Below are 57671 nucleotides of genomic sequence, written 5' to 3' on the forward strand. Positions count from 1 at the left end.
GCAAGTGCGCGATTGGACGCCAATTTCTGGGTCGAGGGGGTTACTAGGGTGGGGGGTGGATCAGGTGGGGTGGTATCGCGTGCGTGGGTCGCGGTGCGCTGTTGAAGCATGGCATGGTAGTGGCGCGCGTGCGCGGCCGCGCTCACCCATGCGCACGGGTGGTTCGCCGTGGTGCGGTGTTATGAGTGCATCTGGGGTATTGGAGGAAGGGCAGCTAAAAAGCCAAACGCCCCGATCACGATAAGGTGAGTCGGGGCGTATGGATTTCAGCATTGGGAGCCTGACGATTACCTACTTTCACACGGGCAATCCGCACTATCATTGGCGTGGAGTCGTTTCACGGTCCTGTTCGGGATGGGAAGGGGTGGGACCGACTCGCTATGGTCATCAGGCAAAGAGGGTTGTGCCGTTGGCAGTGCCACGGCACCAATCTGGAAGAAGTTCGCTTCTGTGTTCTTACCGCTTTGGGTTGAGCTGTATCGGGCACATGTCCACCGATTGTTTCACTCACCTCGCGCGCCTGGGTGGCGGCCTGTTTCTCTGGCCGTCTTACACACAAACGCACTGGTTATAGGATCAAGCCTCACGGGCAATTAGTACTGGTTAGCTAAGGACATTACTGTCCGTACACACCCAGCCTATCAACGTCCTGGTCTCGAACGACCCTTTAGGGGAATCAAGTTCCCAGGGATATCTCATCTTAAGGCAAGTTTCCCGCTTAGATGCTTTCAGCGGTTATCTCTTCCGAACATAGCTACCCGGCGATGCCACTGGCGTGACAACCGGTACACCAGAGGTTCGTCCACTCCGGTCCTCTCGTACTAGGAGCAGCCCCCTTCAAATATCCAACGCCCACGGCAGATAGGGACCAAACTGTCTCACGACGTTTTAAACCCAGCTCACGTACCTCTTTAAATGGCGAACAGCCATACCCTTGGGACCGGCTACAGCCCCAGGATGAGATGAGCCGACATCGAGGTGCCAAACACCGCCGTCGATATGAACTCTTGGGCGGTATCAGCCTGTTATCCCCAGAGTACCTTTTATCCGTTGAGCGATGGCCCTTCCATACAGAACCACCGGATCACTATGACCTGCTTTCGCACCTGCTCGACTTGTGGGTCTCGCAGTTAAGCACGCTTATGCCATTGCACTATGAGCACGATTTCCGACCGTACTTAGCGTACCTTCGTACTCCTCCGTTACACTTTGGGAGGAGACCGCCCCAGTCAAACTGCCTACCATGCACTGTTCCCAATCCCGATTCAGGGACCAAGGTTAGAACCGCAAACAAACCAGGGTGGTATTTCAAGGGTGGCTCCACAAGAACTGGCGTCCCTGCTTCATAGCCTCCCACCTATCCTACACAGATTTGTTCACAATCCAATGCAAAGCTACAGTAAAGGTTCATGGGGTCTTTCCGTCTAGCCGCGGGGAGATTGCATCATCACAAACACTTCAACTTCGCTGAGTCTCGGGAGGAGACAGTGTGGCCATCGTTACGCCATTCGTGCAGGTCGGAACTTACCCGACAAGGAATTTCGCTACCTTAGGACCGTTATAGTTACGGCCGCCGTTTACCGGGACTTCAATCAAGAGCTTGCACCCCATCATTTAATCTTCCGGCACCGGGCAGGCGTCACACCCTATACGTCCACTTTCGTGTTTGCAGAGTGCTGTGTTTTTATTAAACAGTCGCAGCCACCAGTTTATTGCAACCCCTTCACCCTCCAGGCGCAGGCCTGTCAAGCTACAAGGGCGTACCTTATCCCGAAGTTACGGTACCAATTTGCCGAGTTCCTTCTCCCGAGTTCTCTCAAGCGCCTTAGAATACTCATCTCGCCCACCTGTGTCGGTTTGCGGTACGGTCTTGTTAGACTGAAGCTTAGAGGCTTTTCTTGGAACCACTTCCAATTGCTTCGCCGCTTTAAGCAGCTCGCCTCGTACCCTTGAATTCCGCGCCCGGATTTGCCTAAGCGCCTTCTCCAATACAAGGACCGGGACTTCCAACACCCGGACAACCTTCCGCGATCCGTCCCCCCATCGCATCTAACAATGGTGCAGGAATATTAACCTGCTTCCCATCAGCTACGCATTTCTGCCTCGCCTTAGGGGCCGACTCACCCTACGCCGATGAACGTTGCGTAGGAAACCTTGGGCTTACGGCGAGGGGGCTTTTCACCCCCTTTATCGCTACTCATGTCAGCATTCGCACTTCTGATACCTCCAGCATCCTTCTCAAGACACCTTCACAGGCTTACAGAACGCTCTCCTACCATGCAGATAAATCTGCATCCGCAGCTTCGGTGACTGGCTTAGCCCCGTTACATCTTCCGCGCAGGACGACTCGATCAGTGAGCTATTACGCTTTCTTTAAAGGATGGCTGCTTCTAAGCCAACCTCCTGACTGTTTTAGCCTTCCCACTTCGTTTCCCACTTAGCCAATCTTGGGGACCTTAGCTGGCGGTCTGGGTTGTTTCCCTCTTGACACCGGACGTTAGCACCCGATGTCTGTCTCCCGTGATTGCACTCTTCGGTATTCGGAGTTTGCTATGACGAAGTAATCCGCAATGGACCCAACAATCATTACAGTGCTCTACCCCCGAAGGTGATACACGAGGCACTACCTAAATAGTTTTCGGAGAGAACCAGCTATTTCCAGACTTGTTTAGCCTTTCACCCCTATCCACAGCTCATCCCCTAATTTTTCAACATTAGTGGGTTCGGACCTCCAGTACGTGTTACCGCACCTTCATCCTGGCCATGGATAGATCGTCTGGTTTCGGGTCTACGCCCAGCAACTAAAGCGCCCTATTCGGACTCGCTTTCGCTACGCCTTCCCTAGTCGGTTAAGCTTGCTACTGAACGTAAGTCGCTGACCCATTATACAAAAGGTACGCCGTCACCCCATTAAGAGGCTCCGACTGTTTGTATGCATGCGGTTTCAGGATCTATTTCACTCCCCTCCCGGGGTTCTTTTCGCCTTTCCCTCACGGTACTGGTTCACTATCGGTCGATTACGAGTATTTAGCCTTGGAGGATGGTCCCCCCATCTTCAGACAGGATTTCACGTGTCCCGCCCTACTTGTCGTACCCCTAGTTCCACACATAAGCTTTCGCATACAGGGCTATCACCTGCTATGGCCGCACTTTCCAGAGCGTTCTGCTAACTCACATGCTAAAAGGTACAAGGCTCTTCCCATTTCGCTCGCCACTACTTTGGGAATCTCGGTTGATTTCTTTTCCTGCGGCTACTTAGATGTTTCAGTTCACCGCGTTCGCTTCTCTTGACCTATGGATTCAGTCAAGGATGACCCATTCGGGCCGGGTTTCCCCATTCGGACATCTCCGGATCAAAGCTCGTTTGCCAGCTCCCCGAAGCTTTTCGCAGGCTACCGCGTCCTTCATCGCCTGTAATCGCCAAGGCATCCACCACATGCACTTATTCGCTTGACCCTATAACGAGTACGTCTGCATCGCTGCACACGTCACGCCATAGGTGAGTATCGGTGTTGTGCCGTATTCCAATTTCGTGCGCCTCTCTCAAGACACACTGCTTTGAGATACTTCTCGATACAATCTCAACCCAAATTTCGGCAGCATCCCGCACGCCATCTCTAACGCACAGCACGCCACCATTGAATTGAACTTCTTCCAAATTGTTAAAGAACGACAGCCGATTTAGATTCTCATCGAATCCATCAGTGTTAGGCCAAGCCTAAGCTAAAACGCACTCAGCGCACATCCTCGCGGATACGCAACAAATACCCTTTAGCTTAGGAATTGGTGGAGGTTGACGGGATCGAACCGACGACCCCCTGCTTGCAAAGCAGGTGCTCTCCCAGCTGAGCTAAACCCCCAAGACACCACTACTACTGTAGGTACATCCCTTAGTTCGTCACCCAACCACACCAGTTAGCGCAACCAACCAGACCAAGATGGTGGGTCTGGTTGGATTCGAACCAACGACCCCCGCCTTATCAAGACGGTGCTCTAACCGACTGAGCTACAGACCCTACAGCCTGTCGTATGACAGCCGATAAGCGTGAGCGCTTTAGCAACTTATGCTTCAAGCTCGAGAAAGGAGGTGATCCAGCCGCACCTTCCGATACGGCTACCTTGTTACGACTTCACCCCAGTCACGAATCCCACCGTGGTAAGCGCCCTCCTTGCGGTTAAGCTACCTACTTCTGGTGAAACCCGCTCCCATGGTGTGACGGGCGGTGTGTACAAGACCCGGGAACGTATTCACCGCGGCATGCTGATCCGCGATTACTAGCGATTCCAACTTCATGCACTCGAGTTGCAGAGTGCAATCCGGACTACGATCGGTTTTCTGGGATTAGCTCCCCCTCGCGGGTTGGCAGCCCTCTGTTCCGACCATTGTATGACGTGTGAAGCCCTACCCATAAGGGCCATGAGGACTTGACGTCATCCCCACCTTCCTCCGGTTTGTCACCGGCAGTCTCCTTAGAGTGCCCTTGCGTAGCAACTAAGGACAAGGGTTGCGCTCGTTGCGGGACTTAACCCAACATCTCACGACACGAGCTGACGACAGCCATGCAGCACCTGTGTATCGGTTCTCTTTCGAGCACCCCCTGATCTCTCAAGGGTTCCGACCATGTCAAGGGTAGGTAAGGTTTTTCGCGTTGCATCGAATTAATCCACATCATCCACCGCTTGTGCGGGTCCCCGTCAATTCCTTTGAGTTTTAATCTTGCGACCGTACTCCCCAGGCGGTCAACTTCACGCGTTAGCTACGTTACTAAGGAAATGAATCCCCAACAACTAGTTGACATCGTTTAGGGCGTGGACTACCAGGGTATCTAATCCTGTTTGCTCCCCCACGCTTTCGTGCATGAGCGTCAGTGTTGGCCCAGGGGGCTGCCTTCGCCATCGATGTTCCTCCGCATATCTACGCATTTCACTGCTACACGCGGAATTCCACCCCCCTCTGCCACACTCTAGCCTGCCAGTCACAAATGCAGTTCCCAGGTTAAGCCCGGGGATTTCACATCTGTCTTAACAAACCGCCTGCGCACGCTTTACGCCCAGTAATTCCGATTAACGCTTGCACCCTACGTATTACCGCGGCTGCTGGCACGTAGTTAGCCGGTGCTTATTCTTCCGGTACCGTCATCAGCAAAGGATATTAGCCCTCGCCTTTTCTTCCCGAACAAAAGTGCTTTACAACCCGAAGGCCTTCTTCACACACGCGGCATTGCTGGATCAGGCTTGCGCCCATTGTCCAAAATTCCCCACTGCTGCCTCCCGTAGGAGTCTGGGCCGTGTCTCAGTCCCAGTGTGGCTGGTCGTCCTCTCAGACCAGCTACAGATCGTCGCCTTGGTAGGCCTTTACCCCACCAACTAGCTAATCTGCCATCGGCCGCCCCTATAGCGCGAGGTCCGAAGATCCCCCGCTTTCATCCTTAGATCGTATGCGGTATTAATCCGGCTTTCGCCGGGCTATCCCCCACTACAGGACACGTTCCGATGTATTACTCACCCGTTCGCCACTCGTCAGCGGAGCAAGCTCCCTGTTACCGTTCGACTTGCATGTGTAAGGCATGCCGCCAGCGTTCAATCTGAGCCAGGATCAAACTCTTAAGTTTAATCTCTGTTACTGTTTTCTATTCTTCCGAATAGGTCGCTCAACTCAAGAATCAACAAGTAGTACGAACCGAAATTCATACCCTTACTTCTTCTCTTGTGCGAGCTCTTGATACTTTTGCTTTGCGCTCATCGGCCTAAACCAACAAACGCGCATCCGTCACCAAGCGCCCACACTTATCGGCTGTAAATTTTTAAAGAACCGTTTAACGACTGGCTGGGCATTCCCTCGCACTAGGCGACCCGTCGATTCACCGCAAACACCACCACTTTTGCTCCACCGCGCTGTTTTGCTGCAGAACAGAAGCGAGATTATGTACCACCACCACCATCTCGTCAAGCAGTTTTTTTGTCACCCCCGGCAACGCGTCTCTCATCAACCCAGAAACCATCACCTGACAACACACACCGCTCAACCACCCAGCCTCAGCACCTGCAGACCAAGCCTACCCACACCAGCAACAAGAAAAGACCCTTCAAACCAAGTACCTTCTCTCACCACCACCCCACCAACACAACAAACGCTTCGCCTTGTCTGCAGCGGGGAGGCGAATAATAGGACACACCCAGCAAACCTGCAAGTACTTTTGCGTTTTTTGTGGGTATTGCCATGCCAATGACTGCCGCACCTGCGCGTCACGCTACTTACAGGAATTGGTACACTGCACAAGCGGCATATTTCCAGCAATATAACGCCTTGACGCATCCCGCACCTTAAGACGAGGAGCCAACATCGTTATTCATCGACTGCTCAGCTCGCCACAAAGGAGAAAGCCCGTGTCCCCCACCGACCGCCGCGCCGTATTACGTAACGCGTTGTCCGGCCTCTTGCTAGCCGCCGCGCCATTGCTGACTTTCTCGGCCGCGCAAGCTCAGTCACAAAAGGTCAGCGTGTTCTATGCCGGCTCACTGGTCAACCTGATGGAGCGTAGCGTGGGACCGGCGTTCACAAAGGCAAGCGGCATCGACTTTGAAGGATATGCCGGCGGCTCGAACAAACTGGCCAACGAGATCAAGGGCAAACTTCGTCGCGGCGATATTTTCATCAGCGCCAGCCCCAAGGTCAACAGCACGCTGATGGGCGATACCAATGGAAACTGGGTCACCTGGTACGCGTCATTTGCTGAATCGCCCCTGGTCATTGGCTATAACCCGAAGAGCACGTTCGCCGACGCCCTGAAAACCAAGCGCTGGGACGACGTCTTGTCGACGCCGGGCATCAGGATCGGCCGCACCGATCCTAAGCTGGACCCGAAGGGTCTGTTCACGGTGAACTTTGTCCAGCACGCGGCAAGGGTCTATGACAAACCGGATCTCTTGAAAGAGACTCTGGGTTCGGAGGAAAATCCCGCTCAGGTGCTGCCGGAGGAAACATTGGTCGGGCGCTTGCAATCGGGTCAACTGGACGCGGGGTTTTTTTATTCCACCGAGACATCGGACCTGAATATCCCCTTCGTCACGCTCCCCGCCGAACTGAAAGAGAAAGCGCAATACACGGTGACCATTCTGAATCACGCGCCCAACGCGAAAGGCGCTCAGCGTTTCGTGTCCTGGTTGTTGAGCCCGGCGGGCCAGGCCTTGTTGAAAGAACACGGCATCGATATCGTGGCGCCAACGATCAGTGGCGACGCCGCCTCCGTCCCCGCCGCGCTGCGAACACAACTAGCGCCGCAATAACGGTCACTTACCACAAGACCGCGATGAAACGGCATGACCGACGTCCGCCCGGTAGACGGCTACCAGGGGGCCGCCTCGCCATCGTATGATGCAACAATGACATCGCCCGATCTCGACCGTAACGACCTCGCGCCATCGACGAATCGATCAGTGCGTCGGGCCCATGGACCGACGCCGCTCGCATGGCTCGGCGCCCTCCTCACGATCTATCTCTGCGCGCCACTGCTCGCCAGCGCGCCGCACATCGCATCAGCAAGCTGGACCGCAGTGGATTGGAATACGTTGCTTCACGCAACGGGCGTCTCGGCTGCCAGCGCCACACTCGCGGCGCTGATCGTCGCCCTCACCGGCGTCCCCCTCGGTTACTGGCTCGCGCGGCGACCTACTCACCTTGCCAGCGTCATCGCATTCGTCGTGCAGTTGCCCCTGGCCTTGCCGCCCCTCACGAGTGGCGTGCTGCTGCTGTTTCTACTAGGGCCCTACAGCGCGCTGGGCGAATTGACCCACGGTGCGCTGACCGACTCGTTCATCGGCATCCTGCTCGCCGGCATTTTCGTGGCAGCACCATTCCTCATCGTTGCGGCGCGCAGCGCCTTCATTGCCGTCGACCCGATGTTCGAAGACGTCGCTGCCACGCTCGGACATCGCCCCTATGCGCGATTTTTCTCCATCTCACTGCCGCTCGCCTGGCCCGCGATTCGTGCCGGCCTGCTACTGACCTGGCTTCGTGCATTCGGGGAATTTGGCGCAACGGTCATGGTGGCCTATCACCCGTATTCCCTGCCGATCTATACATACGTGGCCTTCGGCAGCGTCGGTCTGCCTGCCATGTTGCCGATTATCGTGCCGACCCTGGGCGTCTCGCTGCTTGCCGCACTGCTGGTGGCAATAAACGCGGTATGGAAGCCATCGCGACGCGCGCCCCGTTCACAGCCGGTTAAAACGCCTGCGAATCATGCACGGCCCGGACCACCGACGGCATCCGCCAGCATCGACAAGGACGATGCGACGAAGCCGGACGGGCGTTCCATCATGGTGGCGCTTGATACACGAATCGGCGACTTCTCGCTGAAGCTTCGCTGGGCGCCCAAAGCACGCAGGCTTGCCATTCTTGGCGAGTCCGGATCGGGCAAATCGATGACGTTGCGGCTTTTCGCCGGGCTGGCCCGCATTTCGCCTGGCGGCAGTGCGCACATCATTGTCGATGGGATACCCATACAAGACTTGCCAGCGGAAAGCCGCCATATAGCCTACGTTCCGCAAGACTTCGGACTGTTTCCACACATGACAGTCGCGCAGCAATGGGCGTACCCTCGGGATGCACACCCCGGAACCGTGCAAGCATGGTCCCGTAGGCTTGCGCTGGCACACCTTACTGACCGCTTCCCGGCGGAACTCTCGATCGGACAACGGCAACGGGTGTCGATCGTGCGGGCCATGTCCCGGCATTGTGGTGTGATCTTGATGGATGAACCGTTTTCGGCGCTGGATACCCCTAGACGGCGGGCACTGCGAACGAGCTTGCGTCAATTGCAACAGGAAATCGATGCGGTGACGGTGCTGGTCACCCATGACCCGGACGAGGCGGCACAGTTAGCGGACGAGATCCTCGTGCTAGACCACGGCCGGATGCTGCAAGCCGGCCCGACGCTCGACGTCTTCACGCGTCCCGCGAATATGAAAGTCGCATCGCTATTGGGCTTATCGAACGTGGGAGTGGGCGAGCTGGACCTCAAGGGGCGCATCGACATTGGCGGCGGCATACGCTTTCCAGTGGCGTGGGAAAAATTGCGGGGGTTGGAAGCCGGGGCCCGTGTCATGTGGCGGCTGAACCCGGACGCCGTGCGTCGCGTGCCTGGCGGTACGCGCGGGAATGAAGGCTTCGCGGCGCTTATCGAAGAGGTCCTGCTCGAGGGTGGACAGGTTCGCCTTGCCGTACGCGTCGGTGACAGCGTTCTTAAGCTACGGCCCCACACGTGGCGCGCGGCCGCCGGACTGACGATCCGCATCGATCTGGACAATGACGCGGTCGATGTCTGGCCTCTTGCGGACCACGCCAGCCCTCAGGCGCGCGCCGCCTGATATCGGCGCTCTACTTCGTCCCAGTCGATTACTTCATAAAACGCGGAGATATAGTCAGGGCGACGACTTTGGTACTTCAGGTAATACGCATGCTCCCAGACGTCCAACCCAAGAATCGGCGTATTACCGTGCGATAACGGACTGTCCTGGTTGGCGCTGCTTTCCACAACCAGTTCGCCGTCGGGTCGAACACTCAGCCAGGCCCAGCCGCTACCGAAACGCGTCTGCGCCGCACGCGTGAAATGGTCCTTGAACGCATCGAAGCCACCCAATTCATTATCAATCGCGGCGGCCACCTTGCCCTTCGGCTTGCCGCCGCCATTTGGCGACATGACCTTCCAGAACAACGCGTGGTTTGCATGCCCACCGCCGCTGTTGCGCACCGGCCCACGAATCTTTTCAGGCAAGGTCTCCAGTTCACGCAAAAGCGTTTCCACCGGCTTCTCTCCCAGCCCCGTTCCTTCAACCGCCGCATTTAATCCGTTGACATAGGTCTGATGGTGCTTCGTATGGTGAATCTCCATCGTCTTTGCATCGATATGCGGCTCCAATGCATCGTATGGATAGGGCAATTCCGGTAAGGTGTAAGCCATGATATTCGCTCCTCGTTCAATTGCTCATGTCGTCGACCTCACACGATTTCCGCGGCGTCGTTGGCATGCGGGAAGAAGGTGTCTCCCTCGTTTCGATAGTAGCCCGAGGCCTTTTACCCTAGCCCCTGACGGGGAAAGGGCTTTCTTCTCCTACAATGCAACCTTCGATTCCCGCCGCCGCGCCGCATGTCATCCGATAAGCCTCATTCGACCTCCGGGACGCCGTCTCTGGCAATGCTCGCCACACCCACCCCGGAACACGCGACCTTGCCGCGCGTGGTCATCATTGGAGCCGGTCCCGCAGGCCTTGCGGCCGCAGAAAGGATCGCCGCCGGTGGCGGCACGCGCGGGGTGCGGATCGACGTCTACGATGCCATGCCCTCCGTTGGCCGCAAATTCCTCCGCGCCGGCATCGGCGGTTTGAACATCACACACAGCGAACCGTACGACCTATTTCGCACGCGTTTCGGAAGGCGGCCTCCAGTGCTGCAAACAGCGCTCGATACCTTTCCCCCTGATGCCTTGCGCGCGTGGGCCGAAGCGCTGGGTGTAAAAACGTTCATAGGAACGTCGGGGCGTGTGTTTCCGGCCGAGATGAAAGCCGCCCCGTTGCTGCGCGCATGGCTGCAACAACTGCGAACGGCGGGTGTCACGTTTCATACGCGGCATCGGTGGCTTGGATGGTCAGACGCGGATCGCACGACATCCGGCGCGCCGGTACCGACATCGCCGCGCCCGGGCGGCCCGATACCGCTACTGCGATTCGCCAGCCCCGCAGGCGTCATCACGCAACGCGCGGACGCGGTCGTGCTCGCGCTCGGAGGCGGCAGTTGGCCGCAACTTGGAAGCGACGGCGCCTGGGTGCCCTGGCTCGAAGCGCAGCACATTCCCGTCGCACCGCTGCGCAGTGCCAACGGCGGTTTCAGCATTCATTGGAGCACGCATCTGCGCGATCGATTTGCCGGATCGCCGCTGAAATCCGTCGCCCTGTCGTTCACGGATCTCGCCGGAGAGACGCTGCGACGGCAAGGCGAATTCGTCATATCGACCCGCGGGGTCGAAGGTAGCCTGATCTACGCTTTCTCCCGTGCGCTGCGAGAGACGATCGAAGCACATGGATCGGCGACCTTCACGCTGGATCTGCTCCCCGACCGTGCTGCGCCATCGGTCGCGGAGGCGGTCGCGCATCCACGCGGCAGCCGGTCACTCTCCAGCCATTTGCAAAGCCGACTCGGGCTGACCGGTATCAAGACGGCATTGCTATATGAGGTGCTGGACAAGCAATCGATGCAAGACCCGGCTACCCTGGCGCAAGCCATCAAGGCGCTGCCCCTGACGGTCCTGGCAACCATGCCGCTTGCCGAAGCCATCAGTAGCGCGGGCGGTGTGATGTTTTCCGCAGTGGATGATCACTTGATGGTACGCAACCTGCCCGGCGTATTTGTCGCCGGGGAAATGCTCGATTGGGAGGCGCCTACCGGTGGCTATCTGCTGACCGCTTGCCTTGCCACCGGCCGGCACGCGGGGCAGGGGCTTACGCGCTATCTTCGGGGCGGTTCGGCGTGAAGGGGCCCACAGGCACGCAAGGACGATGCCGACATCACGCCACAGAGAGACGCCATAACGTCGTTGTCTCGGCAACGCGCGCCGCATGCAAAGGATCGTCCTTGTCTGATACGCGCGGGTGAACCGGCTTTGCCGTCGTCTTGCCAACCACCCGTAGTCCGGCGGCGGCAATGGCATCGGCCAGTTGCGTGGGCGCGCGCAGGCCCAGGTGCTCGGCAAAGTCGGACATGATCAGCCAGCCTTCGCCTCCTGGCGCGAGCCGCGCCGCCAACCCATTCAGGAAACCCAGCAACATACGACTGTTGGGATCGTAGACAGCCGACTCGATCGGTGAACTGGGACGTGCCGGCAACCAGGGCGGATTACAAACGATCAACGCCGCCGCTCCGGCCGCTTCAGGCGGAAACAAATCGTGTTGCACGAGCGAAATCTGTTCATCCAAGCCATGCCTGGTCACATTCTCGGCAGCGCAGGCCAGCGCACGGGGATCACTGTCGGTTGAGACAAGCCGGGCAACGCCGCGACGCGCAAGGACAATGGACAGCACACCGGTACCAACGCCGATATCAAACGCCAACGGCGTGTCCCGCAGCGCGGCAGGCAGCGGCGCGCGCGCCACCAGGTCGACATACTCGCCTCGGACAGGCGAGAACACGCCATAGTGCGGGTGGATTCGACCACCGGTCTGCGGTACGTCGACACCTTTCTTGCGCCACTCGTAAGCACCGATCAAACCGAGCAGTTCCCGCATCGACACCACCGAACCGCCAGCGGACGCTGCTGCGCCGTCCGGACCGTTTGCGCCATTTGCGCTGACGGCGGCGCCCGTGATGTTCCCACCATCCGATATCGGGTCATTAGACGCACCGAGCGGGCCATAGACCCACTCGCAGGCGGCCGACACGTCCGGTGCGCGCCGTAGCGGAATGCGGTAATCAGCGCCTAACGGCAAAAGCAACGCGCCCAACGTGCGTGCGCGCTGCGATTGCGCCAATCGATGCCGGTTGAAGGCATCGGCCATGCCCTGATTCATCGGCGCCGGCTTCCGGCCGCCTTTCTTGTCGATGCGGCGCCCCATCGCCTGGAGCAATTGCCGAGCGTTCTGGAAATCGCCGCGCCATAACAACGCCGCGCCTTCGCACGCCAGACGGTACGCCTGGTCGGCCGGCATCGTGTCGTCGGCAACGATCACCCGCTTGGGCACCGGTACGCTCGCCTCCGACCGCCACCGCGCCTGGTGCATCACGCCCCCCTCTTCCCACGTAATCATTGGCACATCGGCGCGCTGCCCACATTCATCACCACTCGTCATTCTCACCTCCATCATGCCTGCCGCCTCGATCGGTCACCGTGTCATGCCCTGCTGTGTCGGCCACTCCGCCACGATGCGACAGATCAGGGCTTTCGCCGGACCGCTCATAACTAATGGACGCAGAGTCTCACACCCTGACGTGCAGCGACAGTCGTTGTTCGCACTTTATTGGTCATTTTCTGGTTTCATCGTTATGCTGGCGCCGAATCCACCCCGCGATGCGCCCGGAGATCATCTCGGCGCCAAGCACCGATTGCGTATGCAATTTGTACACACTGCAAGGCACCGCGCTCATCGCGCGGCCGCCTCCAGACAATGAATGATTCCCATGGCTGACAACTGGTTTCCCCAATGGCGCCGCGTTCCCGCGAATGCCCTCGACGGTGCCCACCGCGTGATCGCTCCCGATGAACGCCCCCCGCTCGGGCAATTGCTGTTGCTGGGTGCCCAGCATACGGTGGCCATGTTCGGCTCGACGGTATTGGCGCCGTTATTGATGGGCTTCAACCCCAATCTCGCGATCCTGATGTCGGGGATCGGGACGCTGCTGTTTTTTGTCATTGTCGGCGGACGCGTTCCGAGCTACCTCGGATCGAGCTTTGGCTTTATCGGTGTTGTCATCGCCGTCAGTGGCTATGCGGGCCACGGCCCGAATGGTCAAATCGCCGATGCGTTGGGCGGTATCGTCGCCTGCGGTGCGGTCTTCGCGCTCACCGGACTCATCGTGATGGTGACGGGCAAGCGATGGATCGAGACCCTGATGCCACCCGTGGTGACCGGGGCCGTCGTCGCCGTGATCGGGCTCAATCTCGCGCCCGTCGCGATCCGCTCGGTCTCCCGGTCCGGCTTCGACAGCGCAATCGCGTTGATGACGATCGTCTGTATCGGAATGGTCGCCGTGCTCGCGCGCGGCGCATGGTCGCGCCTATTGATCCTGCTGGGCTTGCTGTCGGCCTATCTCCTCTACCTGATTGTCACCAACGGACTCGGCTGGGGACCGCCGGTCGATTTCGCGACAGTCGCAACGGCACCCTGGTTCGGTTTGCCGACAATTCATGCGCCGCGATTCACCTCGCACGGAATGTTGCTGATCTGCCCGGTGGCCATCATTCTGATTGCCGAGAACCTGGGGCATGTGAAGGCCGTGGGGGCAATGTGCGGACGGAACCTGGATGGATACCTCGGACGTGCCTTCATCGGCGATGGCGTCGCAACGATGCTGTCCGGCGCCGTGGGCGGCACGGGCGTGACGACCTATGCCGAGAATATCGGCGTGATGGCGGTCACCCGAATCTATTCCACCTTGGTTTTTGTCGCAGCGGCGGTTTTTGCGCTGGTGCTCGGGCTCTCACCGAAATTCGGCGCCTTGGTGCAAACGCTGCCGGCACCGGTACTCGGCGGTACCTCCATCGTCGTCTTCGGTCTGATTGCCGTATCCGGCGCCCGGATCTGGATTCAGCATCACGTCGATCTCAACGATACGCGTCACTTGCTGGTAGCCGCCGTCACGCTCGTGCTGGGCGCGGGCGACTTCACGATCCATGTCGGGGGGTTTCCGCTCGGCGGCATTGGTACGGCAACGTTTGGTGCGATTCTGCTGAATGCCTTGCTGTCGCTGCGCCGCGTACCATCCGCCATCCGCGACGCCGGTCCCGCCGACGCGGCAGGCGAGGTCGATCGCGACAGGCATCGTCCACACTGAACAATGCCGCAATCTCGTCTACGAGAGACAAATTCTCTCCCTTGACCGGTCTTAAGGGGTTAACTCTATGTTGACAGGGCAACAACGAAAAACTGATCATTAGCCCACCCGGTGATCAGTTATACAAAATCGCTCTGGAACAACAAGGTGCTGGCGCCCCTGCGGCGCACGTTCGCGGCTGGATCGTGTCCGCGGCGCACCCTGGCTTGTCCACGCCGGGAGGGCCGATCAGGAGACAAGCACGATGTCGTCGCACTTCCCGCAGCACGCCGCCACCACACCGTCGGCCGCCGATTCATTCCGTTCCCCGTCATCGACGCCCCGCTCGCCCTTCGCCGACGTCGCACCGGCCGTTGCCGGACCGCGAACGTACGATGGCGACGTGCAAGCCGGCAGCCCATCCTTCGCTGCGCGGCGGCGCCGTCCCCTGGCGCGCCTGCTCGGCGCGTCGGTTTTTTCGCTGGGCACCGCCTGCGGCATTGGCTGGTCCGCCGGCGTGCATGCCGCAACCACCGTCACCATCGGCACGATCAACAACCCCGATATGGTGGAACTGCGCAAGCTGGCACCAGAGTTCGAGAAGGCACACCCGGATATCAAGCTGCGCTGGGTGACGCTCGAGGAAAACCTCCTGCGCCAACGTTTGACGACGGACATCACCACCGGTAGCGGCCAGTTCGACGTGATGACCATCGGAGCCTATGAGACGCCGCTGTGGGCCAAGCGTGGCTGGCTGACGCCGCTGACGAATCTGCCCGCCAGCTATGACGTGGACGATATCGTCAAGACGGCACGTGACAGCCTGACTTATCAGAACAACCTCTACGCACTGCCGTTTTACGTCGAAAGCTCGATGACCTTCTATCGAAAGGATCTGTTCGACGCGAAGAAGCTGACGATGCCGGCACAACCCACCTACGACCAGATCGCCGATTTCGCGTCGAAACTGCATGATCCCGCACATGGCGTCTATGGCATCTGCCTTCGCGGCAAGGCCGGCTGGGGCGAAAACATGGCCTTCGTATCACCGCTGGTCAACACCTTCGGAGGCCAGTGGTTCGACGAGAAGTGGCATGCGACGATCGATACGCCCGAGTGGAAGAAGGCCATCACGTATTACACGGACGTGCTGAAGAAATACGGGCCGCCCGGCGCCAGTTCGAATGGCTTCAATGAAAACCTGACGCTGATGTCTTCCGGCAAATGTGCCATGTGGATTGATGCAACCGTTGCGGCGGGCTTGCTGTACAACCCGAAGCAATCGCAGGTATCCGACAAGATCGGGTATGCCGCAGCCCCCATAGCGGTGACGCCGAAGGGCAATCATTGGCTGTGGATGTGGTCGCTGGCCATCCCGAAGAGTTCGAAATCGCAGGATGCGGCTAAGCAATTCGTGACCTGGGCCACGTCCAAGGAATATGTCGCGCTGGTGGCGAAGGATGAAGGCTGGGCGTCGGCCCCTTCGGGGACCCGTCGTTCCACCTACGCCAATCCGGAATATCAAAAAGCGGCGCCGTTCTCGTCTTTCGTCTTGAAGGCCATCGAGACGGCGAACCCGAACGATGCCACGCTGCACAAGGCACCGTATAGCGGCATCCAGTTCGTGGCGATTCCGGAGTTCCAGTCGTTTGGCACGGTGGTCGGCCAAAGCATTGCTGGCGCGCTTGCAGGCACGATGAGCGTCGATCAGGCGCTGAAAGCGGCACAAGCCACTGCGGATCGCGCGGTACGCGCGGGTGGGTATCAAAAATGACCGTCAAAACCGGACACGTGAGCCATCCCGGACGCGATGAGCACGAACAGCACGGCGACCGATCCGGCCGTGCGGATCGTATGGACTCGACGAAGGGCGCGTCCGGTTTGGAATCGGAGCGCGACGCCGGCATCGTCGCGCGAAACCGCGAGGATACCGCACGGGGCGGCGACAGCGCCGGAAGTCGCCGGCGTGGCCACCCCGCGCGCTGGCTGGCGCAGCCTTCGATCGTCCTGTTATTTATCTGGATGGCGGTGCCATTGGCTATGACGGTCTGGTACTCGCTGATCCATTACAACCTGTTGAACCCGGACAATAGGGGCTTTGCCGGGCTCCAGAACTACGTGTTTCTGGCCACGGACCCCTCGTTTATCCCGTCCATCCTGAACACGCTGGTCCTGATCGGGTCGGTGCTGGCGATTACGGTCGTCGGCGGTATCCTGCTTGCGGTGCTGTTCGATCGAACCTTCCCTGGACAAGGCATTGCGCGTTTGCTGGCCATCGCGCCCTTCTTCGTCATGCCGACAGTCGCCGCGCTGATCTGGAAGAACATGATCCTGCACCCGGTGTACGGCGTGCTGGCGAAGATTTTCGTGTTCTTCGGCTGGCAACCTATCGACTGGTTCGCATCGGCACCGATGACGGGTGTCATCATGATCGTTGCCTGGCAATGGCTACCGTTCGCTTTCCTGATTCTGTTCACTGCCATCCAATCGCTGGACCAGGAGCAAAAGGAAGCGGCGCAACTCGACGGCGCAGGCGCCTTCGCGATGTTTTTTCATATCACGCTGCCACATCTGCGACGTGCGATCGCCGTGGTCGTCATGATTGAGACCATCTTCCTGCTGTCGATCTTTGCCGAGATCTACACCACCACGAGCGGTGGCCCGGGCAACGCGACAACGAATCTGTCCTACCTCATTTTCTCGCTTGGCTTGCAACAGTTCGATGTCGGCCTGGCGTCGGCCGGCGGCATCCTCGCAGTAATCCTGGCGAATATCGTGTCGTTCTTCCTCGTGCGGATGCTGGCGAAGAATCTGAAGGGAGACTACGCATCATGAGCGCAAGCAAAAACCGCCTGCGGGACAACAGCCTGGGAGCGCTTGCCTGGGTGGTCTCCCTGCTGCTGTTCTTCCCCATCCTCTGGATGTTCCTGACTTCGATCAAAAGCGAACAACAAGCGTATTCCACCGCGTTTTCGTTCACCCCCACATTGCAGAGTTTTCGCGATGTACTGGCACACAGTGACTACTTTCAGTTCGCCTGGCATTCGGTGGCCGTGTCGTTCGGCGTGACGATACTGTGTCTGCTGCTGGCCGTGCCGGCTGCCTATGCGATGGCCTTCTTCCCGACCAAGCGCACGCAATCGCTGCTGCTGTGGATGCTGTCGACAAAGATGATGCCGTCCGTGGGCGTGCTGGTGCCGATCTATCTGCTATGGAAGAACTGGGGACTGCTGGACACGATAAGCGGCTTGATCATCGTCTATACGCTGATCAACCTGCCGATCGCCGTGTGGATGGCCTACACCTACTTCTGCGAAATCCCTCGCGACATCCTGGAGGCGGCCCGCGTGGACGGCGCCACCGTCTGGACCGAAATCATTCATCTCGTGCTACCGATGGCGCTGCCCGGCATCGCGTCCACCGGCTTGCTACTGGTGATCCTGTCATGGAACGAGGCGTTCTGGAGCATCAACCTGTCCAGCTCGCAAGCCGCGCCCTTGACGGTATTCATCGCCTCGTTCTCAAGTCCCGAAGGCCTGTTCTGGGCCAAATTGTCGGCGGCCTCGGTGCTGGCGGTCGCGCCGGTGATGATCCTGGGGTGGGTATCGCAGAAACAATTGGTGCGCGGGCTGACGTTCGGCGCCGTGAAGTGATGCCCCGGTAAAGTGACGCATCCCTCACAGCCCGCGAGTCAAGGCATGAAAGAAACGATTACCATAACGCATCACCAACCTGACGGGACGCCCGCGGTACACGCAGCGACCGGGCCGGGCACGCCCGCCATCAAGGTTCCGGCTAGCCCCGTCACCCATCTGGTCTGCGATTGCGATGGCGTGCTGGTGGACAGCGAGGCGGTTGCCGACGAAGCGATGGTCAGCGCGCTGTTCGCCACGCTGACCGCCGCGCAGTCGCCACAAGCGGTCACAAACCGCCCGATCACCCATGCGGCAGTGGAGACGGAAGTGGGCGCGCGTCTCGGCCTCACGATCGATCACGTGATCGCCGCGGTTGCCGACTGTTTCGGCATCACATTGACAGCGGCGGCGCAGGACAGCGTGCGCCTGGCGGTGGAGGCGGCAGTACGCGCACGTCAGACGGCGGTGCCAGGCGTGACGCAGGCCTTGCACGCGCTGGCCGCCAGCGACCTGCCGCTGGCCGTTGCCAGCAACAGCACGCTACCGCGCGTGCAAGAAGCGGTGGTCGTGGCGGGTATTGCCGAACTGGTCGGTGAGCGCATCTATACCGGCGAACGCGTGGCCCACCCAAAACCCGCGCCCGATGTCTACGTCGCGGCATGCGCGGGCTTCAAGGCACCCCCAGCCCAATGCGCGGCGGTGGAAGACAGTGTCACCGGCGTCACGGCAGCCGCTGGCGCCGGCATGCAGGTGATCGGTTTCGCCGGCGGCACGCACCTGGGCGATGCACGCGCGCATGCGACGCTGCTACACGCGGCAGGTGCGTCCTGGGTATTCGAGGATATGCGCCATCTGACGGCGATTCTGGCCGCATTGCGCGCGGGCAAGGCCCCCGAGCCACGGTATCTGCTCTTGTAGGATATAGCGGCGCGCGGCACCGGCAACACGGCCGATACCGCGGACGCCAACGATAACGAAACGTTTCTACCGGCATCCACCGCCGTTCGAACGTTCACCGCCGAACAGCGGAACACGCAGGGACTTGGAGACAAGAGATGGCCCGACTGCAAACGCGTAATCTCAGCAAGCGGTATGGCGATACCGACGTGATTCATGGCATCGACCTGGACATCCAGGATGGTGAATTCGTCGTATTCGTCGGCCCAAGTGGATGCGGCAAATCCACGCTGCTGCGAATGATCGCCGGACTGGAAGACATCTCCGGCGGTGACCTGACAATCGGCGAGCGCCGCGTGAACGACATCCCGCCCGCCAAACGCGGCATTGCGATGGTGTTCCAGTCGTATGCGCTCTACCCGCATATGTCCCTGTACGACAACATGGCGTTCGGCCTGAAGCTTGCCGGCAAATCGAAAGCCGAAATCGAGGTGGCGGTGCGGGACGCCGCACGCATCCTGCATATCGACCATCTGCTGGACCGCAAGCCGCGCCAGTTGTCCGGCGGTCAACGACAACGGGTGGCCATCGGGCGCGCCATCACCCGGCGTCCGGACGTCTTCCTGTTCGACGAACCGTTGTCGAACCTCGATGCGGAATTGCGCGTGAAGATGCGCCTCGAGTTCGCCCGACTGCACGACGAACTGAAGACCACCATGATCTACGTAACCCACGATCAAGTAGAGGCGATGACGCTTGCCGACAAGATCGTCGTGCTGTCAGCAGGCCGCGTGGAACAGGTCGGCTCGCCCGACACGCTGTACCACGCGCCGGCTAACCGGTTCGTCGCCGGCTTTATCGGCTCGCCCAAGATGAACTTCCTTGATGGCCGCGTCGATGCCATCGACGCGCACGGCATTAGCGTGACGTTGAAATCGGGGGCGCGGCAACGTGCCGCGGTTGCATCCGGATCGCTCAGCGTGGGCGATGCCGTGACGCTGGGCATCCGTCCTGAGCACCTCTGGTCACCGGATCTGGCGCCAGCGCCGGCCGCGCGACTGGGCACTGCCCAGGACACCGGGGCCGAGTCACTCGCGCGCCCCGGAACGGGCCACACCACGGGGAGCGGCGACACGGAGACGGGAGTGATCATCGCAAAAGCCACCGTCGTCGAATCGCTCGGCGATGTCGCCTACCTGTATGCCGAATCGAACGATGCCGCCGATGGCGTGATCGTCCGGGTGCCGCCGCGCACGCAGGTGACACGCAACACGACGTTGTCGCTGCAGGCCGAGCCGCAGCACGTGCACGTATTCGATGCGCAGGGCACGGCTTTGCCGCGACACGACGCATCGCAGCGCAACGCCGCCTGATTCCCTTTGTCGCTCGGCTTCGCCGCCTTGCCTTGTTGCCCTCTCATGCCATGACGACATCCGCTTCTCCTTACACGATCCTGCATCTGGGTACCGGCTCGTTTCACCGCGCGCACCAGGCGTGGTACCTCCATACGTTGCGCGAACAGGGCAACCTCGATTGGTCACTGACGGTCGGCAATATCCGCGGCGACGGCAACGCCGTCCTGGACGCTCTGGCGGCGCAAAACGGCGTCTACACATTGGAGACCGTCGATCCGAAGGGCGAGCGCCGGTACGAGACGATCCGCTCGATACAGCAAGTGCTGCCGTGGCGACCTGATCTCGCCAATCTGGTTGCGGTGGGGGCCGATCCTCGCACCCGCATCATTTCCTTTACCGTCACGGAGGGCGGCTATTACCTCGACGAACACCATCGGCTGGACACGGCGAACCCTGACCTGGCCGCCGACCTCGGCGGTGCGCGAACGACGATCTATGGCGCCCTGCGCGCCATCCTGCACGAACGGATGACATCCGACGCGGGACCGCTGACATTACAGAATTGCGACAACCTCCGAAGCAACGGCGAACGTTTCCATGCGGGCATGCGCGCCTTTCTGACTGCCGTGGGGGATAACGCCTTGCTCAGCTGGTTCGATGCAAATACGCGCAGTCCGAACGCGATGGTCGATCGCATCGTTCCACGCCCCGGCCCTGACGTCCGTGAGCGCGTCACCGCGGCGGGCTTCGACGATGTCGTGCCGGTGATGGGCGAACGCTTTATCCAATGGGTGATTGAAGACGATTTCATCGCCGGCCGCCCGCATTGGGAAAAAGTGGGCGTCCAACTGGTGGATTCCGTGCTGCCCTATGAAGAAGCGAAGATCCGCATCCTGAATGCGACGCATAGCTGCATCGCCTGGGCGGGCACGCTGGCAGGCTTGCAGTATATCCACGAAGGCACGCACGATCCGGCCATCCGGCAAGCAGGGTTCGACTATGTGACCCAGGACGTGATTCCGAGCCTGTCGCCGAGCCCGATCGATCTGGCCGCTTACCGCGACACGGTCCTCGATCGCTTCAGCAATCCGAATATTCGAGACACGAACCAGCGCGTTGCCGCCGACGGTTTCTCGAAGATTCCGGGATTCATCGCGCCGACCTTGCGCGAACGGATTGCCGCGGGGCAGCCGTTTGATGCCACCGCGCGCCTGCCCGCTTTGTTTTTTGTTTTTCTGGAGGCCTGGCACGAGGGCAAATTGCCCTATGATTACCAGGACGGTGTGATGGACCCGGTGGTGGCGCACGGTTTTTTCGAAAGCGCGAATCCACTCTCCACGTTCACCGCGAATACGCTGCTCTGGGGCTCCCTGGCGGGAAGCAGTGACTTGCGCGATGCCATCGGCCGCCAGGTCGCGGACGTCCGCGCCTGGCTGGCTTCCCTTCAGCGTACCTGACGGCAGCGAGCGGCCCAACGTGCGCGCGAGCGCCGTGCCGTCCGCCACGCGGCGCTGCCCCCAGGCAGTTGTCGCCGACGACAGGAGACAAGGTTTTCCATGTACCTAGGAATCGATCTCGGCACCTCGGAAGTGAAGGTGCTACTGATGACCGCCGCGGGCCGCATCATCGGGACCCGCCGTGCCGCCTATGATGTCTCACGGCCCCGCCCCCGTTTTTCAGAGCAGGATCCGGCACTTTGGTGGAAGGGGACCCGCGAAGCGCTTGCAATGCTACGTGAAGCGCACGCCGACGCGTTCGCGCGGATCGATGGGATTGGACTGACCGGCCAAATGCACGGTGCGACGCTGCTAGACGCGGAGGATCGTGTGTTGCGGCCGGCAATCCTCTGGAACGATATGCGCAGCGCCGAGCAGTGCGTGCAACTGGAAGCCGCTGCGCCGTCAATGCGTCAGATCACCGGCAACATCGCCATGCCGGGCTTTACCGCGCCCAAGCTGCTATGGGTTCGCGAACACGAGCCGGACGTGTTCGCGCGAATCGCGAAAGTGCTGCTGCCGAAAGACTATTTGCGCCTGTTGATGACGGGGGACTATGTGTCGGATCCTTCCGATGCGGCGGGCACGCTGTGGCTGGATGTGGGGCAACGCACATGGTCCGACACAATGCTCGCGGCTTGCGGCCTGACGCGGGATCATATGCCTCGTCTCGTCGAGGGCAGCGATTGCAGTGGCCGCCTGACCGAGGCGGCCGCCGCTGTATTGGGGCTGCGGGCGGGCCTGCCGGTCGCGGGCGGCGGCGGTGACAATGCCGGCAGTGCGATCGGCATTGGTGCGGCGCGTCCCGGGGACGGCTTTATTTCTTTAGGTACGTCGGGTGTCCTGTTTGTCGTCAACGGGCGTTTTCAACCAAATCCGGATTCCGCCGTGCATGCGTTTTGTCATGCGCTGCCCGATCGCTGGCATCAAATGAGCGTCGTGCTCTCTGCCGCGAGTTGCCTCAGGTGGGCATGCCGCCTGACCGGTATCGACGAGCCCGCGCTACTGGAGGAGGTTGCGGCACTGAGCAATGCCGCACGCGAGACGGCACCGCTGTTCCTGCCTTATTTGTCCGGCGAACGCACGCCGCACAACGATCCCTATGCGCAAGGCGTGTTGTTTGGCATCACGCACGAGACGGGACGCGCGCAGCTTGGTTACGCCGTGCTGGAAGGCGTGGCGTTTTCATTGGCGGATGGGTTGGACGCATTGCGTGCCGCAGGCACCGAAGTGCGGGCGTTGTCGTTGGTCGGCGGTGGCTCGCGCAGCAACGAGTGGGCGCAATTGATCGCCGACACGTTGCAGGTCACGATCCATCAGCACGAAGGCGCCGAAGCGGGCGCGGCACTGGGTGCCGCGATCCTTGGTGCGCTGGCGGCGGGGGCCGACGAAAAAACGCTGCTGCGCCAGCCGCCGATACGCGCATCTTATACGCCCGACGCCGTGCGTCACGCCGCGCTGCAGCCACGGTTGCAGCGATACCGGGCGCTGTATCACGCCACGGCACCGCTATTCCGCGACACGGCATAGCCGACCGCTCTCGAACACGCGCCGGTGCCGCCTTACGCCGCAGTCATTTCCAGTACCGCGGCGGCGCAACGCTCGTCGGTGACGAGGCCCGTGAGCCAGGCCCCGCGCAACGCCGCCGCAACGGCCGCGTGCTTGAGCTGGCCGCCGGCAAAACCGATCGTCGGCACCGACGGCGGCGACTGCAACGTCAAACTCGTCAGCCGCCGTTGCGCCGGTGCTTCGACAATCCGGCCATCGGCATCGATCGAGCGGCCCAGCAGCTCTCCTACCGCCCCCCGCGCCGTCAAATCATGGACTTCATCTCGCGTAATGAATCCATCCGCTTCCTGTGGGCAGTCCGGACCGATGTGACCAATGCCAACGAACGCGACATCGGCATTGGCACTCAATTGCTCCACCACCTGGTAAAGCCGGTGATTGCACCAGTGCTGCGCCTCCTCCTCGCTATCCGCCATCAGCGGCGCCGGCATCAGGAAGCGCTTGCAGCCAAGACGTTCCGAAATCAGGGTGGCCACATCGTAGGGATTCGACGACCCGTCGCGCGCGATCGTGCCGACCATCGATACCAGTCGGTGCGCCGGTCGCGAAAGGCCGGACAGCTCGGCGGCGGCGGCCTTCAACGTCCGGCCGCTGCTGACGCTCACCACGATTGGCGCTTCGCTGCTGAGATAGCGCTCGAACACGGCTGCGGAGGTGACCGCGATCTTCTTCTTCAAATCCTCGTCGTTGTCGTCATCAAACGGGACGACCTCACAGAGCGTCAGGCCGAAGCGCGCGGATAGCTGCTCCGCCAGGGCCAGGCAGGATGCGGTTCGATGGGTGACACGGACACGGACGAGATTCTTGTCGGTTGCCAACGCGATCAGACGCTGGGCCACAGGGCGTGAGACCCGCAGCGTGTCCGCCACCTGGTGCTGCGTCTTGCCCGCCACGAAGTAGAGCCATGCCGCACGCGCGGCCAGATCGAGTTTTTCGAGAGATTTCGACACGGGCGGTAAGAGAAAACGACGATAAGAATGGCGAGGTGCAAACCGGCGCCTCGCGTTGTCATCAGTGTAGCAATTTAGCTGCCGCCGCACGCACTATCCTGACCGCCCCTGCGTATCGTCAACGCACCGGAAAATAGCGTTTGCGTGAAGGGCGTTGCCCCACCGCGCCGACGCGTGATACGCGGCGGTCCGCATGACAGGTGCACGACCTGGATTTCGCGGGAAGAAAAAAACCGGCCATAAGGGCCGGTTTTTATCCGAGATATCGATGACGAGATAGCCATCATCGATGCCTCGGCAATATATTTCTTTATCAAGCATCCCGGAATGCCGCAACGTCGCGGATCCGGGAATGCCGATTTAGAACTTGTTGTACATGCCGATACGCACCAACGCCTGGCTGCGACCCGACGAGGCTTGACTGGGAGAACCATTCATCGCATCGCCAACGCTTGCCTGCGCGTTCACGATCTGGCCGGACGCGTTAAGCGTTTGGCCGTAAGCGTGCTGATAGCCGGCGAACAAGTAGAAGCCCGTGCGCTTGCTCAGCGAGTAGATTGCCTTACCGGCGATCTGCTGGTAGCGCGGAGCCGACGTTTGCGACGCAGCGTCAACCTTTTGGCCGAACGTGTAGTTGTACGACAGACCCACGATCAAGGCCGGGTTCAACTGGTACGTACCAACCGCGCCAACCGAGTTGTAGGCCACCGAGTGACGGATGTACGACGTTGCCGATGGCAAGTACTGCGTGTAGGCGTACACCAGGCCGAGGTAGATGTCCGGTGACAACTGCGTACCGGCGACGGCGTTGATGCTCTGCTGCGCCTTCGCGTTCGCATAGCCCGCCGAAATCACGTTGCTGTTCGCGATGGATGCAGCGTTCGTGCCGCCGTTATAGGCGGTGTTCGTACGGTAGTACGTCGCACCCGCCACGATCGGGCCTTGGATGTAGCTCAGGCCAGCAGCGTATGCCGAACCGCCGTTCATTTGGCCGGCGTTGTTGCCGAAGCCGTACATGATTTCACCGGTCAGGCCGTTGTACGTCAATGTCTTGTACTTGACCGAGTTGTTGACGCGAACGCCGTTGTCCATGTCCGAGATATCACCCGGGAACGTACCAATACCGCCAACGATCGCCGGACCGTAAGATTCGATCAGGTCAGTCGTCGGGGCGTATTGGCGGCCGAACGTCAACGTACCGTATTGCTTGCTTGCCAGGCCGACGAATGCTTGACGGTTGAACTCGGTACCGGACGACGAGAAATTACCCGTACCGATGTTGAAACCGTTTTCCAGGTTGAAGATCGCAGCCAGACCACCGCCCAGATCTTCGGTACCCTTCAAGCCCCAACGATTACCGTAGTCGCCGCCGCTCAAGAAGCTGTACTTCGACGTGCCAACGCTGTTGGAGGTGTATTGCAGACCGGCGTCAACGATACCGTACAGCGTCACGCTCGATTGCGCGTGCGCCGTGACCACACCGGCGCCCAGCAGCGCTGCCAGCAACAAAGATTTTTTCAAGACATCCCCCGTTAGGTAAAAAAGAAAAACGGTTTTACTGCGTCAAATCGATCACCGAGGCTGGAGACCTATCCGGCATCACGAAATTCTGCTCAAACGCGTCGTACCATGCCACCCGTACGCTGTGCACGATGCGGGCGCCGTCCCGTATCGCATCGACTATTTCCCTGGCCGCGGCTTGTACACTCCTCCGGAGATACGCCGTGATCCTGAATAGATCTGCTTGTCCATCCAATCGCTCGACAACGTACGTTGCCCGGCAGGCGTTTGAACTTCTGCGTGAGACTCTAAAGGTGCCCCCATTGATGGATCAAGAAAAAAAAATGCTGCCTTTCGGTTTCGTTGCAGCTTTGCGACGGAATAAGGACTCGAGACGGACCAATTTCGCTCTTTTCTGGAAGTCACCGGAAGTTCACGTAAAACAGATGACAGTTGTAAGACGTTCGTGCCTAGATGCCTGTGAATATGCTTAGAACGAATTTGACAATCGGCTTTCTTGGCAAACCACAACGTCACCCGAAGCGCTTTGCGCGCGCCGTGGCATGCGCACGGGATCGATCAAGAAGGGCGCAATCGGTGCCCGTCAACCCCTCGTTGTATGCATCTACGCAACATTGCCTGGTCAATTAGACGACAGGGCGTCCATTTCGCCGATACAGGACGGTGTCCCGCAATCGCGAAAAAAAGCAAGATCGCGACTTGGATGTCAATGGCCGGATCGGCAAGCGTGACCCACCGCCCGTAGTAAGCCTGAGGGAGGCGATCGTACCGTTGATCGCCCTTCGTTTTCTGCGGGAACTGGTGGATATATCACGTCAAATCCTACCTAAAATCGCGGCGAAACCTGATAGCCACAATCGTCATGATCAAATACGACGGGCACCATCCCGCAAGGTCACGATCGTGCACACTGTTGCGTCGCCGGCCACGCGATCTGCCTATGCACAACTGATTAATGGCTAGGGTTTTTGTCCATTGTGCGCGATGTACCTCGACGCGTTTTGCAGAGGATTCAAACGTTCTTTTGTAGAGCGATTTTCCTGGCTGCAAAATTTACGTGCAGCTTCAAAAGCACGATAAGATGCGTGAAAAGCAAGGTCTGGCACCGCATGTCCGATTCTGCGGGTCGCGTCGATCTGGCTCGGCCAACCCGCGGTGACAAGGCCTTTTGATACATGCCGATCGACTGCCTTACGCGCCACGCCCCCTCCAGCGTGAGCGAAATGCCTCGGGCGGGCATGCCATAAAGACAATTAAATTAGCTGGTGGTACACGACACCAAGCCTGCGGTCATGCGCGTTTGGTTCGGTCAATGAGAGTTCATGGACACTATCGTCGAAATCGATGAAATAGCGGGTTCGCAATTCACTCTGCAACGCCGCAAGATATCACCATCATTAATGGAACAGGCGTACGCGCGCCTGCGCAGCGAAATCCTCTCGTGCCGGCTGGCTCCCGGTGCGGAAGTATCGGAAGCGGACATCGCAGAGAGGCTGCAAATGAGCAAGAGCCCGGTGCGCGAAGCCCTTGGCCGGTTGCGCAGCGAGGGTTTCGTCAAAGCCTATCCGCGTCGAGGCTATCAAGTCGTCCCGCTAACAATCAGCGACTTGAATGAACTGCTCGACTTACGCAATATTATTGAGACTGGCGCAGTCGGACTGGCCGCGGAAAGGATCACCGAGGCGGAGCTTGATGAGCTAAGTCGTCTGGCGGATGCCAGCTACGATACAAAGATCATGAGCAGCCTGGACCAGTTCGTGGCGGCAAATCGAGAATTCCACGCGGCCATCGCCCGGGCGTGTGGCAATCGCCGACTGTACGAGCAAGTAGTGAACTGTCTCGATGGCCTTGAACGTTTCTTTTATGTGGGCGCCCGGACCCGCGACATCAATCCGGAAGTAAAGGACGACCATCATCGATTGGTCCGGTTGCTACGGGAGCACGATGTCGATGGCGCGCGCGATATGATCATCGAACACAATAACGGCACTCGTGACGGGCTCGTCAAGGTGATCAGCCATGGCTGGGGTACCGCCGGGGGATTGTGGGTGGAATAAGCGGCAATGCGCAGCTTACGGCGCAGGGGGGGGGCGACACCCCTGACGCCAGACGTAACCCTCCCGCCCCTCCTCGGGCGGGAGGGGCGCGAACGACACCAGACCGGCGGTCCCGCCATCGATAGCGCGGAAGCCGATACGTCATGGAAGAGGCGACAGCGCCCACTCCGTTAGTCCAGTTTCGCGCAGAACTGCTGAATCCGCGTGCAGGCATCTTCCAGTTCCGCATCCGATGCCGCATAGGACAGGCGGAAGTTTGGCCCCTGGCCGAACGCCGTGCCATGTACCACCGCCACACCGACATCGTCGACCAACGCGCGGGTGAAATCGCCGTCGGTCTCGATCAGACGGCCATTCGGCGCCTTGCGGCCAATCAGCGCCGCGCACGATGGATAGACATAAAATGCGCCGTCCGGCACCGCGCAGCGCAGCGCAGCCCATTGGCAGCATTCAACATGCTGACGACCCGGTCACGGCGACGCTGGAATACCGCACGCCATTCCGCGAGGAAATCCTGTGGTCCGTTCAATGCCGCCACCGCGGCCCACTGGGACACGGAGCTGGCATTGCTCGTCAACTGTCCCTGAATCGTATCCATCGCCTTGATCAACTGCTGCGGTCCGGCACCATAGCCGATTCGCCAGCCCGTCATCGCATAAGCCTTGGAAACACCATTGACGATCAGGGTCCGGTCCTTCAGCCGCGGCTCGACCTGCGCCGGCGTGGTGAAGGTGAAATCGCCATACACCAGATGTTCATATATATCGTCCGCCATGATCCACACATGCGGATGACGCAATAAAACATCGGTCAGCGCCTTCAGTTCGTCACGGCTATACGCCGCACCCGTCGGGTTGCACGGCGAATTCAACAGCACCCATTTCGTCCGCGAGGTAATCGCGCGCTCAAGGACATCCGGTTGCAGCTTAAGGCAATGCTCCGGACTGACCGGGATGATGACCGGCGTGGCATCGCAGAGTGACACCAATTCAGGGTAAGAAACCCAGTACGGTGCGGGGATGATCACTTCATCGCCCGGCCCCAATGTTGCCAGCAACGCATTGGAGATCACCTGCTTGCCGCCCGTGGACACGATGATCTCGGCCGGGCTGTAATCCAGTCCGTTTTCTCGCTTGAACTTGGCGGCAATGGCGCTACGCAGCTCGGGAACACCGCTGACCGCGGTGTAGCGGGTATGCCCCTTCTCCATCGCTTTTGCCGCCGCTTCACGAATATGCCGTGGCGTGTCGAAATCCGGTTCACCAGCGCTCAGCGCGATGATGTCTTTGCCTGCGGCACGCAATTGCGCGGCGTATTGGCCGGCGGCGATTGTCGCGGACGGTTTGATGCGCGCAAGCGCGGGGGAGAGGAACGTCATGGCGGAACGGTTCGATCAGGAAGCGATAGCGGAAAAAACACCCAATGATACGCGGCCCAAACGCAAAATGGCCACGCCGACGCATCAAATGCATGCACGACGTGGCCTTCGCTTCATGCGATGCCAGATACGACGCGGCGGGTCAGACGCCCTTGACCGCGCCGCCATCGACGCGGATCTTGCTGCCGGTCACATACGATGCCCGCTCACTGGCAAGAAAGGCGACCACAGACGCAAATTCGTCCGGGCGGCCATAGCGGCCCACGGGAATCGCGGCGGCCGATGCCTTTGCCACCTCCTCAAGGCGTTGACCCGTGCGTTGTGCGGCATTGTTGTCCAGTTGCACGACCCGGTCCGTATGAATACGGCCCGGCATGACGACATTGACGGTAATGCCGTGCGCGGCCACTTCGTTTGCGAGCGTCTTCGACCAGCCGACGACCGCGGCACGAATACCATTCGAGAGGGCCAGCCGCGGAATGGGTTGCTCGACGCCGGACGACGATATCGTGATCACACGCCCCCATTGCCTGGCCTGCATCGGCGGCAGCAACTTCTGCGTCAACTCGAACAAATTCGCGGCCATGGTCTCGAACTGTGCAATCCAGTCACTGCGCTTCGCCTCCACGGCCGATGACGGCGGAGGCCCCCCGGCATTGTTGACCAGGACATCGACGCCCCCCTCGGCGATCAGGCGGGCGGTCAACGCCTCGACCTGCGCCAGGTCGGACACGTCGAAACGCTCGGCCCGCACATTCTGCCGCTGATCTGCCGGCAACGCGGCAATCCAGGCCTCGATCAACTCGGTTCGGCGTGCCGCGGCAATCACAATGGCGCCTTCTGCCGCCAGTGCCTGCGCGCTCGCGGCGCCCAAGCCACTGCTCGCACCAATCACCAACGCCCGCTTTCCTTTCAGTCCCAAATCCATCAATCCAACTCCTTCAAACGACGCGCCAAACGCGCGGTCAACCTGTCGATATCGGCGATGTCACCCGCGGACAGCGTCGGTCCGGGGCGACGCAGCATCGGCGTGGCGATAGCGCCGCGCTTGGCCAGCGTGTACTTGCGCACGGCAAGACCCAGCCCCGGCTGCTGTTCATAACGCGCCAGCGGCAGATAGGCATCGAAGAGGTCCTGTGCTCGCTCGAACTCGCTCGCATGATGTGCCGCCACGATCTGACTCATCATTTCAGGATACGCGAAACCGGTCATTGCTCCATCGGCGCCACGATGCATTTCTTCCGGCAAAAACATGCCACCGTTCCCGGTCAAGATCGAGATACGGCGCGCGCCCTTCTTCTCGGCCGCGCGTAATGCATCGATCTTTGCAAGGCCGGGCCAGTCCTCGTGTTTGAGCATCACGCAAGATGGCACCGCCTCGACAATCCTCAGGATCGCCGAGGCAGACATCTGCACCGTGGTCGCCAAAGGGAAGTCCTGCAGCACCCACGGCGTATCGCCCAGCGTTTCCGCCGCGCCGGTGAAGTAATGGAACAATTGGTCGTCGGTACGCAATGTCGACGGTGGTGCCACCATTACGCCCGACGCGCCAAGATCCATCACACGGCTCGACAACTCCTTCATCGACGCGAATCCCGGCGCTGACACGCCCACCACGACCGGAAATTGCGGGCCGACGCGGGCCATGACGCGCTTGACAAATTGTGCGGACTCATCGGTCGTCAGTTTGGGCGCTTCCCCCATCATCCCCAACACCGTCAAACCGGTCGCACCTTTTTCAAGATAGAAATCCACCATGCTGTCCGTGCTGGTGAGGTCCAGACTACCGTCGTCTGTAAAAGGCGTTACCGCAATGACAAAAACGCCGGATGCGCGTTCGTCGAGCCGGGACATATTGCTTCTCCTATCGCTTGTCGCTATTTAATATGCGACGTAGAATATCATTGTATATTTCACTATCACTGTCCAGTCCTGGAGCATTTTGCCTTGGATTCCGCCGCTTCTTCTAGTGCCTCGGTCAGTGTCATCGCGCCTTCCGCCGCACCCGCCTCGTATACCCCGCCGCGCATACTGGTCATTAATCCAAACAGCTCGGATACCATGACACGGGCAATGGACGCGCCACTCGATATATTGCGTAGAAGCGGCGCATATCGGGTGGAGTCGGTCCGCTTGCCTGACGCACCACCCGGGATTGAGTCACAGGCGGACATCGAAACGGTCGTGCCGATGATCGCCGCGCGTATCCGCCAAGACGACGCAGATGCTTTTGTCATCGCCTGCTACTCCGATCCGGGCCTCGCGCTCGCACGCGAAGTCAGCAAGAAGCCGGTAATCGGGATCGCGGAATCGTCCATGATCGTTGCAACGGATTTAGGCCGCAAGTTCGGCATCGTGTCGATTCTCGATAAGTCCATTCCGCGGCACCGCCGCTATGTCCGCTCGCTCGGTCTCGAAAACCGCCTCGCAAACGACCGGGCGATCAACTCCGGCGTGGCCGGCCTGGAAGATCATGGGGCCGTCGACAAGGTGATCAGCGTCGGCCGTGTGTTGCGTGATCAGGACGGCGCCGACGTGCTGATTCTAGGCTGTGCCGGAATGGGGCATTTCCGTGGCCAAATTGAAGCGGCGCTGGGCATTCCGGTCGTCGATCCAACGCAAGCCGCAGTCAGTCGCGCCATGAATCTGCTGGCGCTAGGCTACCGTCCCGGCCATTGATCCGGTGATGACGCTTCGTCCCGCTGTATACGGCACCGCTCCGCGAAAGACCATGCGGCGGCCAGGGCATGCACTCCGAAATACAAGGCGTGCAAGATTCGCTTCAGCCAAAAGGTCAATGGCGAGGCAAATGCATTCTCGTGTGGCCGAAATCCCGTATTCTGGACTCCTATCCACAATGAGCGGCTGAAATTCGGAAGCATGCGCGACCATGCAGACATTTGCCTGCGCCAAGCATGTCTGCCTCAGCCGGGAGTACATGCGTTTAACCCTTGCCCGCACGGATCAGCCCGGCCAGCGGCGACATTCATTGCCCGCCGATTTCGCTTACGCCATGCCCCAGGTACATACGGGGCTCGACGATGCGCTATTCGCGATAGAACCGCTCGCGCATGCGACACGCGTAACGGACTGGGTCACTGATACAGTGCGCTTCGTCAGGGAAACACACCCTTACGAGCAGGCCGAAACGCCCCCGCCGCCTGCACGCTGTGAAGAATCGGCCGGCGCCACCGCATCGACCAACACTTTGGTGGGCCGTGAAACACCGCCGCCATCGTATCAATCGGTAGTGATATCTCGTCACTTGCCGGCCAGTGTGCCCCCCCCTCAACCGACATTGCCTGCACCGCCTGACCCGCTTGTGCAAAGCCGACGCGACGCCTTACTTGCCCTTGCATCACGACGCGGGGAAGACCTTGACAGGTTGGACCCGCCACCTAGCTATCGACAATGCATGGGAGAACCGCATGCCAGCGAAGCGGAGACCAGCGCCGAGTTTGCACGCAGTGCCCGTGCATTGAACCGACATGGGTCGCGATCGGACATCGAAGCGCTGGTGGATAACGCACGACGCGAAAGCTGCTTCAGGCGAAACCGCGTCGCTATCATACTGCTGGTCACCGCTTTTTTCGCTTTTGCGCTACCCGTGATCATCGGCTTTTTACGCCACCACTATCGCAACGCGCAGTGATCATCTAGCCGAAAGAAACAGGCCATATCGCGCTACATGCCGGAAAGCATTATCGCGGCGGCACGCTCACCAATCATCAATGCGGCCGCGTGCAACGGCGCGTTGGGAATCCGGGGCATCACCGAAGTATCCGCTACCCGCAGACCGGCGATGCCATGCACCCGCAAGTGCGGATCCACGACCGATTGCGCATCGGTACCGAATGCGCACGTCCCGCACTGATGATAGGCAGTGCCGGAATCGCTACGAATCAGTGCCGCGAGCCTGGCACGGGCGCCGGCGTCGCGCCTGATGCGTTCAGCGAGATCGCGCCCGCCAAACAGCGCGGTCAAGGCACCGGGGCCGCCGTCGGGTTGCCATCGATACGCCATCGCCGGTTGGCGCATCACCGTGTCGGCAATCGCAACAGCAGCACTCATGACCTCGATATCGCGCGGGTCGGAGAAAGCGCCGGTACGAATACGCGGCGGTATCCGCGGGTTGGCGCTCGCGAGCGAAACGCTGCCGCGACTGAACGGCTGGCCTTGCTGCACCGCCAGCGTGACGCCGTGATCGCGCGGCAGCACGCCAAGCCCGGTCACGTCGCCTTCGGGAAACAGCACCGGGCTCATGACGATCTGCGCATCCGGCGTGGCAAGTGACGGCGCCGTGCGAACAAACCCCGCCGCATGGAATATTCCTTCAGCCAGCACACCTTTTCGTCCTGCCAGATAGCGCAAACCTTGCACGGCGGCTTCCACCGGATGCATCAAGTGCTTCAGCGACAGCGGTGCCTTGATCCGATAGCGCATCGGGAACGACGGATGATTCTGCAAGTTGGCGCCCACGCCGGCTAGGTCCGCTCGCACGGCCAGCCCCTGCGCACGCAGTTGCGCCGCGGGGCCGATACCGGAGAGCAGCAGCAGGTGCGGCGACTTCACCGCGCCGGCGCATAACACGACCTCGCGCCGCGCGCGTAGCAAAGTGGTGGCACCAGCCAGTGAGCCGCGCTCGATCTGATAGATGACGCCGATCGCGCGGCCGCCCTCGATCGCAATCCGCGATACCGGGGCGGAGGTAAGGATATGAAGATTAGGCCGCCGCATCGCAGGGGTCAAATACGATGCCATTACCCCGCCGCGCTCGCCCTTTGCGATCGTCACATCGGTCAGGCCGAAGACATCGACCCCATTTGTATTGAGATCCTCGGTACGCGCATAACCGGCTTGTTGCGCTGCCTGCAGGAAGTCATCGACGAGCGCGCCGGCACGCGATGTCATGGGCCGCGACGGCCGTACGCGCAAGGGTCCGGCGCTACCATGAAACGGCCCCGCGCCCCGCGCATTGGATTCCGCATCCTTATACGTTTGCAGAATCGTATCGAACGACCAGGCCGATCCGCCCGCTTCTTCCCACAGCGCGTAGTCTGCACGATGACCACGGCCATACACCATGCCATTGATCTGGCTTGATCCACCCAAGAGCCGCCCTTGCAGCAGCGTTACCGCGCGACCGGTAAAGCCTGGTTCCGGCTCGACGAAGTGGCGCCAGTTGACCGCGCCGACGCGCGCCGCGAAGGGACTCAATGCCGGCACGCGAAAGCGTGACATCACCGATGCGGCCGACCAAAACGCGGAAAGGGGTGACAACGCACCTGACAATGATGACAGTGCGTTGCCCGGCCCGGCCTCCAGCAGCGCCACCTGGCACGCCGGGTCCTCGCTCAGCCGTGCGGCCAATACGCCTCCGGCAGCGCCGCCACCGACGATGACGTAGTCAACTTCGCGCGGCGGCGCGACGTCATGACCGAAGGGAGGGCCGCCAAGCGGACCGGATGAATGGAGGGGCACCTGCTCAGTCCTTCACTTCACTCCACGGCAGGCTCTTGCCGACCCATTTGTCGGTGAGCTTTTCCAATGAGCCATCGGCGCGGTACTTCGCGATAAGCGCATTGATCTTTTGCTGCAGCGCCGGTTCCTCCTTGCGGATCACGACAGCGGACGTGGCCACTTGCAAGGAATCACCCAGCATGGCTAATGGCCGATGCGCCGAATTGATCATGTAGGCCGGCGTCAGGTAATTGCCGACTAGCACGTCGACGCGACCATTCTGCAGATCCAGTAACAACTCCGACCAACCCGGATATTCACGAATATCGCTCAAGCAGCCTGCGGGCAACTTTGCCTGAGCCGTCTTGATTTCATTGGCGCCCTTGATCACCCCGACCTTCTTGCCGCACACGTCTTTCCAACCATGAATACGGTTGTCGCCCGCACGCTTGGCGCCCGCCACGCCGTTCACCACATACGGATCGGACATCAGGAAATCGGCGCTTTTGACGCGATCCGGCGTGCGACCAACCGACGATATGACGATGTCGAAACGCCCTGCCTGAATGCCCGCCATCATCGATGACCAACCGAGCGTGACGAATTTCACGTTCAGGCCGAGGTCCTTGCCAATTTTTTTCGCAAGGTCGATGTCATAGCCCGCCAGCTCCGCCTGATCGCTATACATCGTGGCCGGCGGCGATGCCCCCGTCGTACCCACGACCAGCGTGCCGGGCTCAAGAAGATGTGATTTGTAATCGTCGGCAGCATGCGCGCCCATGGGCGAGATACCCGTCGCAAGCCCTACCACTGCGCTCAACCAGGCAGCCATAAACGTGCGTTTCAACATCCCAATATTCTCCGATGACGCGATGTCCCGCCAAGCTGCCCTTTTCGATGCCCCACTAAACATACTAGTAAATATTCCAGATGGGCAATCGGACAATATTGCGCGGTATCATCATCTTCACGTAATGCGTCTGACGCGTCCACTTTCTTTCGTTCGGCTTTCTCATGAAGATCGTCTCCGTGGTGGCTCACCTGGTCCGCATCCCGCTGGCCACCCCGTATGTGATTTCTCGCGGCACGCTGGATGCCTTTACCAATGTCGTCACGGAAATCCGGACCGACGATGGCCTCATCGGCCATGGTGAAGCGGTGCCGGTGTCACTGATCGGCGACCCGGTGCAATTCAAGGCCGTGATTGAAAACGACCTGGCGCCGATTGTCATGGGCCGTGATCCTTCGGAGATCGAGTCGCTGGTGGACGCCTGTCTGCGCGCCTCTCGGGGCGTGGTGGCGTCGGTCGCCGGCATCGATCTAGCGCTGTGGGACCTTGTCGGCCAAGCACTCGGCACGCCGGTCTCGGCACTGCTCGGCGGTGGCGGGCTCGGCGTGTCGCGGGAGCGTGCCGATACGTCTTCGCGCGCTCGCGCGGGTGTGCTGGTCGATTACACGACGAGCGTCGACCGCCCCGAGGCAATGGCGCAGGTGGCACGCGAGATCAGCGCGGCCGGCTTCCGTGGCATCGTCGTGAAGGTGGATTGCAAATCGATCGATGTCGATGTCGCACGCGTGCGGGCGGTACGTAACGCGCTGCCAGCCACGTCGACGATGCGCGTGGATTGCAATGGCGGCTATGCACCGGAGCACGCGTTTGCCTTTATCGATCGGATTGCCGGCTTGGGTGTCGAGTTCATCGAGCAACCGGTGAAAGCAAGCGATCTTGCAGGTCTGAAAGCCTGCCGTGGCCGCGGTTTGCGTATTGCCGCCGATGAAAGCCTCGGCACGCCGCAAGACGCGCTGCGCCTGGTGGCTGCCGATGCCTGCGACGTACTGAACGTGAAGGTGCCGAAAGCGGGGGGACTGCTGCAATCCAAGCGGGTTGCAGCCATTGCGTCCGCGGCCGGGTTGCCGCTGGTGGTCGGCGGCGGACTGACGTTTGGCATATCGCGTTTTGCAAGCCAGCATCTGGCCGCCAGTTGCACGATGGCCCTCGGCCATTGTCACGAAGGGCCTGGCCCAGCGTCGCAGGCGCTAATCGATGACCTGACGACGCCGCCCGTGACCCGCCAGCAAGTGAGCGATCATGCCGGCCATGTGCCGGTTTCCAATCGCCCTGGAATGGGGTGCGCCGTCGACCCGCAAAAGATTGCACGGTATCGAATCGGTTGATTCCGTTGAATAGGCGAAACGAGCAAGCACATCACGACCGGTCATCTCGCGATTGCCCATGCTCGTCGACGGGTGCGCCTCCCGGTCGAGCGGCGTCACGCACCCCGCTGGAACCGTTCCGGCCGATACGGCGACATGGGTATCGGCGGCGTTTCACCGAGAATCAGCGCCTCGACGACGCGGGCCGTCATGGGAGCACTGGTCACGCCGATGTGTCCGTGCCCAAATGCAAGAATGGCATTCCGCGCCGCCGCCGCGCGCCCCAGCACGGGCAAACCGTCAGGCGTGCTGGGCCGCAAGCCCATCCAGCGCGTGACAGTCTGGTGGTTGTCGGCAATCCGTGGAAACAGCAACTTGCCCAACGACAACAGACCATCGGCGCGACGCCAGTCCGGCGCCGCGCCTGCGCCAGCGAACTCGGCGGTCCCGGCAAAGCGCAGCCCCTCGACCATCGATGCAGCAAACACCTTGGCCTCGGTAGAGAAAACCGGACGTTGCAGCACGACGTCGCACGCGGTGATCTGCGCGTGATATCCGCGCTCGGGTTCCAACGCGACGCGATTGCCCAATTGCCGCGCGAGCGGCGCCGAATGCGCACCGGCGCAAAGCACCACATGACTGGCCTGAATCATGCCGGAGTCGGTCCGCACCGCCCGCACCAGACCATCGGCGATATCGAAACCAGTCGCGGCGGTACGGCTGACAATGCCGCCATCGCGTTGCAACGCCCGCGCGAAATCCAAGGCCAGTCGCAAAGGGTCCGTGCACTGTGCATTACCGGGCACGAAGCGTCCACAAACAAAGGCCGGATCGAGTTCGGGCTCCATTTGGCGCAGGGTATCGGCGTCCAGCGTGTCAAATGCGATATTCAGGTCGGCGCGCCGCTTCCAGGCCCCATCCTCCCGCGCCATGGCGGCCGCCGAGCGATACACCATCAAATGCCCATCGGCACGGATCAGCGATGCGGCGTGCGCGCGCGCCGCCAGCATCGTGTAGCCATCCACCGCGCCTCCCGTGAGTGCGAAAAGGCCCGCCACGCCTTCGGCGACTTGCGCCGGATTGGCCGCCTTCAGAAAGCGGATCAGCCAGGGGACGAGCGCTGGCAGGTGCGACCAGCGAATCGCCAACGGGCCGAGAGGATCGAGCAGCCATCCCGGGACCTTCCTGTGAATGCCAGGCACCGCCATCGGGAAGATCGACGTCACACTCAAACCGCCTGGATTGCCCTGGCTCGCACCGCTGCCAGGCTGCGCCGGATCAATCAGATGCACGCGTTGTCCGCGCCCCTGTAGCGTCAATGCGGTACACAGGCCGACAAGGCCTGCGCCAATGACGACAATGGAAGGGGGAGAGCGTTGCATGGAAACATTCCGGGCAGAGGCGCTGAAACACCGAGGAAACGTACAGGCGCCAAAACCACGACGGCGCGACCATGCGCGTGGCGCACCTTACCGTATGAATTATATTCGCTCAAATATTTCCGTGATATATCTCCAGTATTCCATTTTGATGGCATGGCGCGACGGACATGCGCGGCGGTTGCCACCACGGTCTATCCGCCCATCGCCGCCATGCGTTACCATCGGCAAACCGCATTTGCCCGGACAATCTTAATCTACGCGCGTCGCCTGGTTTTAGCTGCACGCGGCTACCGATAGCGCGTACCCGTTGCGTCCCTTTTGCTCTCTCTGGATTCCGCTCATGCCGTTGCTGGAAGTGCAATCGTTATCGAAACACTTTGGCGATACGCCCATCTTGAAGGATGTGTCGTTTTCCGTCGACAAAGGTGAGGTCATTGGCATCATCGGCACATCCGGTAGTGGCAAAAGCACATTGCTGCGGTGCCTGAATCTGCTGGAACGTCCCGACGGCGGCACCATTCTGATGAACGGCGAATTGGTCGGCCAGCGGCCTCGCGGTGACAAACGCGTGCCGATGCGTGAAAGCGAGATCCTCGGGCATCGCGCCAAGGTCGGCATGGTATTCCAGAGCTTCAATCTGTTTCCGCACATGACCGCGATCCAGAACGTCATGGAAGCGCCCATATATGTACGCGGCATGTCGAAGGTGCAGGCCGCCGGACACGCACATGACCTGCTTGCGCGCGTAAAGCTGGAGGACCGTGCCAATCATTATCCGCACCAGCTTTCCGGTGGACAGCAGCAACGCGTGGCCATCGCGCGCGCGTTGGCGATGGCACCACAGCTGATGCTGTTCGACGAGCCGACATCGGCACTGGACCCGGAGTTGGTCGGCGAGGTCCTGCAGGTCATGAAGGACCTCGCCAGGAACGGCATGACGATGATCTTGGTGTCGCATGAAATGGGCTTCATTCGCGACGTGGCGGACCGGGTGATGTTCATGGGCGGCGGCCATATCCTTGAAAACGCGCCCCCCGATATCTTTTTTAACGCGCCGCGCACGGACGAGGCGAAACGCTTCCTGAATCGATTGCACGTGGTGGCCTAGGCCGGTTTGCACACGGTCTCCGGGCGTAGCACTTCCCGGCACGGTCATGGGCAATCTTCGCCCGAATCCTTGGCAGGCATGACATGCAATACGCTTTCGATTGGTCTTTCATTTTCCGCGTCTTGCCGAAATTTGGCAGTGCCGTTGCGGTAACGCTCGAACTGTTCGCCACCACGCTTCTGGTCTCGTCCACTGGTGCGATGCTGCTCGCGTTGCTGTCGCGGACCGGAAGCCGCGTTATTCGGTTTGGCCTGGGAACCTTCTCCTGGTTGTTCCGCGGCTTGCCGGAACTGATCGTGCTGTTATTCGCCTATCTCGCGTTACCGCGCATGGGAATGCCCTTACCCTCGTTCTGGGCGGCGGTACTCGGTCTGTCGCTGATCGGCATGGCATACGAATATGAAATCTTCCGTGGCGCGCTGGAAGCGGTACCGCAGGGGCAATTCGAAGCAGCGCGTGCCTTGGGCATGGGCCGCGCCCGCATGGCGCAGCGTATCGTGCTGCCCCAGGTGTTCCGTATCGCCATTGCCCCATATATCACCTTTGCGTGTAGTGCATTGAAACGCACGTCGATCGCGTCGGCCATTGCGGTTCCCGAGATCATGGGGTTATCCGAGCGTTTCAATGAGGCGTTCCAGAAGCCATTCGAGTTGATGCTGGTGGCGATGATCTTCTATGTCGCACTCTCCAGCCTGCTGATGTGCGCCGAATGGCTCGTCGAACGACGACTACACCCCGGTCACGCCGTGGCGCCCCGCAAGGATGTCGATTCGGCCACGGAGCCGGTCCCGGGTCACGGAGCGCCGCAATGAACTTCGCGATCGTCTTCCAGCATTGGCATCTGCTGCTGACAGGCACGCTGACCACCATCGGCCTGATGCTGGTCGTGGGCACGGTCGCCCCGTTGCTGTCGATCCCGCTGGCATTGGCTCGCCTCAGTCGCAAGCGCTGGCTGTCCTGGCCAGTCGCCGTTCTCAGTTGGTTCACGCGCGCCGTGCCAACGCTGGTATTGCTGTTTTTCGCGTACTACGGACTGCCGGTATTCGGCATCTACCTGAACCCGGTGCCCTCGGCACTCGCGGCCCTGATCTTCTCGGCGCTCGGCTATAACGTCGAATTCTTCCGCGCCGGTTTCCGTGCCGTGCCCGCGGGGCAGTATGAAGCGGCACGCGCATTGGGCATGTCGCGTTGGCGAATGCTGCAGCGAGTGATTTTCCCGCAAGCATTGCGCGTGGCCACCCCGTCGCTCTTCTCCAACCTGACGCTGAACTTGAAAGGCACCGCGCTGGCGAGCCTGGTATCGGTGGCGGAACTCAGCAGCAATGCACAGGCGCTGCTTTCCGATACCTACCGCCCGGTCGAATTCCTGGTCGCGGCGGCAGTGATCTACCTGATCCTGAATTCGGCGCTAATCGGGTTACAGCGCCGCGTCGAACGTCACCTCGATCCGGCGGCGAGGAATGCGCGATCGTCAAAACCCGCCGCCATCAAAGCCAGCGCATGCAAGGCCGCCACGCGATGAGGCATCAGCACGGGGCACTTCACCATCTGCTCAAGGCGCGCGGATAACGCCAAGCCATCGCTCGCCACCATCCCTAGACCATAGCTCCAGACCACCACGATGTCATGGGAACGCGAAGCCAGCTTTTCCGCCGCAGGCAGGATGTCGCCTTCGAATGGCTCATAGTCGATGGCCAATTGCGCGGCAAACGGTTGTTCGCGCCACAATTGCACATCTTGTCGGCCATGGCCCGCCGAACTCATCAGCCCAAAGCGCACCGGTTGCGCGCCACTGCGCGTGGCTGGGCCAGCCGTATTGACACGCTCGGTCACCGCCGCCAGCATCAGCGTGGCCGGTTTGATCAACGGGACCGGACAGATAAAGGCATCGTCCGGAAACCGCGTTGCGCAACAGAACAACACCATGTCCGCGCCCCGCGTGACCAAACGATCGATCGCGGCCTGGAAATAAGGCAACGCCCACGGCAAAGACACATAAACGTGATCCCAACCGTCCCCCAGGCGATTGCCGGTGGCACCCGGCACATGCACGTGCGCTCCCAGGCGATCTTCCGCATCACCGCCAAGGTGAGGCTTGATCTCGTCCCACGACAATCCATCCAAGATATGATCGTCGATGACGTCGATCCGCATTCCCAATGCGGCGGCAAGCCCGCGATGATAGGCCGCATATTCGTGGCGCGGACCCTGCCCAGTGGTAACGACACCCAGACGCATGATGCGTTTATACCCCGTAAACAGTAAATGAACCGATCGTGCGCCATGCCATCGCGCATACGATGATGATACCGCGTTCAATATGTGCTTCCTGTTTAAATAAAGCCACGATTTGACGAAAGACGCACAGTCGCTAAGATGATTCGCACACTTAATCACTGATGAGGTGAATCATGTATCGACATTTGCAGGCAGGCATTTACATCGCCCCTTTGTGCGAAGGGATGGCTATCCTGACCATGCACGACGACCAGTACTTTCTGTTGAATGAGGCGCAAGCGCGGGCACTCCTGCATTTGCTGGGTGTTGGCACGGAAATGAACGTCGACGCGGCGACCGTCTCGCAATGGACGGGTGCCTTTGAAAGACAGGGCCTGTTACGTGCGGGGACATTCGACGCGCCCGACGCCGTTGCCGCCGAGGCCGCCGCGCGCGAAGTCGCGCCATTGGCTGGTTTTACCGGATGGCGACTGGACCCGGACGACATCGGCCCCGGACTGCCGCTCTGGCTGATTGCCCGAGCGTGGTGGGCCGTTCGGCAATCGCATCGCATTACCGCACGCACCCGCATGCCAGGACTGATGCGCTGGCTATATGGGGCACCGCACACGAACCTGTCTTATCGCATCCAGTCCAACAGGCGTGCCGACGCAGCCGCGGCCTTCGCCGGCTCGGACATCCATGCGCGCGCCACGCCCACCGCGCTGACAGACGACGGATCGGCCCCGGCATCAGCATCGCAGGAACTGTTTGGTGCGTCCGCGCGCAAATCAGCCCCGGATGTCAGCCTTCACGCCATCACACGTGCGCGCATCGCGCAATCGGTCTGCGCCTTGAATCGCGCCTGCCTGCTGTATCCAAGGCGGACGAAATGCCTTGAATGGTCCGCCGCGCTCGTACACCTATGCCAGCGTCGCGGGGTCGATGTCGATCTGGTCATCGGCGTTTCCGGCGGCCCGTTCTCAGCCCATGCGTGGGTTGAACACGACGGCATGGTGATGGGGGACGACGCGGAACGACGCCGACAATTCGCCGTTATCGTCGACGGCCGAATGTGGCGCAACATCACGCCCCGCCCCGGCGACACCGCCATCGCGCGACGAAATCCACCTGGAGCGGGCGCCATGGATACCGCACGCAGGGGCGACACGCCACGAGACCGTACGAGAGATGCATCCCCCGCCGGCGCTTAAGCGGCGGACGCGGTGATCCGCTCGCCCTACGCCGTGACGCTCTCGACATGTACGCCCGACACAGGAGATTCTGATGCTTGCGATTCGTTTAGGTTACCCGACATCCCGCAACGATACCGCCGCGGCTTTCCCGTCCGGCAATGGCCACATATCGGATGAACGCATGAAGCCTGACCAGCGTGCGCCAGACGCCGCCGCATCCCGCTTCTCGTCCACGCGTACGCTTGAATGGATGGGTGACCACAAGCAGATCGCCTTATCGCTGCACGTCGATGCGGACGACGCCGCCCCGGAAAACGTCGCGCAAGGCAAATACGAGGGGCACGACTGGTTATGCTGCGGCGCGCTGTTCGATGCCGTCACGCACGCCCGCGTGCGACCCGATGCCATCATTGCATCGGTGATCGCCGACGTGGAATGGCTGGCGGCCCATTGCTGGGGGCTCTACCGATTCGCGGTCTTCCGTCGACGCGACGCCATGCTGCGTCTTTACATCGATCCGTGCGGTCAACGTCCGGTGTACTTCCGGCGAGCCAGCAGTGGCGGCAAACATTCGGACAGCACACGCACGGATGAATTCGGCCCGCTCCACATCGCATCGGACATGCGCACGCTGATCGGGTTGGCGCCTCAGGTTGCAGCGACACCGGACATGCATTTTCTGCACGGCACGCTGTTGCACGGCAATGGCCGCGAAAGTCGGACGGGATTGCTGGGCGTGGACAGCGTGCCCATTGGTTGCATGCTCGAAGTGCGTCATGGTCTAGCGCCGCAACTGCGTGAGGTCTGGCGGCCACTGCGCGGCAACAGCCCTTATGCGCCATTACGGCGGATTGATACCGTGGCCGCGACCACGTTGCCCCCCAGGATTGATAGCGCACAGCGCGCGGACCCGACGGATCGGCTTGCCGCGCGTCACAAAGGCTTGCCGATTGATGCGTTCCGCCTGTTGCAAACAGTGACGGATCGGTATCTGTCGACGTTGCCGGACGGTAATATCGTCCTGGAACTGTCGGGCGGACTGGAATCGAGCGCCTTGGCGCTGGCATTGCACGAAGCGGGACGGACGGACGGCCTGACAGGCATCAATCACTTCGACCGGGACTCCCCCGCATCCAACGAGATCGTCTACGCGCAAGCAATCAGCGATCACTGCGGTTTCCCGCTCCGTACGTTACCAATGGACATGACGCCCTATGCGCCGCCTATGTCGACCGCCACCATGCCACAACAGCCGCGCCCATCGCAAGGCAGCATCACGTTGAACTGGTCCACGCAACTGCGTGAGCGAACGTCGGATCTCAGTAGCGCGACCCATCTCAACGGCTATGGCGGCGATGCGGGTTTTCTAGCACCCCCGTATTTCAGTACATGGCTCGACGCGGTTCATGACGGCGCATGGCGCCGCGCGATGGGCGCTATTCACGACATGGCCCTGCTGCGTCGCACGCCGTACTGGCAAGTCATCCGCCAGGGCTGGAAAGAGAGTCGCTCGCGTAACCTGGATTCGCTGATCAGTGCGACGCCGCCGACAACCCTCCGCATGGCTCAGCCCGTTCCCGCGCCTGACCGCTTTGAGTACCTGCCGAGGCTGCATGCACAACTACGCCGGCAACCGGGCAAGCATATGCAGTTACTGGGGGTGATCGGTAATCTGGCCGAGATCGAGATGTATCCCGACCTGGGATTCACGCGCAGCTTTTTTCCTTATCTGACACAGCCCATGGTGGAGTATGTGCTGAATTACCCAAGCTATGCGCTCTACAGCCGCTTTCATAATCGCGTCCCGATGCGGCGTGCTGCCTACGCGGCGTCCGGCCTGCCCCATCTATGGCGCAGGGACAAAGGCGAGACCTCGGGACCGTTCACGCGGGGCTGGCGCGAGAATGCCGACCATATTCGGACCGTCGTGATGGAGGGGCGGTGTGCCCAGGCCGGCCTCGTCGATCGCGATGCATGCGATCGCGCCACGCGTCTGGCCATCAGCGGCTTTCGGCCGCCGGATCTATCACTGGACCGCATCTATGCCTGCGAGATGTTCATCCAGGCATGGCAAGGCACGGCTACCCGGTAGCCGCAAAATACATTGCCGTATTAAAAAAGCGCTATTTCATCTCGAAATGGCATGCGCGCGGCGATGAAAAAAGCGCCGTTTGGAAATGCGAAGGACATCACGCTGGACCGCGGTCGCACATCAGCATTTTGTTCTCCCTGCGACGTTTGCGCTTTCCGATGAGGTTCGTAATATGGGCCTGGTCATAAGGGCATCCGCGTGAGCAAACGCCGAAGGACAGCGAGGCAACCATCGATTTTCGCGGCAATGGGAGGCGTCATGAATGACCAGGTGTACAAGGGCAGGATAGACGACCGGCGTGCGGACGACGCTGGCCACGTGCTGTTTGAAGACACTTTCGCGAGCCACTTCCAACGGAGAACGCGCGATGAGATGGGCCCCATCGACCGCGCAAACCTGCCTGACAGGCATTAACGCCACCGAGGCGACGCACGGCATGAACGGTGTCGTACTCGAAGGCACGCAGGGCCGCTTCAGTGTCTGATAGGAGACGAAAGCGGGATTATCTCAACCACCCAAAGGAGTGTGAGCATGGCTATGGAACTACAAGGCGTCGTCGCGACGCACGCTACCCAAGGCTTAATCGGTCTCGTGCCGGAAAGCAGCACCGGCTATTTCCTTTTCGAGGGAGGCCAATGATGGACGCACGTTACCTACAAGGCGTCGTCGCGACCCACGCCACCCAAGGCTTGATCGGTCTCGTGCCGGAAAGTGGCCATGGCCTCTTCTTGTTAGAAGGCAGTCAATGATGCTTGCCCCATCGGACGTCGTTGGCCTTGCCGCCTGCGGCGAGACGCAGGGCGGATCCGGTCAATACAGGGAAGCCGGCGTCGGTCGCTTTTTATAACCGGACGCCTTTGCATCACGCGGTCCGTTCACCTCAGAACGGCCGCGTCTGCACAAGTAATGCCCGCGCGCGTTCCCTTGCCTCTGGCAAGGTTGCCGGGTCGAAATGGAACGCGCCGGCTTCAAGCCATCCCATCGGTATGCCATCGCAAAACGCGATGCGATTCGCCAGCGTCGACGCAACCCGGGTGCCTGCGATAACAATGCCGACCAGATTCAACGGGTCCGCCGCGGAGAGCACCGTCCAGCTTCCATCGTGGGGCCGTCGTCGGACGTCGCGCAGCAACGGCACCGCTTCAGGCAACGCGAACTGCTCGCCACTCAACCCTTCGACGAATCGTCCGCCGCGAATCTCGCCGCGCGCTTCCAGACGCCGATAAACCATCAGCAAGTCCCGCCACGGCGGCACCCCATCGGCTTCGCGTTCGAGCAACCGCCAGGAAATCACGCCATAGCGGCGCAGCAGTACCCACGCCACATGCTCGCGCGCGGCATCATCGTCAACGGATGACAAGTCGTCCGGCAATAGCGCCCACCGCCCGGCATCGTCCATGCCGCCACTGACCCGGACATGCTGACGGCGACCACGCGGCCCGGCACCGTGTCCGCCCCACAGATTGCGCCGCGCCACCGGTGACAGCAAGGCGCGCAAACCGGCAAAGCTGTCCGCGTGTACCCGCCCTAGCGCAACGAGTTCGCTTAACGCGGCCTCCAACTCGGCGGGCAACAGACGCAATGCATCGGACAGCCCATCAAAGAATGACGGACCGCGCGTGGCCAGATGCCTGTACACCGCTTGCGCGCGCGACGATAGCAACGCGAGCGCAGGGTCCATCGCCCATGTATCAGACGCCGATTCGGCCATGGTCGTCGTATCGATCGGATGCGCCGTGGACACACGGACTGACACTGGGACGGCGCGGGCGTTGTCGACCACCGCATCGATGGTCTTCGCGGCACGTGCCTTTCCCCGTGGCGCGGCGTCTCGTGCCGCGGCCCGACGCCACATGTCAAGGTCCTGTCGCGGCACCAGCACAACCCCGCTTGCACGCACCAAGGTCGTCGGTCCGCCCGCATTGCCGCGGCTGCTCACGCCGGCAAGGCGTGCCCATGTGACCCGCCCCGAGCGGCTCAGCGTATCAAGCCAGCCGCGCTCATAATCGGCACACCGAGCGGGTAGCAGTTGCTCCTCCCATGCGGGTGCCGATGCGGCGTATCCCTCCAGTTGCGTCACTACATCTTCGAGCGCGACCGGCCCGCGTCCGCGCGTGCTTTCCGCGACGCGCTGCCAATCGAACAGAAAGCGCATGAAATCGCGTGCCGACACGGGTTCGATTTCACGCCGCAAACGTTGCACCGTATAGCGATGAATGCGGGCGAGCAAACTGCGGTCGCACCACTCCTCTTGCGTCGTGATGGGCATATCGGCTGGGCGCTTTTCGGTCGCGGAAGACGAAAAATGTCCGCGCACCACGCTCCCCTGTCGCTCCAGGGCCACGAGTGCCGCGGCGACGGCCGACACCGGCAGCACAAGCGGGTGGGCGAGATCCGCGACGGTCAACGGGCCAAACCCGCTGATGCGCAACTGGATCAATTCGATCAACGCCGCGTCGGCATCCGCCGGCATACGTGCGGCCGGCGTCGCGCCCACCACCGTCAGCGCCGCCTTGGGCCAACGCATGTCGGGGTAGACAGCATGCATCAATGGCACCCGTTCGCGCGCCAGCCAGAGTCCTTCCTCGCGCCCCTGATCCCGCGCCACTACAAGACGGAATGCATGGCCTGAACGCCCGAGCTGTCGCAACAGGGCTGTCCACGCGACACGGATCACCGGCTCGGAGCGAGCGTCGGTCTGGGCGCTTTCCATATCGGCGAGACGGGCTTCGTCGTCAGTAATGCAGCCCAGACGCATCAGCGCTTCCTGCATCTCATCGACATCGCGCACGCGCGGCCAGGCCTCCGCACGCACGGCGGCGATGGCGTCCGGGTCCAATGCGCCCAAGTCATCGGGCGACTCGGGATCGGTCCATTGTCTGCGCATCACCGCCTGGGTACGGCGCTCTTCCAACGGTGCATCATCAAGGAACGCATACGGCCGTGCCTGCAAGATTTCCGCTGCCATGGGCGATGGCGCGGGCAAGTCGCGTGCGATCAAGCGAACCGCGCCGGACTCCAGGCGCCGCAACAGGGTCAGCCACCCGTCGCAATCCATTGCCTCGTGCAGGCAATCATCCAGCGTCTGCGCAACCAGCGGATGATCCGGCAATTCACGCTCACCGACAATATTTTCGAGACAGGCGACCTGGTCCGGGAACACGGCGGCAAGCAAGTCTTCACTCTTCATCCGCTGCAGTTGCGGCGCGACCTTTCGCCCACCCACCTGACGGGGCAGCGCCAGCGCGGTGGTCGCGTTCCACCGCCAGCGTACGCCGAACAACGGTGCGTCCAGCAGCGCCTGCACCAGCACGTGCTCGGCACTGGCGCTGTGCAGGTAACGCCATACTTCGTCGAGCGGAAAGCTGTGGCTGGTCGACAGCGACAGTACGATCGCGTCCTCCGTTGCCGCCGCCTGCAATTCAAAATTGAAGTTGCGGCAGAAGCGCTTGCGCAACGCCAGGCCCCACGCACGATTGACGCGGCTGCCGTAGGGCGCATGCAGCACCAGTTGCATGCCACCGGACGCGTCGAAGAACCGCTCCATGATCAGCGTATCGTGCGTCGGTAATGCAGACAATGTGGCGTGGGTCCGCACAAGATAATCGGCGATCTGTCGCGCTGCGTCATCGCCGACACCGCGAATCCGCTGCAAGACCGGCATCACCGCATCAACGACACCCGCAGTGGTCAGGGCCCTCGACGACGCGTGAACCGCCGCGCGCGCAAACGCATCAGCGTCCCGCTCGTTGGAGACGTTGGATGCGATATCCGATGGCACATCGGCGGATACGGATAGATCGCGGCGCGCACCGACCCGGCCTTGATGCCCGGCAATCGCCTGTGCCACATCGGCGCGCAGGCGGGCAACGCCGTTGGACAGGGCATCGGTACGTCCCGGCGCCTCCCCCAGCCAGAACGGGATATTCGGCGGCTGGCCCCGTGCGTCGCTGACACGTACTTTGCCCGCCTCGATTTTCATGATCCGATACGACGTATTGCCCAACTGGAACACGTCGCCCGCGAGGCTTTCGACCGCGAAGTCTTCGTGTACGGTACCAATCGGCACCGCTTGCGGCTCCAGCACCACCGTGTAATCCGCGTTATCGGGGATGGTCCCCCCGGCGCTGACCGCGGTCAATCGCGCGTTACGCCGGGCACGTACCGTATGGTCGATGCTGTCGCGATGCAGATAGGCGGCTCGCGGCCCCTGGCGCGTCGCATAACCCTCCGCCAACATATGCAACACCGCATCAAATCGGTCGCGCGACAACGTGGCGAAGGGGGTGGCACGACGGGTCATGGTGTACAGCGCGGTTTCGTCCCAGGCCTGTTGCGCCACTTCAGCCACGAGTTGCTGTGCCAGGACATCCAATGGCGCCGACGGGATCTGCAACGTGTCCAGTTCGCCTCGCCCGACGCAATCCAGCAATGCGGCGCATTCAATCAGATCATCGCGCGACGTCGGAAACAGCCGTCCCTTTGGCACGCCCCCCACGTGGTGCCCCGCACGGCCCACACGCTGCAGGAATGCACCGATGCCGCGCGGTGAACCGATTTGACACACGAGGTCGACGTCGCCGATGTCGATGCCCAGTTCCAGCGAGGCAGTAGCAATCAGCACCCGCAATGACCCGGACTTCAATCGGTGTTCGGCATCCAGTCGATGTGCCCGCGACATGCTGCCATGATGCGCCGCGACTGCGTCGTTGCCGAGGCGGTCCGCGAGATGTCGCGCGGCACGTTCGGCCATGCGCCGCGTGTTGACGAATACCAGCGTGGTCCGTTGTTCCGATGCCAGCACACCGATCCGGTCATAGACGGTATTCCAGGTGTCGTTCGACATGACCGCGTCCAGTGGCATAGGCGGGAGTGCCAAGGAGAAAGATCGCGTTCGCGATAGTGGCCGATGTCGACGATATGCGCCGCAGCGGCATGCGGCGGCGAGGTATCACCGTCGTTGGGGCGCACGCCAGCGAGAAACGCCGCCATGCGCTCGATCGGCTTTTGCGTGGCGGACAATCCCACCCGCATGGGATACGCCTGGCGGCCATGGTACCGCTCACAAAGCGCATCGAGCCGTGCCAGACCCAGCGCCAGATGGGCGCCACGCTTGCTCGGCGCAACCGCATGAATTTCGTCGATGATGACCGTGCGCACGGTCGACAGCATGCGACGACCCGAATCCGAACCGAGCAGCACGTAGAGCGACTCGGGCGTGGTGACGACGATATGTGGTGGGCGCCGCGCCATGGCCGCGCGTTCGGCCTGGGGCGTATCGCCGGTACGCACGGCGGTTCGGATCTCCGGCATGCGCAAGCCACGGTCGGACAGTGCCGCGCCGATACCCGCCAGCGGCGCACGGAGGTTCTTCTGGATATCATTCGACAGCGCTTTCAGCGGCGACACGTACAGCACCGCGGTTTCATCCGGCAGCGTCGTTCCCGATTCCAGACAGTCAGTACCTCGCACGATCAGGTCGTTCAACGCAGCGAGAAAGGCGGTCAACGTCTTCCCGGAGCCCGTTGGTGCCGCGACCAGCGTGGTTCGGCCCGCGCGCAACAACGGCCAGGCGGCAGCCTGGGCTGGCGTCGGCGCGACAAATGTCGCGCGAAACCAGTCCTGAACCGCTGGATGGAAGTCATGCAGGGAATCGTCGCCGGCTGGCGGCAAGCCGGCCGACGCCATCGCGGCGGCGTTCGCCTTGTCGGCATCGGGTAACAGGACGGGCGGGGCGACCGGATCAGCGCCGGTATCGGGAGCAACCATGCCCTCAATATGCGTGGTTTGACCGATTGATTCAAGCCCCTCGCGGGGAAATGCGCGCCGGATCGTCCGGCAATCGCTTATGGGTTTGGCGGCGCGACGTTACGCTCCGACTGCGGCGCATGCACGCCGCAGCCGAGCCAATACGCCGATCAGAAGTCCGGCAGGGCGTTGGGACGCAGGTCAAACACCAGCACTTCCGCCTGATTGCCTCCGGAGAACGCCAGCAGGTCTTCGTCGCGTACCCGGACACCATCCCCCTCACCCAGCGCCATGCCGTTCAGCGTGACACTGCCGCGCGCCACGTGGACATAGGCGTAGCGATTTGGCGGCAGTTCCACCGAGGCGGCTTCACCACCGTCCAGCAGGCCGGCGTAGACCCGCGCATCCTGATGGACAGACAACGAGTCCTGCGCACCATCGGGCGAGATGATCAAGCGGAAACGCCCGCGTTTTTCAGCGTCGCTGACATGAATCTGCTGATAGCGCGGCGGCACGCCCTTTTGTCCCGGCACGATCCATATCTGCAGGAAATGCACGCTCTCCTCGGAGGAGTGGTTGAATTCGCTGTGCCGCACTCCGGTCCCGGCGCTCATCATCTGCACATCGCCGGGGCGAATCACGGACCCCGTGCCCATCGAGTCCTTGTGCTCCAGCGCGCCTTCCAACACATACGAGAAGATTTCCATGTCGCGATGTGGATGCGTGCCGAAGCCCTGACGCGGCAGGACACGATCGTCATTGATCACGAGCAGATCGGAGAATCCCTGCTGTGCCGGGTCATGGTAATGCCCGAAAGAAAACGTGTGGCGCGACTGCAGCCAGCCCAGATTCGCCACACCTCGATCATTTGCCGCACGACGTTCGAGCATGATGCCCTCCTTTTTCGATAATATTCACGTTCAGACCCGTTACTGGCGCGACGTACCGGCGCGGTCGACGTCGGCGGTTCGGCCGGAAACGCGGTACACGGACGGCGCTGCCTGCACACCGCATTGCCCAAAGCCCTGTTAAATACTGCTTCGATGCGCCGTTTCCTTAATAAGCAGTATGCGCCGCGGCGCATTGGCGCATCATGAATTGATCACGGGTCAATATTCGAAAATTTCGATGATGGAGGTTCGAGGTGGGCGATTCCGAGCACCTGGGTCCAGGAGGCGCACCACGCCTGCAGACGGGAGGCCAGCGACGCATCACGTTGGAAGCAATCGAGCTGGTCGAGGCGATCGACCGTCACGGATCGTTCGCGGCCGCCGCGGAACGGTTGTATCGCGTTCCGTCCACGGTCTCCTATGCGGTCGGGAAACTGGAGCAAGAGATGGGAATTGCCTTGTTCATCCGCAAAGGGCCGCGCGTCACCCTGACGCCCGCCGGACGGCAACTGATCGATGACGGGCGCTGGCTGCTACGCGCCGCGGCGGATCTGGAGTCTCGGATGCGCCAGGTAGCTACCGGGTTCGAGGCCGAGTTACGCCTCGTGATCGACTCACTGATTCCGATCGACATCCTGCTGGACGACGTTCGCCAGTTCGAGGCATTGCAGTGCGGTACGCAATTGCGCCTGGGAACGGGCGTGATGAGCGGCGTGTGGGAAGCACTGCGGGAAGGGCGGGCCGACTTGGTGGTCGCAAGCGGCGACAATCCCGCCGGCAATGGCTTCCGTACTGTACCGGTAGGCTCCACGGATTTTGTATTCTGCGTCGCGCCAGGGCATCCACTCGTCGATCGTGCAAAGGAACGGCAGCCCGATGGCGCGCCTCGGCCGCTGACGCGCGATGATCTGCTGGATCACACCGCCATCGTCATCGCGGATAGCGCCCGGGATGTCGGCGGTCGCACTGCGGGCCTATTAAACGGACAAAAGCGCATCACGGTGGCGTCGCTGGCCGACAAGCTATGCTGTATGCGGGCTGGACTCGGGCATGGATTCGTGCCTCGTGCAAACGTCGACGATCTGCTGCGCCGTGGCGCACTCTGCGAATTGCCTACCGAAGAAGGCCGCCCGGGTGAGCACTTCTGGCTGGCCTGGCGTGCCGGACAAGGGGGTGAAGCATTGAAATGGTGGCGTGCCCGGCTGACGCGACCGCTGGTACCCGATGCCGTGGCGTAATCGATAGGATGCCAGTCAGGCTTTACCATCGTCGAGGACGGCCTACCCTGCGCAAGGACATCGTCTGTTCCAAGTGACACACCGGGAAAATACCAACCGGATGACACGGTAACGACAGGTAAAAATAATGTAATCGGCTCACGCTGGGCAGGCCGGTATATTGCTTTGGTAATTTCAAGGTTTGTCGCCCTGCATGGTCGCCGTATCGAATTCACGCCCACCGTGGACCGGCGGCCTCATGAAGTCGACTCTTCTTTTTCGAGATGCATGATGAAGACGCTATCCATCCGTTCCAGGAGCCTGACGCTCCACGATACACGGCAACCAGGTGTCGCTCACCCGCACCGGGGTGATGACAAGGTGCCCCGCGCGGGTAAGACCCGCTGGGCGGCACTCGCCGCGACAGCCGGTGCCCTCGCCGCCGTCATGCTGTCTGGATGCGCGGTAGTGACGCCCACCGGCCCCAGCGTCGTGGCGTTGCCGGAACGCGGCGAGTCACTCGCGACGTTCCAGAAGGACGATTATGCCTGCCGGAACTATGCCTACGGCATCATCAATCCGAACGGGGCGCAACAGAATGCCAACAATAGTACGGTGAACGGCGCCGCGCTCGGTACGCTCGGGGGTGCCGCCGCCGGCGCGCTTATCGGCGCCGCCAGTGGCAATGCCGGCGCCGGTGCCGCAATCGGCGCAGGCTCCGGGCTGCTGCTGGGCAGCGCCGTGGGCGCGGGCAACGCGCAAAACGACGCCAATGGCCTCCAGGCGCGGTATGACGCAGCGTATGCGCAATGCATGACAGCGAAAGGCAACACGATCCAGCAACAACCGGCACCGGTGTATTACGAGGCGCCCCGCCCGGCATATTATTACGCCCCGCCCCCCGCACCGGTTTACTACTACGGCCCCGGTGCCCCGATGGGGTGGTAATGGCGCAATAGCCCGTGCGTAGCGTATCCCACGGTGTGATGAATGGATGGTCCATCACACCAGCCCCGATATCGGCATTGGCAGGCCTGTCGGCGGCGGCGCGCGCCGTCCCGCTTTTCACGCAATGGCCTCCGCCTCGGTCCCGCGATTTGCGCCGCGCGTTCCCACGTATGGGCCGCTAGGCCGCCCTTCCTGTCCAGCCCACCTTTGTCAGGCCCGTAAAGGGTACCTTCCCTCGCGCCCCGATTGCACCGCCCGCTTCTCAACGTTGCTCCTTTCCGTCCCGTTGACGTGTCCGCACCCTGGTACGGAGCGATCGGCGTGGCTTTCTTGCCCTGTGACCGTAACGAATTTGACTACTTTACCTCGTCATCTGACAATAAAACGCGGTAACGTACGTCTGTAGTATGACTGGTCCTTTCGTGCCGTCTTATGCAGCACCGATGGATGACAGTCGGTAAAAGGGTCACGATCAGGTATCGACCAAATGGAGATTGCGATGACATTGACGCCTGTCTACGCCGCGCTCGAACCGCAGCGCGCCGAAATTGACGCGCAAGCGGGCCCTGCCTTGCTGGAATTCGGCGCGCCATGGTGTCCGCATTGTCAAGCCGCGCAAGTGCCGCTCGCAACAGCATTCGCGGCGCATGCCGAAATGCCGCTGCGGCATTGGAAGGTCGAGGACGGCAAAGGCCGCGCGCTCGGACGCAGCTTTCGGGTGACGCTATGGCCGACCTTCATCTTTCTACGGGATGGCAAAGAAGTGTCGCGACTGGTCCGCCCTACTACCGCCGCGCCGATCCACGAGGCCTTGACCGACATTTTGAGAAACGCATGACCCACGAGACGCGCGGGAGACAGCGTCGGTCCTCGGCATATTTAATTTACCTGATCATATAAATGAATGGAGATCGGACGTGATGGATGACCGGTTGCCTCGTTACCTGAAACTGCGGGACGAGATTGCCGCGCGCATCGCGGCGTTGGAGTGGCAGCCGGATCAGGCATTGCCCACGGAGATGGAACTGTCCTACGCATACGGCGTGGCAATTGGCACGGTGCGAAAGGCGATCGATGTACTGGAGCAGGAGGGACATCTCGAGCGATTCCAAGGACGTGGCACCTTTATCCGACGCGCCAGTTTCGACCAATCGTTGTTCCGTTTTTTTCGATTCCAGCGTGCGGACGGACAACGGTGCCCTCCGCAAAGCCGCATCCTCGCGCGTGACGTGTTGCCCCCACCCAGTGCGGTGGCCAAGTCATTGCGGATGACGATCGACCAGATTGCGGCCAGCGAGCTGACGATCAGGCTGTCGCGATTGCGTACCATGGGTGATGTCCCGTTGGTGCACGAGCAAATCTGGCTGCCTCATGCACGATTTGCGGTGCTGGCTACTTTGCCGCTGCCCGAGTTTGCCGAATTGCTGTACCCGATGTACGAAGCACGGTGTGGTCAGGTTGTCGCCCGTGCAAGCGAACGGCTCACGATCGGCATCGCCGACGAAAACGACGCCGAGATGCTGGCACTCGCCCCGGGAGAGGCGATCGTCGTGATCGAACGCACCGCGTTCGCGCATGATAACCGCGTCCTCGAATGGCGCGTGTCGCGTGGCGCCGCCGCGCATTTCAGTTATGAGATAGAGATTCGCTAATAGAATGGACACCGCCCGCGAGGGGATCGCAATGCTGCCTCTGCAGCACGGTCCGACGCATGTACGGAGTTCACTATATTGGCTTGGTATCGGAAGATATCCTACGCGGAAAGACGCACATTCTGGGCGTGTTTCGGTGGCTGGGCATTGGACGCCCTCGATCTGCAGATGTTCAGTCTGGTCATTCCGGCCATCATCACCGAATGGGCGGTCACCAAGATTCAGGCCGGTGCGATCAGCAGCGTGACCTTGATCGCGTCCGCACTGGGGGGATGGATCTGCGGCGCGGCGGCAGACCGCTATGGCCGCGTACGCGTGCTGCAATGGACCGTTATCTGGTTTTCCCTGTTCACCCTTTTCTCGGCCTTCGCTCAAAACTACACCCAACTCCTCATCTTCAAAGCCTTGCAGGGCTTTGGCTTCGGCGGAGAATGGGCTGTCGGCGCGGTTTTGATGGCCGAAGCGATTCGAGACCAGCATCGCGGCAAAGCGATGGGAGCCGTACAAGGCGCGTGGGCAGTCGGCTGGGCAGCCGCGGTCCTCGTTTATACGGTGGTCTTTTCGTGCATGGTGCCCCACATCGGCTGGCGCTTCATGTTTGGTCTGGGTATCGCACCGGCGTTGCTGATCCTCTATATCCGGCGCAGCGTCCGGGAACCGCGCCGACAAGCACCCGCCGCGTTGCCGATATGCGCCCCGTCCGGATGTCGTGCACGCGTACAACTCGGCGTAACGCCACTGCTTGCCATCTTCTCGCCGGACATGCTTCGCATGACATTGGTCGGCGGCTTGCTGGGCATCGGTGCTCATGGGGGATATGCCGCACTGACGACGTGGTTGCCGACTTATCTCGAGACGGAGCGGCACCTGACGGTAATGGGAACCGGTAGCTATCTTGCCGTCATCATCGTCGCCTTTTTCTTTGGCTGCCTCGCCGCCTCGGTCATGCTGGACCGCATTGGTCGACGCGGCACCATCCTGCTATTTGCCGTCGGCTGCATTATCACCGTGATGGCCTACATGTTCCCGCCACTGTCGAATCAGGCCACGCTGGTCCTGGGGTTTCCGCTCGGCTTCTTCGCGGCAGGCATTCCCGCAAGCATGGGTGCCTTGTTCAGTGAGTTATATCCACAAGGCTCGCGCGGCGCGGGTGTCGGCTTCTGCTACAACGTCGGGCGCCTCGTCTCCGCTGGGTTTCCCGTTATGGTCGGTCATCTGAGCGGCGCCTGTTCATTGGGTTTCGCCATTGGAGTGAATGCTGCCCTTGCCTATGCCATCGTCGTGCTGGCGATCCTTATGTTGCCGGAAACACGTGGTCGACATCTCGCCACCGATCGCGCCGCGGTGTAGTCATCGATGATTGCCACGCAGGCGCAACTATTGGGATTTTGCATGGATCAATCAGGCACAGGCGACGAGGATTTGTTAAATTAGTGCCCTTCGCGCCGGCCCACCGTTGTTGTACTGGCGCTGAACGACTTATCGACGGGATCTGAAGGGAGAACACACTGTGTCAGCACGATTGACCCGCGCGCGCCGGACAGGCGCATTGCTGCTGGCCTTGGCCGGCGCAGGCGCGACGGCCGCGATGGCGGCACCCGGCGCCGACGCGGCCATGCGGCACGGCAGCAACGCCCGGGACCACCATGCGGCAGCAAAGTCACTGACCGTTCCGCAAATCCAGGTGTGGACCCAAAATACGATCCGCTATCAGTGCGATGGCCGGAAATCGCTTACCGTTCACTATTCGAATGCCAAGAATGAACAGAGCTTCGCGTTGCTCAATGTGAAAGACCGCGACATGCTGTTCGTCAATGTGTCGGCCGCATCGGGCAGCAAATATGTCGCGGGCCAGTACAGTTGGTGGACCAAAGGGCCGCAGGGCACGCTACGCGACGATTTCGCAGGCGATAACGGCACCGATCTGCTAACCAACTGCAAGGCCCAGCAGTAAGACCGGTGCCGTGGCGCTTTTTCGCCGCGTCACCAACGTCGCCGCACCCACACTTTCCAGCGCAATAGGTTGCCCGCGGCTGTCCACGCGCTCGCCGCGCGGGAACAATGCTGGGCCGCTCCTCCATCAGGGCACTGGATCCGAGTTCCTGACCATCGCAGGGCCCGGTGTCCGGCACGCGCTGGCTTGGCTGTCGTACCTTTCGATGACACCACCGCATGTGACCGGCTCGGGCATAAATTTTGAAGCTCAGGTAAATTGAAATGGCTGGAAC

At 61.0% G+C, this 57671-nt stretch carries 39 protein-coding genes, 2 tRNA genes, 3 rRNA genes and 3 pseudogenes (1 of these 47 only partly in view); 28 read left to right on the forward strand and 19 right to left on the reverse strand.

Annotated features, from left to right (window positions below; genetic code table 11):
• On the forward strand, positions 1-47 hold the final stretch of the coding sequence (locus SJQ66_RS28620) for a hypothetical protein (protein ID WP_320534840.1). The gene continues 433 nt to the left of window position 1, outside the view; 47 of the gene's 480 nt are visible here — the last part of the coding sequence; its start codon lies off the left edge, out of view; it ends in the stop codon at positions 45-47.
• 231 nt (positions 48-278) lie between these two features.
• On the opposite strand, the gene rrf is transcribed toward SJQ66_RS28620, so the two are convergent.
• The 5 genes from rrf to SJQ66_RS28645 all read right to left on the reverse strand — a co-directional run bounded on the left by rrf (position 279) and on the right by SJQ66_RS28645 (position 5612).
• Positions 279-392, reverse strand: a 5S ribosomal RNA gene (gene rrf, locus SJQ66_RS28625).
• Between the two features lie 180 nt (positions 393-572).
• A 23S ribosomal RNA gene (locus SJQ66_RS28630) occupies positions 573-3456 on the reverse strand.
• Between the two features lie 328 nt (positions 3457-3784).
• Positions 3785-3860: transfer RNA gene (locus SJQ66_RS28635), tRNA-Ala, on the reverse strand.
• Between the two features lie 79 nt (positions 3861-3939).
• A tRNA-Ile gene (locus SJQ66_RS28640) sits at positions 3940-4016 on the reverse strand.
• A 64-nt stretch (positions 4017-4080) separates the two neighbouring features.
• Positions 4081-5612: ribosomal RNA gene (locus SJQ66_RS28645) — 16S ribosomal RNA — on the reverse strand.
• Together the 16S, 23S and 5S rRNA genes with 2 tRNA genes alongside form the textbook arrangement of a ribosomal RNA operon.
• 775 nt (positions 5613-6387) lie before the next feature.
• Between SJQ66_RS28645 and SJQ66_RS28650 the strand changes: the two genes are divergently transcribed.
• Positions 6388-7287, forward strand: coding sequence for an extracellular solute-binding protein (locus SJQ66_RS28650; protein WP_024905670.1), 900 nt, complete (start codon positions 6388-6390; stop codon positions 7285-7287).
• A gap of 33 nt (positions 7288-7320) precedes the next feature.
• Positions 7321-9369 carry an ABC transporter ATP-binding protein/permease gene (locus SJQ66_RS28655; RefSeq protein WP_253466102.1) on the forward strand — a complete coding sequence of 683 codons (2049 nt, stop codon included), beginning with the start codon at positions 7321-7323 and terminating at the stop codon, positions 9367-9369.
• Here the strand turns inward: SJQ66_RS28655 and SJQ66_RS28660 are convergent.
• Positions 9351-9962, reverse strand: a complete 612-nt coding sequence (locus SJQ66_RS28660) for a superoxide dismutase (RefSeq protein ID WP_024905668.1) — start codon at positions 9960-9962, stop codon at positions 9351-9353. The two genes, SJQ66_RS28655 and SJQ66_RS28660, sit on opposite strands and share 19 nt — an antisense overlap.
• A 234-nt stretch (positions 9963-10196) precedes the next feature.
• Here SJQ66_RS28660 and SJQ66_RS28665 point away from each other — a divergent pair, with 234 nt between their 5' ends.
• Positions 10197-11528 carry a TIGR03862 family flavoprotein gene (locus tag SJQ66_RS28665; RefSeq protein ID WP_024905667.1) on the forward strand — a complete coding sequence of 444 codons (1332 nt, stop codon included), beginning with the start codon at positions 10197-10199 and terminating at the stop codon, positions 11526-11528.
• Positions 11529-11562: 34 nt separating this feature from the next.
• Here SJQ66_RS28665 and SJQ66_RS28670 read toward each other — a convergent pair whose 3' ends face one another.
• Positions 11563-12840, reverse strand: a complete 1278-nt coding sequence (locus SJQ66_RS28670; protein WP_024905666.1) for a methyltransferase — start codon at positions 12838-12840, stop codon at positions 11563-11565.
• Positions 12841-13168: 328 nt separating this feature from the next.
• Here SJQ66_RS28670 and SJQ66_RS28675 point away from each other — a divergent pair, with 328 nt between their 5' ends.
• From SJQ66_RS28675 to xylB, 8 genes and pseudogenes are all read left to right on the forward strand, one after another.
• Positions 13169-14542, forward strand: a complete 1374-nt coding sequence (locus tag SJQ66_RS28675) for a solute carrier family 23 protein (RefSeq protein ID WP_024905665.1) — start codon at positions 13169-13171, stop codon at positions 14540-14542.
• Positions 14543-14786: 244 nt separating this feature from the next.
• Positions 14787-16295 (forward strand): ABC transporter substrate-binding protein, encoded by a 1509-nt coding sequence (locus SJQ66_RS28680; RefSeq protein ID WP_320534841.1) that lies wholly within the window; start codon positions 14787-14789, stop codon positions 16293-16295.
• A gap of 131 nt (positions 16296-16426) precedes the next feature.
• Positions 16427-17356: a carbohydrate ABC transporter permease gene (locus SJQ66_RS28685; RefSeq protein ID WP_046154099.1), complete on the forward strand. Its 930-nt coding sequence runs from the start codon at positions 16427-16429 to the stop codon at positions 17354-17356.
• A gap of 35 nt (positions 17357-17391) precedes the next feature.
• Positions 17392-18174, forward strand: a pseudogene (locus SJQ66_RS28690) (carbohydrate ABC transporter permease); the annotation flags it as partial.
• 45 nt (positions 18175-18219) lie between these two features.
• Entirely contained in the window at positions 18220-19074 is an 855-nt protein-coding gene (locus tag SJQ66_RS28695; protein WP_052738478.1) for an HAD family hydrolase, read from the forward strand.
• Positions 19075-19211: 137 nt separating this feature from the next.
• Positions 19212-20426: an ABC transporter ATP-binding protein gene (locus tag SJQ66_RS28700; RefSeq protein ID WP_024905660.1), complete on the forward strand. Its 1215-nt coding sequence runs from the start codon at positions 19212-19214 to the stop codon at positions 20424-20426.
• 50 nt (positions 20427-20476) lie between these two features.
• Complete coding sequence (gene dalD / locus SJQ66_RS28705) at positions 20477-21865, forward strand: D-arabinitol 4-dehydrogenase (protein ID WP_024905659.1); 1389 nt, start codon at positions 20477-20479, stop codon at positions 21863-21865.
• Positions 21866-21964: 99 nt separating this feature from the next.
• Complete coding sequence (gene xylB, locus SJQ66_RS28710; protein ID WP_046154088.1) at positions 21965-23434, forward strand: xylulokinase; 1470 nt, start codon at positions 21965-21967, stop codon at positions 23432-23434.
• Between the two features lie 32 nt (positions 23435-23466).
• On the opposite strand, the gene SJQ66_RS28715 is transcribed toward xylB, so the two are convergent.
• On the reverse strand, positions 23467-24423 hold the full coding sequence (locus SJQ66_RS28715; protein WP_024905657.1) for a sugar-binding transcriptional regulator: 957 nt from the start codon (positions 24421-24423) through the stop codon (positions 23467-23469).
• Positions 24424-24783: 360 nt separating this feature from the next.
• Positions 24784-25944, reverse strand: a complete 1161-nt coding sequence (locus SJQ66_RS28720) for a porin (RefSeq protein ID WP_320534842.1) — start codon at positions 25942-25944, stop codon at positions 24784-24786.
• Between the two features lie 1322 nt (positions 25945-27266).
• Here SJQ66_RS28720 and SJQ66_RS28725 point away from each other — a divergent pair.
• A complete protein-coding gene (locus SJQ66_RS28725; protein ID WP_024905652.1) occupies positions 27267-28001 on the forward strand; it encodes a GntR family transcriptional regulator in 735 nt (244 codons plus the stop codon).
• Between the two features lie 170 nt (positions 28002-28171).
• Here SJQ66_RS28725 and SJQ66_RS28730 read toward each other — a convergent pair.
• The 4 genes and pseudogenes from SJQ66_RS28730 to SJQ66_RS28745 all read right to left on the reverse strand — a co-directional run bounded on the left by SJQ66_RS28730 (position 28172) and on the right by SJQ66_RS28745 (position 31553).
• Positions 28172-29379: pseudogene (locus SJQ66_RS28730) on the reverse strand (pyridoxal phosphate-dependent aminotransferase).
• A 142-nt stretch (positions 29380-29521) separates the two neighbouring features.
• Complete coding sequence (locus SJQ66_RS28735; RefSeq protein WP_024905650.1) at positions 29522-30307, reverse strand: SDR family oxidoreductase; 786 nt, start codon at positions 30305-30307, stop codon at positions 29522-29524.
• Complete coding sequence (locus SJQ66_RS28740) at positions 30307-31233, reverse strand: dihydrodipicolinate synthase family protein (RefSeq protein WP_046154092.1); 927 nt, start codon at positions 31231-31233, stop codon at positions 30307-30309. Before SJQ66_RS28740 ends, SJQ66_RS28735 begins: the two co-directional genes overlap by 1 nt.
• A gap of 65 nt (positions 31234-31298) precedes the next feature.
• The gene (locus tag SJQ66_RS28745) at positions 31299-31553 is read right to left on the reverse strand and encodes a hypothetical protein (RefSeq protein ID WP_186303564.1); all 255 of its coding nucleotides are present in this window, start codon (positions 31551-31553) and stop codon (positions 31299-31301) included.
• On the opposite strand from SJQ66_RS28745, the gene SJQ66_RS28750 reads away from it, so the two are divergent.
• Together SJQ66_RS28750 and SJQ66_RS28755 are read left to right on the forward strand one after the other, a co-directional pair.
• On the forward strand, positions 31453-32058 hold the full coding sequence (locus SJQ66_RS28750) for an aspartate/glutamate racemase family protein (RefSeq protein WP_260843902.1): 606 nt from the start codon (positions 31453-31455) through the stop codon (positions 32056-32058). The two genes, SJQ66_RS28745 and SJQ66_RS28750, sit on opposite strands and share 101 nt — an antisense overlap.
• A 211-nt stretch (positions 32059-32269) precedes the next feature.
• A complete protein-coding gene (locus SJQ66_RS28755) occupies positions 32270-33031 on the forward strand; it encodes a hypothetical protein (protein WP_024905647.1) in 762 nt (253 codons plus the stop codon).
• A gap of 32 nt (positions 33032-33063) precedes the next feature.
• Here the strand turns inward: SJQ66_RS28755 and SJQ66_RS28760 are convergent, their stop codons facing one another.
• Together SJQ66_RS28760 and SJQ66_RS28765 are read right to left on the reverse strand one after the other, a co-directional pair.
• The gene (locus SJQ66_RS28760) at positions 33064-34860 is read right to left on the reverse strand and encodes a GMC family oxidoreductase (RefSeq protein WP_024905646.1); all 1797 of its coding nucleotides are present in this window, start codon (positions 34858-34860) and stop codon (positions 33064-33066) included.
• 4 nt (positions 34861-34864) lie between these two features.
• Positions 34865-35689, reverse strand: coding sequence for a substrate-binding periplasmic protein (locus SJQ66_RS28765; protein WP_024905645.1), 825 nt, complete (start codon positions 35687-35689; stop codon positions 34865-34867).
• Positions 35690-35853: 164 nt separating this feature from the next.
• Between SJQ66_RS28765 and SJQ66_RS28770 the strand changes: the two genes are divergently transcribed.
• Positions 35854-37014 (forward strand): mandelate racemase/muconate lactonizing enzyme family protein, encoded by a 1161-nt coding sequence (locus SJQ66_RS28770; protein ID WP_320534843.1) that lies wholly within the window; start codon positions 35854-35856, stop codon positions 37012-37014.
• A gap of 95 nt (positions 37015-37109) precedes the next feature.
• On the opposite strand, the gene SJQ66_RS28775 is transcribed toward SJQ66_RS28770, so the two are convergent.
• Complete coding sequence (locus SJQ66_RS28775; protein ID WP_024905643.1) at positions 37110-38375, reverse strand: NAD(P)/FAD-dependent oxidoreductase; 1266 nt, start codon at positions 38373-38375, stop codon at positions 37110-37112.
• Positions 38376-38715: 340 nt separating this feature from the next.
• On the opposite strand from SJQ66_RS28775, the gene SJQ66_RS28780 reads away from it, so the two are divergent.
• The 3 genes from SJQ66_RS28780 to SJQ66_RS28790 all read left to right on the forward strand — a co-directional run bounded on the left by SJQ66_RS28780 (position 38716) and on the right by SJQ66_RS28790 (position 41005).
• Positions 38716-39483, forward strand: a complete 768-nt coding sequence (locus SJQ66_RS28780) for an amino acid ABC transporter ATP-binding protein (RefSeq protein ID WP_024905642.1) — start codon at positions 38716-38718, stop codon at positions 39481-39483.
• An 83-nt stretch (positions 39484-39566) separates the two neighbouring features.
• A complete protein-coding gene (locus tag SJQ66_RS28785) occupies positions 39567-40295 on the forward strand; it encodes an amino acid ABC transporter permease (RefSeq protein ID WP_024905641.1) in 729 nt (242 codons plus the stop codon).
• Positions 40292-41005 (forward strand): amino acid ABC transporter permease, encoded by a 714-nt coding sequence (locus SJQ66_RS28790; protein ID WP_024905640.1) that lies wholly within the window; start codon positions 40292-40294, stop codon positions 41003-41005. Before SJQ66_RS28785 ends, SJQ66_RS28790 begins: the two co-directional genes overlap by 4 nt.
• On the opposite strand, the gene SJQ66_RS28795 is transcribed toward SJQ66_RS28790, so the two are convergent.
• On the reverse strand, positions 40921-41721 hold the full coding sequence (locus SJQ66_RS28795; protein WP_024905639.1) for an AroM family protein: 801 nt from the start codon (positions 41719-41721) through the stop codon (positions 40921-40923). The genes SJQ66_RS28790 and SJQ66_RS28795 overlap by 85 nt on opposite strands.
• 173 nt (positions 41722-41894) lie before the next feature.
• Here SJQ66_RS28795 and SJQ66_RS28800 point away from each other — a divergent pair, with 173 nt between their 5' ends.
• From SJQ66_RS28800 to SJQ66_RS28810, 3 genes are all read left to right on the forward strand, one after another.
• Positions 41895-42914: a lasso peptide biosynthesis B2 protein gene (locus SJQ66_RS28800; protein ID WP_024905638.1), complete on the forward strand. Its 1020-nt coding sequence runs from the start codon at positions 41895-41897 to the stop codon at positions 42912-42914.
• Positions 42915-42987: 73 nt separating this feature from the next.
• Complete coding sequence (locus SJQ66_RS28805; protein ID WP_024905637.1) at positions 42988-44988, forward strand: macrolactam cyclase family protein; 2001 nt, start codon at positions 42988-42990, stop codon at positions 44986-44988.
• 748 nt (positions 44989-45736) lie between these two features.
• Complete coding sequence (locus tag SJQ66_RS28810; RefSeq protein ID WP_320535397.1) at positions 45737-45835, forward strand: burhizin family lasso peptide precursor; 99 nt, start codon at positions 45737-45739, stop codon at positions 45833-45835.
• Between the two features lie 33 nt (positions 45836-45868).
• Here the strand turns inward: SJQ66_RS28810 and SJQ66_RS28815 are convergent.
• Together SJQ66_RS28815 and SJQ66_RS28820 are read right to left on the reverse strand one after the other, a co-directional pair.
• Positions 45869-50676 (reverse strand): annotated as a pseudogene (locus SJQ66_RS28815) (DEAD/DEAH box helicase).
• Between the two features lie 230 nt (positions 50677-50906).
• Entirely contained in the window at positions 50907-51626 is a 720-nt protein-coding gene (locus tag SJQ66_RS28820) for a pirin family protein (RefSeq protein ID WP_024905634.1), read from the reverse strand.
• A gap of 296 nt (positions 51627-51922) precedes the next feature.
• Here SJQ66_RS28820 and SJQ66_RS28825 point away from each other — a divergent pair, with 296 nt between their 5' ends.
• The 6 genes from SJQ66_RS28825 (at position 51923) to SJQ66_RS28850 (ending at position 57397) form a co-directional block, all read left to right on the forward strand.
• Positions 51923-52864, forward strand: a complete 942-nt coding sequence (locus SJQ66_RS28825; protein ID WP_036012935.1) for a LysR family transcriptional regulator — start codon at positions 51923-51925, stop codon at positions 52862-52864.
• 426 nt (positions 52865-53290) lie between these two features.
• Complete coding sequence (locus tag SJQ66_RS28830; RefSeq protein ID WP_046154147.1) at positions 53291-53791, forward strand: glycine zipper family protein; 501 nt, start codon at positions 53291-53293, stop codon at positions 53789-53791.
• Positions 53792-54290: 499 nt separating this feature from the next.
• The gene (locus tag SJQ66_RS28835) at positions 54291-54629 is read left to right on the forward strand and encodes a thioredoxin family protein (RefSeq protein WP_024905631.1); all 339 of its coding nucleotides are present in this window, start codon (positions 54291-54293) and stop codon (positions 54627-54629) included.
• Positions 54630-54711: 82 nt separating this feature from the next.
• Positions 54712-55443, forward strand: a complete 732-nt coding sequence (locus SJQ66_RS28840; protein ID WP_036012913.1) for a GntR family transcriptional regulator — start codon at positions 54712-54714, stop codon at positions 55441-55443.
• 75 nt (positions 55444-55518) lie between these two features.
• Positions 55519-56793: an MFS transporter gene (locus SJQ66_RS28845; RefSeq protein ID WP_320535398.1), complete on the forward strand. Its 1275-nt coding sequence runs from the start codon at positions 55519-55521 to the stop codon at positions 56791-56793.
• 199 nt (positions 56794-56992) lie between these two features.
• Complete coding sequence (locus SJQ66_RS28850; RefSeq protein ID WP_236693660.1) at positions 56993-57397, forward strand: MliC family protein; 405 nt, start codon at positions 56993-56995, stop codon at positions 57395-57397.
• Positions 57398-57671 lie beyond the last annotated feature (274 nt).

It is taken from the genome of Robbsia andropogonis (assembly GCF_034047095.1).
Classification (GTDB): Bacteria; Pseudomonadota; Gammaproteobacteria; order Burkholderiales; family Burkholderiaceae; genus Robbsia; species Robbsia andropogonis.

What these genes read in the sequence shown, in the direction of transcription:
- SJQ66_RS28655 (WP_253466102.1), top strand. Translation starts at nt 7,321, where the DNA reads ATGACCGACGTCCGCCCGGTAGACGGCTACCAGGGGGCCGCCTCGCCA.
- dalD (WP_024905659.1), top strand. Translation starts at nt 20,477, where the DNA reads ATGACGACATCCGCTTCTCCTTACACGATCCTGCATCTGGGTACCGGC.
- SJQ66_RS28780 (WP_024905642.1), top strand. Translation starts at nt 38,716, where the DNA reads ATGCCGTTGCTGGAAGTGCAATCGTTATCGAAACACTTTGGCGATACG.
- SJQ66_RS28745 (WP_186303564.1), bottom strand. Translation starts at nt 31,553, where the DNA reads ATGTCCGCCTGTGACTCAATCCCGGGTGGTGCGTCAGGCAAGCGGACC.
- SJQ66_RS28755 (WP_024905647.1), top strand. Translation starts at nt 32,270, where the DNA reads ATGCAGACATTTGCCTGCGCCAAGCATGTCTGCCTCAGCCGGGAGTAC.
- SJQ66_RS28735 (WP_024905650.1), bottom strand. Translation starts at nt 30,307, where the DNA reads ATGGATTTGGGACTGAAAGGAAAGCGGGCGTTGGTGATTGGTGCGAGC.
- SJQ66_RS28820 (WP_024905634.1), bottom strand. Translation starts at nt 51,626, where the DNA reads ATGCTCGAACGTCGTGCGGCAAATGATCGAGGTGTGGCGAATCTGGGC.
- SJQ66_RS28700 (WP_024905660.1), top strand. Translation starts at nt 19,212, where the DNA reads ATGGCCCGACTGCAAACGCGTAATCTCAGCAAGCGGTATGGCGATACC.
- SJQ66_RS28795 (WP_024905639.1), bottom strand. Translation starts at nt 41,721, where the DNA reads ATGCGTCTGGGTGTCGTTACCACTGGGCAGGGTCCGCGCCACGAATAT.
- SJQ66_RS28770 (WP_320534843.1), top strand. Translation starts at nt 35,854, where the DNA reads ATGAAGATCGTCTCCGTGGTGGCTCACCTGGTCCGCATCCCGCTGGCC.
- SJQ66_RS28670 (WP_024905666.1), bottom strand. Translation starts at nt 12,840, where the DNA reads ATGACGAGTGGTGATGAATGTGGGCAGCGCGCCGATGTGCCAATGATT.
- SJQ66_RS28675 (WP_024905665.1), top strand. Translation starts at nt 13,169, where the DNA reads ATGGCTGACAACTGGTTTCCCCAATGGCGCCGCGTTCCCGCGAATGCC.
- SJQ66_RS28810 (WP_320535397.1), top strand. Translation starts at nt 45,737, where the DNA reads ATGCTTGCCCCATCGGACGTCGTTGGCCTTGCCGCCTGCGGCGAGACG.
- xylB (WP_046154088.1), top strand. Translation starts at nt 21,965, where the DNA reads ATGTACCTAGGAATCGATCTCGGCACCTCGGAAGTGAAGGTGCTACTG.
- SJQ66_RS28790 (WP_024905640.1), top strand. Translation starts at nt 40,292, where the DNA reads ATGAACTTCGCGATCGTCTTCCAGCATTGGCATCTGCTGCTGACAGGC.
- SJQ66_RS28835 (WP_024905631.1), top strand. Translation starts at nt 54,291, where the DNA reads ATGACATTGACGCCTGTCTACGCCGCGCTCGAACCGCAGCGCGCCGAA.
- SJQ66_RS28750 (WP_260843902.1), top strand. Translation starts at nt 31,453, where the DNA reads ATGGACGCGCCACTCGATATATTGCGTAGAAGCGGCGCATATCGGGTG.
- SJQ66_RS28680 (WP_320534841.1), top strand. Translation starts at nt 14,787, where the DNA reads ATGTCGTCGCACTTCCCGCAGCACGCCGCCACCACACCGTCGGCCGCC.
- SJQ66_RS28830 (WP_046154147.1), top strand. Translation starts at nt 53,291, where the DNA reads ATGCTGTCTGGATGCGCGGTAGTGACGCCCACCGGCCCCAGCGTCGTG.
- SJQ66_RS28805 (WP_024905637.1), top strand. Translation starts at nt 42,988, where the DNA reads ATGCTTGCGATTCGTTTAGGTTACCCGACATCCCGCAACGATACCGCC.
- SJQ66_RS28740 (WP_046154092.1), bottom strand. Translation starts at nt 31,233, where the DNA reads ATGTCCCGGCTCGACGAACGCGCATCCGGCGTTTTTGTCATTGCGGTA.
- SJQ66_RS28840 (WP_036012913.1), top strand. Translation starts at nt 54,712, where the DNA reads ATGGATGACCGGTTGCCTCGTTACCTGAAACTGCGGGACGAGATTGCC.
- SJQ66_RS28775 (WP_024905643.1), bottom strand. Translation starts at nt 38,375, where the DNA reads ATGCAACGCTCTCCCCCTTCCATTGTCGTCATTGGCGCAGGCCTTGTC.
- SJQ66_RS28785 (WP_024905641.1), top strand. Translation starts at nt 39,567, where the DNA reads ATGCAATACGCTTTCGATTGGTCTTTCATTTTCCGCGTCTTGCCGAAA.
- SJQ66_RS28725 (WP_024905652.1), top strand. Translation starts at nt 27,267, where the DNA reads ATGGACACTATCGTCGAAATCGATGAAATAGCGGGTTCGCAATTCACT.
- SJQ66_RS28660 (WP_024905668.1), bottom strand. Translation starts at nt 9,962, where the DNA reads ATGGCTTACACCTTACCGGAATTGCCCTATCCATACGATGCATTGGAG.
- SJQ66_RS28765 (WP_024905645.1), bottom strand. Translation starts at nt 35,689, where the DNA reads ATGTTGAAACGCACGTTTATGGCTGCCTGGTTGAGCGCAGTGGTAGGG.
- SJQ66_RS28800 (WP_024905638.1), top strand. Translation starts at nt 41,895, where the DNA reads ATGTATCGACATTTGCAGGCAGGCATTTACATCGCCCCTTTGTGCGAA.
- SJQ66_RS28665 (WP_024905667.1), top strand. Translation starts at nt 10,197, where the DNA reads ATGCTCGCCACACCCACCCCGGAACACGCGACCTTGCCGCGCGTGGTC.
- SJQ66_RS28695 (WP_052738478.1), top strand. Translation starts at nt 18,220, where the DNA reads ATGAAAGAAACGATTACCATAACGCATCACCAACCTGACGGGACGCCC.